Here is a 57671-nt window from a genome sequence, read left to right on the forward strand (position 1 = left end):
CCGCGGGCCGCCGGTACTCCGACATCTCGCCGGGCGGACGGTCGGTCTCGGGCCGCTGCGGCTGGGAGCCGGGGTCGGGCGGGGGCACCTCCTTGTCCCTCAGACGCATGCCGAGGGCGAAGGCTCCGATGAGGACGGTCACGAGGACGAGTCCTCCGAGGACCTGGGCGAGCCCCGTCTGCCAGACACCGGCGGTCTGCGTGAGGGGACCCGCGTCGATCGGGTGCGTACCCATTGCTCACCCCTGATCTGAGAGGGCGGAGGGGGACCGGCCGGCTTGCCCGCTGGTCACCCGTCGCCCCTGTCGGCTGATGTTCAGGTCGGTGGATGCCGTTCGACATGCGTTTCTCCCGCGAGCCACCGGTCGGATGCGCCGGTCCGGCGTCCGACGTCCGACGTTCGGCGTCCGACGCGGGCCGGTCCGCCTGGCCACGTGGTGCCGGCAATCGATGCGGACGGGCCGGCTGACCGCACCGGGTGGGCATCCAGATGTGGACGGTCCGGCGACCGCGCCGGGTCGGCATCCCGATGCGAACGGTCCGCCCGCGCGGTGCATCCCCGCGGGACGCCGCGGGAGAACCGTCCTCGGCAGGTGTGAGAGCCCGGTACGGAGGAGTGCGGGAGGTGGAGGCGGTGGACGGTGGGAAGGCCCTCGTCGTCGGGGCGACCGGGATGATCGGAGGGCTCGTGGTGCGGCGGCTGGCCGAGCGGGGCGGAGCCCCGGCGCTGGCGGGCCGTGACGCGACCCGGCTCGCGACCCTTGCGCGTGAATCGGGCGGCGGTCCGTGCCGTGCCTTCGATGCCTACGACCTGGACGGATGCGCCGACCTGGCGCCCTGGGCGGCCCAGGCCCTCGGGGGGCTCGACACCGTCGTCGTCGCCATCGGCGTGGCGGGCTTCGGGCGCGCCGAGGAGGTCACGGAGGCCGCCGCGGAGCATCTCATGACCGTGAACGCCCTCGCTCCCATGGCGGTCGTCCGGGGAGCCCTTCCGGTTTTGGAGCCCGGCGGCACCGTCGTCGCCGTGACGGGGGCCGTCGTCGACCGGCCGCTCGTCGGCACGGCCGACTACGCGGCGGCGAAGACGGCGTTCGCCACCTGGCTGGGGATCGTGGGGCGAGAGCAGCGCCGACGTGGTGTCACGGTCGTCGACGTGCGGATGCCGCACCTCGCCGGAGGGTTCGCGGACCGGGCGGTGACCGGCACCGCTCCCGGCCTTCCCCCGGGAGCGGACCCCGCTGACGCGGTGGAGCGGTACGTACTCGCACCGATCCTGAACGGGACCGAAGCGTCGCTTTGAGGCGTACGGACGCGGAGACGGTCCTGCGGGACCTCGGCCGCGTCGCGTACGTCAGGGGCCGGGTTCTCCGGTTTCGACGCACAGGACAACCGTGTCCCCGGCATTTCGATGCGAAAGCGATGCGGGTTGTGCCAGGTGGTGCATCGGTCGGACCGTGAGGAGGGACGGGGTCACCGAGGTCCCGGAGCCGCCGCTCTCGCGGCGACGGCGGAAGATCCGGTGGACGCCCGTGCCACCACCCGGAGGAGGAAGCGTCATGACCGCACACCGGAGGACCGAAGGCCTCGCCCCCACCGCGACCGACGTGATCCCCACCGCGACCGATGCGACCGCCGTTAACGATGCGACCTCCGCCACCCCCCAAGCGGCCGCCATGTCCGGGGACGCCGACCCCGACCCCGACGCCGATGACCGGATCGCACGCGGCCTGGCTCGGGGCGACGAGGACAGCCTGGCCGCCGCCTACCAGCGCTGGGGCCGACTGGTCCACACTCTGGCGGCCCGGGCCCTGGGAGACCCGCGTGAGGCGGAGGACGTCAGCCAGCAGGTGTTCGTCGCCGCCTGGCGAGGCCGGGCCAATTTCCGTCCCGAGCGCGGCAGCCTGCCGGCCTGGCTCACCGGCATCACCCGCCGGAAGATCGCCGACGCCCTGACCGCCCGCACCCGCCGCACCGAGCTCGCGGCGACCCTCGGCGCCTCCCTGGAGCACGAGGACCGGACGGACGAAGAGCCCGAGCGGATCCTCGACAGGCTGGTCGTCGCCGAGGGTCTGTCCAGGCTGCCCCGGGTCCAGCGCGACGTCCTGGAACTCGCGTACTTCGCGGACCTGACGCAGGTCCAGATCGCCGACCGCACCGGCATGCCGCTCGGCACGGTCAAGAGCCACGCCCGCCGCGGACTCCAGCGCATGCGGCACAGCCTCGAACCCGCCGGTGCCGGCGTCGGCAGCTGACCGGCCCGGATCCGACCACCACCCCGACCGCCGCCCCGTCCGCCGATCCCGCACATCCGACCGGCCGACGGCTCCGAACAACCGACAACAGCGCGTACCGCAGGACCGAACAGCAGGTCGTCGTCACCGCACCGGTCGACGGCCGTCACACGAGGGGTGGAGAACGATGAACGGACGAAGCGTCGCCGTGGTGGGGGCGGGGGTGGCGGGCCTCACCGCCGCCCACTTCCTCTCCCGCACGCACGACGTGGTGCTGTACGAGTCGGAGGACCGACTCGGCGGCCACGCGCACACCCACGAACTGCCCGCCCCCGAAGGCGGCACGCTCCACGTCGACACCGGCTTCATCGTCCACAACGAGCGGACCTATCCCCACCTCCTGGGCCTCTTCCGCGAGCTGGGGGTGACGACACAGGACGCGGAGATGAGCATGTCCGTCCGCTGCGACGGGTGCGGTCTGGAGTACGCCGGCGCGCGGGGCGTCCGCGGCCTCCTCGGCGGCGGCAACGTCCGTCGGCGCCGGCACCTGTCGATGCTCGCCGACGTCCCGCGTTTCCACCGCGCCGCACGTGGCCTGCTGGCCGCCGAGGACATGACCCTCACGCTGGGCGGCTTCCTGCGCGCCCACCGCTTCTCCGCCCATTTCGTCAGCCACTTCGCGATCCCGCTCGTCGCCGCCGTCTGGTCCTGCGCTCCCGACACGGCCCTGCGCTACCCGGCCGCGTACCTCTTCCGCTTCCTCGACCACCACGGACTGCTCTCGGTGGCCGGGTCCCCCCAGTGGAAGACCGTCACCGGCGGCTCCGCCGCGTACGTGGAACGCGTCGCCAAGTCGATCGCGTCCGTACGGACCGCGACCCCGGTGCGGGCCGTGACGCGGGGCAGTGACCGTGCCACGGTCGTGACCGCCGACGGTGAGTCCACGGAGCACGCCGCCGTCGTGGTCGCGGTCCACCCCGACCAGGCCCTGCGGCTCCTCGCCGACGCCACCGGGCAGGAGCGGCGCGTCCTCGGCGCCTTCACGTACTCCCGCAACCCCACCGTCCTGCACCGTGACACGAGCGTCCTGCCGCGCTCGCCGCACGCCCGCGCCGCCTGGAACTACCTGCTGCCCTCCTGCGCCGCCCGCCCGGGCGCGGTCCAGGTCAGCTACGACATGAACCGGCTCCAGCGACTCCGCACCGACGAACCGCACATCGTCACCCTCAACCCCGGCGACCGTGTCGACGACTCGACCGTCCTGGCCCGCATGACGTACGAGCACCCCGTCTACACGCCGGAGTCCGTGGCCGCCCAGCGCCTCCTGCCCACGCTCCGCACCCCCGTCACCGCGTACGCGGGCGCTTACCACGGCTGGGGCTTCCACGAGGACGGCTGCCGCTCGGGCGTCGAGGCCGCCCGCCACCTGGGAGCGCCGTGATGACTCCCGCCGCCGCACCGGCCCTGTACGAGACCGAGATCGCCCACACCCGCGTGACCCCGATCCGTCACTCGCTCCGCCACCGCACCTACATGTGGCTGGTCGACCTCGACGACCTGCCCGTCCTGCCCCGTCCGCTGCGCCCGCTCGCCCGCTTCGACCCGGCCGACCACTTCGACGGCGACGCACCCACCCTGCGGGCCGGCCTCGACGCCTGCCTCGCCGCACATGGAGAGCGGGCGGCGGACGGGCGGGTCCTGATGCTGGCCCACGCGCGCGTGCTGGGCCACGTCTTCAACCCGCTCACCCTGTACTGGTGCCACGACCGCGCGGGCCGCCCCGTCTGCGTCGTCGCCGAGGTGCACAACACGTACGGCGGACGCCACGCGTACCTGCTGCACCCCGACGAGCACGGTCGTGCCGAGACGGCCAAGGAGTTCTACGTTTCCCCGTTCCTCGACGTGGAAGGCGCCTACCGGATGCGTCTGCCGCTTCCGGGCGACCGCCTCGACCTGACCGTGCAGCTCCGCCACACGGACGGTTCCCGGCCCCTGACCGCCACCGTCCGCGGCACCCGGAGGCCGCCCGGTCCGGGCGCCCTGGTCGCGGCCGCACTGCGCCACCCGTGGTCGACCGCAGCCGTCTCCCTCGGCATCCGCCTCCACGGCGTCCGCCTCTACCTCAAGGGGCTTCCGGTCCGGCCCCGCGCCGCCGGAACCCCTCCGACCGTACCCACCCAGCAGGAAGGCACCCTGTGACCCTCATGCCCCTCCCGTCCGCCGTGCGCACCGGCCGCGTTCCGGTCGACCCGCACCGCTGGCCCGAGGTCGCCCGCCTGCCGCGCGCATCCGCCGCACGCACCGCCTTCGCCCGCCTGCTCGTGGAGCGCGCCCTCGCCCGGCTGCCCCTGCGGATACGGAACGCCCCCTCCGTCTTCCTCTCCGAGGGCGGTGGCGTGGATCTCGCGGACCGGCGGGCCGGCGACGGCAGCTCCGCACCGTCGCTCACGCTCCACGACCCGGACGCCTTCCACCGCCGTATCGGCGCCGACGGGCTGATCGGCTTCGGCGAGTCGTACATGGCCGGAGAGTGGGACGCCGACGACCTCGTCGGCGTCCTCACCGTCCTCGCCCGCCACGTCGACGACCTCGTTCCCGCCCCGCTGCGCCGGCTCCGGGGAGCCTGGGTCCGACGCAGGCCCGAGGCCGACCTCAACACCCCCGACGGGGCCCGCGAGAACATCCACCGCCACTACGACCTCTCCAACGAGCTGTTCGCCCTCTTCCTCGACCCCGGCCTCAGCTATTCCTCGGCGGTCTTCGACCCCCTTCCGCACTCCTCGGAAGTCGTCTGCGACGCGGACTTCACCGCCGCCCAGCACCGCAAGATCGACCGGCTCCTCGACCTGGCGGAGACCGGCCCGGGCACCGAACTTCTGGAGATCGGCACGGGCTGGGGCGAACTCGCGATCCGCGCCGCCACCCGCGGCGCCCGCGTCCGCACCGTCACCCTCTCCGAGGAACAGCTCGTGCTCGCCCGCCGCCGTGTCGCTCTGGCCGGCGTCGCCGACCGCGTCAGCGTCGAACTGCTCGACTACCGGCACGTCCGGGGGCGTTACGACGCCGTCGTGAGCGTCGAGATGATCGAGGCCGTCGGCGCCGAGTTCTGGCCCGACTACTTCACCGCGCTCCGCCGCCTCCTCGCCCCGGGCGGCCGCGTCGCGCTCCAGGCCATCACCATGCCGCACGAACGGATGCTCGCCACCGCCCGCACCCACACCTGGATCAGCAAGTACGTCTTCCCCGGCGGCCTGATCCCCTCCCCGGAGGCACTCGCCCGCGAGAGCGCCGCCGCCGGACTGCGCATCACCGACGACACGGGGTACGGCGACCACTACGCCGAGACCCTCGGCCAGTGGCGGGCCCGCTTCCGCCACGCGGAGGCCGACGTGGCCGCGCTCGGCTTCGACCCCGTCTTCCAGCGCATGTGGGACTTCTACCTCGCCTACTCCGAGGCCGGATTCCGCTCCGGGTACCTCGACGTCCGCCAGCTCCGGCTCACCGCCGCCGACCGGGAGACGACCCCGTGAACCCCGCCCGCCCGGGCCCGCCCGTACGCCCCCTGGCAGCGACCGCGGCGGCAGGCGCCGAGGGACGGCAGGCGAGCCGGTACGGGGAGGCGTCATGAGCGTCGTCGACGCCGGGGCCCTCGGACTCGTCCTCGGGTCCTCGGCGGCCACCGCGCTCACCGTCATGCTGGTGACCTTCGCGATCGGCACCGCGAGACGGCTGCACCGGATCGTCGACATCGCCTGGGGGATCGCCTTCGCGGCGGTCGCGATCGTGGCCTGGTCCCTGGCGGCCGGGCACGGCGACGACGCCCGCCGGACCGCCGTCGCGGTCGCCACCGTCGTCTGGGGGCTGCGGCTCGCGGTCCACATCGCCCGGCGAGGCCGCGGCCACGGCGAGGACCCCCGCTACGCCCGGATGCTCGCCCGAGCCCGTGGCAACCGGACCCTCTACGCGCTGTGGAAGGTCTACGTCCTCCAGGGCGCCCTCGTCTGGCTCGTCTCCCTGCCCGTCCAGGTCGCGGTCCTGCTGCCCCTGCCACTGGAGGCGACCGCGTTCCTCGGCCTCACGGTGTGGGCCGCCGGCCTCGGCTTCGAGGCGGTGGGGGACCACCAGCTCGCCCGGTTCAAGGCGGACCCGGCGAACAGGGGACGCGTCATGGACCGAGGGCTGTGGAGCTGGACCCGTCACCCCAACTACTTCGGTGACTTCCTCGTCTGGTGGGGCCTGTACCTGACGGCCTGCGCCACCTGGCAGACCGCCCTGTTCTCCCTCGTCTCGCCGCTCGTCATGAGCGCCCTGCTCATCTGGGGCAGTGGCAAGCGGCTCCTGGAGGCCCACATGGCCGACCGGCCGGGGTACGCGGCCTACCGGGCGCGCACGAGCGGCTTCATCCCCCGGCCGCCTCGTACCCGGCAGACTCCTCGTACAGCCGGGAGATGATGCCGAGCGCCGAGCGCAGGCCCTCGGGACGCGCCGTGCCCGGACCCGGCGGCCGGCCGAGCCAGCCGGGCCCCGCGAGCAGGACCAGGGGAGCGGTGCGTGCTCCCCGTACCCCGAACGTCGTACCCGCGACGTGGCGTGCCAGCGCGTGGTTCGCGGTGGACCGGGCCTGGGACCAGAGGACGACGGCGGCCGGACCGGACCGTCGTACCGCCGCGTCGAGGGCCTCGGCGGGCACGGCGGCGCCGAACATCCTCGTCGGTATCCCGCGCTCGGCCAGGCCTGCGGCGAGCGCCTCGAGGGGCAGCGTGTGCTGTTCCGACGGGACGCAGGCGAGGACGACGGGAGGGGCCGGGGAAGCGGCTGCCGGGCCGGTGACGGCGGCCCGCCGCAGCGCGGTGGAGATGTGCCAGGAGAGCAGGTGTTCCACCTCGACGTAGCGGTCGTCGGACGATTCCCACTTCCGGCCCACCGCGTGCAGCGTCGGAGACATGATCTCCTCCCAGGCGGTGACCAGCCCGTACTCCTCCAGCACCGTCTCGAGCAGGCTTTCCATGGCCGGACTGTCGAGGCGCACGGAGGCACGGGCGAGCCCGCGGCACTCCTGCCACACCTCACCGAGAGGCAGCCCGCTGCCGGCCGCCGCGCGCCGGGCCGGCGCCGGCGACGGTTCCCCGAGGGACGCGGCCGGCTCGACGGCCACCGGGGCCGGTGGGCCGCCGACGGACACGTCGCCGCCGGCCGGTGCCCCGGACCGCACTTCCAGTGCCGCTCGCGCCGCCTCGGCGGGCGGTACGCCCGCGGCCGTGAGACGGCACATCTCCTCCAGCATCGAGACGTCCGCGGGACTCCACCGCCGGTGCCGACCGCCGGCGCGGACGGCGGGTCCGACCCCGTACCGCCGGTCCCAGGAACGCACGGTGGTGGGGGAGACCCCCAGCCGCCGGGCCACGGCGCCGGTGGTCATCCCATGGGCGGTGTCGTACATGCTCACCACCTTACGATGCGGAAACGATGCGAGCTTGGGGGCGCGGCGCGAGGGGACAGCGTCAGGACCGCCATGCCTCGGCGGCCGTCGGAAGGCGGGTGACCACCTCGTCCGCCAGCCGCTCGAACTCCCCGCGCACGAACGGCGCGGCCAGCCGGGCGAATCCCTTGAACCTCAGCGAAGCGCGGTACGTCAGCCGCGTGGCCGTTCCCTCCGCGGCGAACCGGAGGTCGTCCAGTGCCGTCACCGTCCTGTTCTCCCCGACGAACATCAGCCGGGCGGACTCCCTCAGCACGAGCTCGTACCGCAGGTCCGTCGTGCGGCCCCGGAACCGCGACGTGTTCCGCCACCGCGCACCCGGCCGCACCGGCCCGTCGTCGAGCCGTACGCAGCGGACGGTGCCGGGGTCCCACTCCTCGGTGCGGCCGAAGTCCTCCAGGTATGCCACCACCTCGGCCAAGGGCCGGCGCACCATGATCACCCGCTCCACTTCGATCACCGCAACGGCCTTCCTCCCGCGCTTCCACCGGCGCAAGCGACGCCGGCCGGTCACCTGGGATTCCGCCCCGGCGGCCGGTCCGGATGCACCGGACGGCGGACGACGGCACCAGGGTCGAGGGAGGTCGGTCCTGGAAGGGTTCCGTGTCGAACATCACTTCGGGTACATGGTCTTTTGATGATCTATGTGTGATTTCTGTGAAGCTGTCTCCCCTGGTTGGCCAGAACTCGCCCCAGTTACGCTCCCGTTCGTAACTGCTTTCACAGCCCGTACACAGGTGGCTCGTGGAGAGCTGCCAGGGGGAAGGACAGCGCGTGACTGCGCAATTCAAGGGGGGCCGGTGGCTGGGCGTTCTGCTCGGCTCCGCGCTACTGATGGGAATGGCGGCACCCGTTGGGGCCGCCGAGGAACCGGAACCGTCGATTTCCGGCCTCAACGCCGTGACTCAAGAGGCCGTCGAGGAGGCCAAGGAGACCGGTCGACCGGTCGAGGACATGTCGCAACGCGGCGTCGCCGAGCGGGTCTTCGCCGAGCCTGAGGGCGGCTTCACCGCCGAGCTCTCCGCCGCGCCCCGATGGGTGCCGCAGGAGGACGGGACCTGGAAGGACCTCGACACCACACTGGAGGTCAAGCCGGACGGGTCGGTCGGACCCCGAGCCGCCCTCATCGACGTCGAGTTCTCCGGCGGTGGCACCGACCCGCTGGTCGAGGTCGCCGACGCCGGGCGCAGCGCCGCCCTGAAGTGGCCCGAGCGCCTTCCGGCCCCGGTCCTCGTCGGCGACGTCGCCGAGTACCGCTCGGTCATCCCCGGCGTCGACCTCCGGATGAAGGCCACCCCCGAGGGCTTCCAGCAGGTCCTCGTCGTCCGCACCGAGGAGGCCGCCGCCGACCCCGCCCTCGCGGGCATCCGCCTGGAGCAGAGCAACGACGGCCTGGAGATCGGTGAGAACGCCGACGGCGGCCTGCTCGTCAGCGACGACACGACCGGCGAGGTCCTCTTCTCCGGAGCGGCTCCGCTCATGTGGGACTCCGGCAGCGAAGAGGCGGCCCGTACCGCCCCGGCGGGCGACCCGAAGGACGCCCTCCAGGAGGACCCGGCCGTCGCCCCCATGCCCGGCGACGACCACGCCGAGGTCGGGATGACGGTCGACGGCGACACGGTCACGCTGACGCCCGACCCGGAACTCCTCGCCGCCGCCGACGCGTCGAGCCTGCCGCTCTACATCGACCCGCCGCTCAGCGTCGAGAAGCCCACCGCACCCGGCAAGCGCTCCTTCTACACCTGGGCGAACAGCGGCTCCCCGAGCACCGAGTACGCCGACTTCGACGACGACAAGGGCGTCGGCCGCTGCACCAGCGCCGGCTGCGGCTCCGCCTACGTCGGCCGGATGTACTTCGAGTTCAACCTCGACGGCTGGGAGAACCGGAAGATCTACGACGCCACCTTCAGCGTCTACGAGACCTTCTCCTACTCGTGCAGCCCGAGCTGGGTGAACCTGCACCGCGTCGACGAGACCGACCTCTCCACCGGCACCAACTGGGGCAACAAGCCCGCCGACGGCGACCTCATGGGCGACCGCCACGTCGCCTACGGCAACGAGGACTTCGGCTGCGAGAACGGCACCGTCAACTTCAACGACAACCCGGAGGAGACGAACGAGAACCTCACCTCCACCGTGCGCTCGAAGGCCGCCGCGGGTGCGTCGGTCGCCTTCTCCCTGCGCGCGGCGGACGAGGACGCGGCGAGCGGCTGGAAGCGCTTCAAGGGCGACACCGGAACGCTCCGGATCTACTACAACACCCTCCCCGCCAAGCCCGTCGGCGAGAAGACGACCAGCCCGACCACCGCGTGCGTCACCGGCTCCGGCCGACCGTGGCTGAACCAGAACGACACCACCCCGGTGCTCACCGTCTCCGCGAGCGACGCCGACCCGCACAACATCCGGGTCCTCTTCCGCGCGTGGGACATGCTCCCGAACGCGACCGACGTACAGGTGTACGGGGACCTGGTGACCGGCTACGAACCGGACGGGTCGTTCGAGAAGGCGATCCCGAGCGGCCACCTCAAGCACGGGCACACGTACAACTGGCACGCCCAGGCGAGCGACGGCATCGACTCCGGAGCCTGGTCGGACTGGTGCGAGTTCTCCGTCGACACCGAGGACCCGGACAAGCCCGCCGTGGACCTGCCGCCGCTCGCGGACATCAAGGCCGGCCAGTCGATGCCCTTCACCCTCAAGGCGAACGGCAACCGCGACTCCGTCTACGGCAACGACGTCCAGTACTACCTGTGGGGCCTCAACGACTCCACCCCGTCAGCCAAGGTCGACCCGGCCACCCTCGGCGCCGACGGCACCGCGTCGGTGGCCATCCCCAAGTTCGGCCTCCACACGCTCTACTTCCAGAGCGTCGACCGCGCCGGCAACGCCAGCACCGTCGAGAAGGTCACCTTCCAGGCCGGACGGGCCTGCTCCGACCCCTCGGCCGAGTCCTGCACCGTCGGCTCCTACCGCTTCGACGAGACGGCGGGCACCGTCGCCGCCGACTCCTCCGGCGTGGGCACGGAGGACAAGTCCCCGCTCACCGTGAGCGGCGGCACCTGGGTCGCCGGCGCGGACACCGCGGTCGCCACCGACAAGGCCGTCCGCTTCGACGGCGTCGCCACCGACTACGCCACCGGTCCCAGTCGCGTCGACACCAGCAAGTCCTTCACCGTCTCCGCCTGGGCCAAGGTCACCGACGTCACGGTCAACCGGGCCGTGGTCAGTCAGTCCGGGGCCGTCGGCAACGGCTTCGCGATCTACTGGTCCACCACCAACGGCTGGACGCTCTCCCGGCACCGCCTCGACTCCGGCACCGACTCCGCCCGCGCCTACGCCGGGCTCGCGCAGAGCACCCCGTACGTCGGGCAGTGGGTACACCTGGCCGGAGTCTTCGACCCCACCCGGAACAGCATCACGCTCTACGTCAACGGGGACGAGGTCGCCTCCGACCAGGTGATCCCCTCCACCGACGGAGGCACGACCTGGGACCCGACCAAGAGCTGGAACGCCACGGCCGGATTCCAGGTCGGCCGGGGCAAGTGGGCCGGCGCGTACGCCGACCCCTTCAAGGGCGACATCGACGACGTCCGGACCTACCCGACCGTCCTCGAACGCAGCGACATCGGCCGTCTGGCGTCCCAGCGCTGACCGGTCCTTGACCCGGACCGGCCGACATCTGGGCCGGCGATGGGGGACCTCCCCCACCGCCGGCCCTCCGGGCAGCCCCAGAGCCGCCCGCACCGATCACACAGACCACACCGCGCACCGGGCCCGCCGCCCGGCGCGGTGGACAAGGACGGGCCGCCCCCACGCGGGTGGCTCGTCGGGGGAGGCACGGCGGCATGCCGCCGTGCCCTGAACCGGCCCCGTGGACCGCGGTGGCCGATGAGGAGTCGCGCCGATGCGCATCGGAGCAAGGGGCCTGAGGGCCCGCAGAACGTTCCTGAGAAGGAGCGGCGGAGTCACGGCCTGGGGGGTGGTGGGAGCCGTCACCCTGACCCTCCTGCAAGCTCCCGCCGTGGGGGCCGCCGACGGAGTCGACGAGGCGGCGCGGGAGAAGCGGCGGCCGAAGACGGCCGTCATGGACTCGGTCGACGTCACCCCGCTGGCCTGGGAGAAGGACGGCGAGAAGGACGCCGCTGCCCAGGCGGCCCGCGTGCCGTATCCGAAGACCGTCTGGCCGGCCGCCGGCAAGGGCGTGGCGGAGCTACCGGTCGAGGGCCTGCGCGCGCAGGCCCGCGCCGGCAGCCTGACCGCCGCCGAGGCGGCGGTCGAGGACCGGGCGGGCACCCTGCCGGTCCGGATCGTCACCCCGGCCGCCGTACGCGGAAAGCTCGCGTCCCGGAACGCCGCCGCCCGCGAGGCCGGCGTCGAGGCCCTCGGCACCCAGGTGCCGGGACGGGTCGACGTCGAGGTCATGTCCCGGGCCAAGACCGAGCGGACAGGCGTCGACGGCCTGCTGCTGACCGTCGCCCGCGCCGACGGCGAGACGGCCGCCGGACGCGTCACCGTCGAGATCGACTACAAGGCCTTCGCCGCGGCCTACGGCGGCGACTGGGCCTCGCGCCTCCGGGTCGTCCAGCACAGCCCGTGCCTGGTCACCTCGGCCACGCCCGGGGCGTGCGCCGACGGCAAGGTCCTGCGGACCTCGAACGACCGGAAGAACGGCACGCTCACGGCCGAGGTCGCCCTCCCCGAGGGCACCGCCGGCGCCAAGGCCCCCACCGGCGCCGCGGCGCGCTCCGCCGCGGCGGCCACCACCGCCTCGGCCGCCGCCGCAGGCCTCTCCGTGCTGTCCGTCTCGGCCGGTGCCGCGGGCAGCTCGGGCAACTACGCCGCGACCTCGCTCACCCCGTCGGGCACATGGTCCGTCGCCGGCAACTCGGGCTCCTTCACCTGGCAGTACCCGATGCGGGTCCCGCCGTCGATCGCGGGCCCGTCGCCGCAGCTGTCGCTCTCGTACAGCTCCGGCAGCGTGGACGGCCGTACCGCCTCCACCAACTCCCAGACCAGCTGGGTCGGCGAGGGCTTCGACCTGTCCCAGGGGTACATCGAGCGCTCCTACCGTTCCTGCAAGGACGACGGACACGACACGGAGGGCGAGGAGAAGTACGACCTCTGCTGGCACTCCGACAACGCCACCATGTCCTTCGGCGGCCGCAACGGCGAGCTGGTGAAGAAGTCCGGCGCCGACGCGAGCCGCACGCTCGACGGCAACCCGGACATGAAGCTGGAGGGCACCTGGCGGCTGAAGACCGACGACGGCACGCGCGTGGAGCGCTGGTCCGGCGGCTTCAACACCGGTGACAGCAAGGAGTTCTGGGTCGTCACCACCACGGACGGCACCCGCTACTACTTCGGCCGCAACAAGCGCTCCGCCGCCGACGGCGAGTCGCAGGAGTCGGCCTGGCAGGTCCCCGTCTACGGCGACGACTCGGGCGAGCCCTGCCACGAGTCCACCTTCAAGGACTCGCGCTGCGACCAGACCTGGCGGTGGAACCTCGACTACGTGGTCGACGTCCACGGCAACTCCATGACCCTGTACTGGGAGAAGGAGACCAACCGCTACGGCGCCATGCGCGACGACGTCTCGGTCGCCTACGACCGGGGCGGACACCTCAAGCGCATCGAATACGGCGAGCGCGAGGGCAGCGACCTCACCACCGACGCCCCGGCCAGGGTCGTCTTCGGCGTCGCCGAGCGCTGCGACGGAGCCGCCGCCGACTGCGAGCCCGGAGACCTGAAGGAGGACACCGCCACCCGCTGGCCCGACGTCCCCTTCGACCAGATCTGCACGGACACCGACTCCTGCAAGGAGCAGTGGTCCCCGGCCTTCTTCTCCCGCAAGCGGCTGACCTCCGTCACCACCCAGATCCTGAAGTCCGGCAGCTACACCCCGGTCGACACCTGGACCCTGGACCAGTCCTACCCGGCGACCGCCGACACCTCGCCGCGCTCCCTGTGGCTGCAGAGCATCACCCACGTCGGCAAGGCCAACGGCGGGACCAGCGAGAGCCTGAAGACGGTCTTCTGGGGCGTCAAGAACACCAACCGGGTGCACGCCGAGGCCCAGGACCGCGACCCGATGTACAAGTGGCGCATCCGCGCCATCCGTTCGGAGAGCGGCGGCGAGGTCGCCGTCACCTACAAGCCCGTCGAATGCACCGTCTCCGACCTGCCGACGCCGCACACCAACACCAAGCGGTGCTTCCCGTCCTTCTGGTCGAAGGAGGGCGCGATCGGCGAGGACGAGGACTGGTTCCACAAGTACGTCATCGACACGGTGATCGAGGACGACCGCACGGTCGCCGGTCTGAACAAGACGACGAAGTACGAGTACTACGGCGGTGCCGCCTGGCGCTACGACGACAGCGAGCTGGCCAAGAGCAAGAACAAGACCTGGAGCCAGTTCCGGGGCTTCCAGACCGTCCGCACCGTCACCGGTGACGCCGGCACCGCGCAGCTCAGCTCCGAGGCGACGTACCTCCGGGGCATGGACGGCGACCGGACGAACGGCGACGGCGGCACCGAGGACGTCTGGGTCACCGCCTCCGACGGCACCCGGATCGAGGACAAGGACCGACTCCAGGGCTACCAGCTGGAAGCCCGGACCTACTCCTCCGTCCCCGCCGCCACGGCCGCCGACCGCGCGGCCAAGGAGATCAACGGATCGGTCAACACGCCCTGGATCTCGGCACCGACCGCGACCGAGGGCAGCGACAACGCCACCCTCGTCGGCACCGACCGGATCGACACCCGCACCGCGGTCACCGGCGGGATCCGCCGTACCGCGATCGACCACACCTACGACTCCTACGGCATGATCTCCTCCTCCTCCGACCTCGGAGACGTGGGCGAGGACAAGGCCAACGGCAACACCGCGGACGACTCCTGCACCCGCTACGAGTACGCCCGCAACACGGACAAGACCCTGCTCACGCTGGTCAAGCGCGTCCACACGGTCGCGGTCGACTGCGCCACCACCCCGAGCTACCCCGGTGACGCGATATCCGACGTCCGCACCCTCTACGACGACCTCGCCTACGGGGCGGTCCCGACGAAGGGCGACGTCAGCTCCAGCCAGCGGGTCACCGGCTACAGCGGCACCACCCCGGTCCTGCAGACCACCACGAGCAGCGACTACGACGTCCACGGCCGCGTCACGGCGGTCCAGGACGCCAGGAACAACCGGACCACCACCTCCTACACCCCCGCCACCGGCGGGCCGGTCACGGGAATGAAGGTCACCACCCCGCCCGCCGTCACCGGCGGCACCGGGCAGACCACCTCGTCGTCGGTCGACCCCGCCTGGGGTCTGGTCACCGCCACGACCGACGCCAACAACCAGCGCACCGACCTGGCCTACGACGCGCTCGGCCGCCTCGTCAAGGTGTGGCTCCCGGGCCGCGCCAAGGCCACCGACATCCCCAACACCGAGTACGCGTACGACATCAACGCGGACGCGGCCACCGTCGTCACCACCCGGACGCTGAAGCCCAACGGCAACGTCTCGGTCTCCCACCAGCTGTACGACGGGCTCCTGCGCGCCCGCCAGACCCAGACCCCCACCCCCAACACCGGGCGGGTCCTGAACCTCGTCGAGTACGACTCGCGGGGCCTGGCGGTCGTCCAGCACGGCCCGTTCTACAACCTGGACGACCCCGGCACGACCGTCGTCGAGCCGCAGTTCGCGGTCGGCGGCAACCCGCCGGCCACCGAGACCGTCTACGACGGCGCGGGCCGTGCCACGGCCTCCGTCTTCAAGGTCGGCGGCGCCGAGAAGTGGCGCACCCGGACCGTCTTCCACGGCGACTGCACGGACAGCGACCCGCCCACCGGCGGCACTCCGACGCGTGTCTGCACCGACGCCCAGGGGCGCCGGGTCTCGCTCACCGAGTACGAGTCCGACTCCGTCTCCGGCACCGGGCTCACCACCACCTACGCCTACGACAAGGCCGGCCGTCTCTCCTCGGTCAAGGACCCGACGGCCAAGAACGAGTGGAAGTGGACCTACGACGCCCTCGGCCGGCAGCGCACCGCTGACGACCCGGACAAGGGCCTCAGCACGATGGCGTACGACGAGCTGGACCGTCTCACCACCGCGACGGATCCGCTCGGTGTCGCCGTCACCTACCACTACGACAACCTCGGCCGCACCACCAAGATCACCAAGGGGGGCGAGACCCTCAACTCCTGGGTCTACGACACCCTCCCCAACGGAATCGGCCGGGTCACCTCCGCCTCCACCTTCAGCGGGGGCAACGAGTACAAGTCCGCCGTCAACAGCTACGACGTCAACGGACACCCCACCTCCACCGCGGTGGTCATCCCGGCGGCCGAGGGCAGGCTCGCCGGCACCTACACCACCACCGCGACCTACAAGGCCGACGGCTCCGTGTCCGGCGTGACCGTCCCGGCGGCGGGACCGCTCCCGTCGGAGAAGATCACCACCGGCTACGACCTCACGGGCCTGCCGGTCTTCACCTACGGCACCACCGACTACGTCAGGGAGACCCGCTACTCGAACTTCGGCGAGACCGAACAGCTCACCCTCGGCGTCTCCAGCGCCGCCAAGCAGACCTGGCTGACCAACTTCCACGAGGACGGCACCCGCCGCCTCACCGGCAGCCGGATCGACCGCGAGTCGATCGCCAACCCCGACGTCGACGCCACCTACGTCTACGACGCGGCCGGCAACATCAAGACCATCGCGGACGCGCCCGCGGGCAAGACCGCGGACGTCCAGTGCTTCCAGTACGACTACCTGCGCCGGCTCAAGACGGCGTGGAGCCAGACCTCCGCCACCTGCGAGGCGCCCCCGGCGGCGAACAGCGTCATCGGCGGCCCGGCCCCGTACTGGCACTCCTACGAGTACGACACCGCGGGCAACCGCACCAAGGAGATCCGCAACCCCGTCAACCCGGCGGCCGGCGGAGCCTCCGCCCTGCGGGTCACCACCACCGCCGCGATGCCCGCGGCCGGCGCCGACCGCCCGCACGCCCTGCCCACCGCAGCGGTCGCCACCGAGACCGTGAACAGCGCGGGAACGGTCACCGCGAGGACCGACACCACCCAGAGCCACGCCTACGACGCGGCGGGCAAGACCGTCCGCCGCACCAAGGCGGCCACCGCTCTGAGCCCGGCCGTCGACCAGCTGCTGCGCTGGGACGCCGTGGGCAGGCTCGCCGGCACCTCCAAGGCGGGGGAGAAGGGCACGGTCACCGGAAACGGCGGCCTCTGCCTCGACCTCAAGGGTGGCGCGACCGCCTCCGGCACCGTGATCCAGGGCCTGACCTGCGCCTCCGGCAGTACCGCGCAGGCCTGGGAGCTCAACAAGGACGAGCAGCTCGCCGCCCTCGGCGTCTGCGCCGTCCCCAACGGCACCACCAGCGGCAGCGCGATCCTCGCCCGCCCCTGCTCCTCCACCGACGCCACGCAGAAGTGGAAGATCCAGGACAACGGCACCGTCAAGCACACCGCCACCGGCCTGTGCCTGACCCTGACCGCCACCACCAGCGGCACCGCGGCCACCGCCGTCACCTGCTCCACCTCCGCGACCCAGCGGTGGAGCTTCGCCAAGCACACGACCAACGTCTACGGCTCCGACGGCAACCGGCTGATCCGCAAGGAGTACGGCAAGGCGACGCTGTACCTCGGCACCACCGAGCTCACCGTCGACACCAAGAACACCGCCGCCACCACGGACGACACCACCAGCGCCGTCCGCTACTACCGCCACGGCGGCAGGACCGTCGCCGTCCGCAGCTCCACCACCCAGGTGCACTGGCTCGCCGGCGGCCTCAACGGCACCGCCGAGCTCGTCATCGACGCGGTGGGCGCGGGCCAGACCGTCACCCAACGCCGCACCCTGCCGTTCGGCGAGGTCCGCGGCGCCAACCCGTCGACGTGGCCGGGGCAGCAGGGCTTCGTCGGGGCGGTCAACGACCCCGGCTCCGGCCTGGTCCACATGGGCGCCCGTCAGTACGACCCGGCCCTCGGCCGGTTCCTCTCGGTCGACCCGGTCCTTGACCTGTCCGACCCGCAGCACCTGAACCCGTACGCGTACGGGCGCAACAACCCGGTCATGTTCCCCGACCCCACGGGCCTGTGGTGGGGCTGGTCCGACTGGGGCCACGCCGCGCTCGACGTCGTCGGCCTGGTGCCGGTCGTCGGCGAGGCCGCCGACATCGCCAACGGCATCTGGTACACCGCCGAGGGCAACTACGTCGACGCGGGTCTGTCCTTCTCCTCCGCGATCCCGATCGTCGGATACGGCGCGAGCGCCGCCAAGGGTGCGAAGTACGTCGACGAGGGCATCGAGGCGGTCCAGGCGGTCACCAAGACCACCGACAAGGCCGCCGACGCCAAGGGCGCGGCCAACGCCGCCGACAACGTCACCCCGCCGGCCACACCCAAGCCCAAGGAGGCACCCAAGCCCGACCCGCCGGCCAAGCCCAAGGACGACGCCGGCAGCGGCTCGGGGACCAAGGGCGACGGAGCCGGCGGCAAGAAGGACGGCGACGGCGGTGGCGGCGGCGGAGACGAAGGGGAAACCCTCTTCCGCGGCACCACCAAGAACTACGGTGGAGGCGCCGGAACCAAGACGAGCGGTTCCACCCCGTCGAGCTGGCACCCCGGAGTCGCCACCGCCTACGCGGTGCACTCCGCCAGCCGGGGCTCCGACGCGGTCGTCCACGTGATCCCCTCGTCGAACCTCCAGCGCGCCGGAATCGAGACCGAACGGTACTGGGGCTCCCTGCCCCAGGACCGCGAAGTGGTCATCAACGCGCTGCCGGGCGACGTGGCGAACGCCGCCTCGCTGTCCATTCCCGTGGACCGCGCCCGGGAGATTCTCAGCGGAATCGGAATCGACATCCCAGCGCATCTACCCGATCCGAAATCACTCGACGAGTTCCTCAAACTCGATCTGCCCGACATGACGCCGGGGCAGATTTCGGACTTCGTCCAGCAGGCGTCCCGATGATAGGCTGCAAGGCCTGAATCCCCAGCCGTGCGGTCGTTCTGCGACGACCGCACGGCTGGCTTCTGTCGACCATGAAGTGATGTAAGGATTCACGATGGAAAGCGATGTCCAGGAGGAATTCCCCCGGCGCCTCCGAGAGCTCTGGACCAGGTCCGGCCTTTCGCTCGAAGACCTCCTGGCCTTCGGCCGCAGGCCGAGGGTAGGCGGCGAGGACTGGACCGAGACCGAGGTCCGCTCCTGGCTCGAAGGATCAGCCCTCCCGGCGAAGGACTGGCAGTTCCGCCTCCTCGTCGAACACCTGGAGGAGACTGCGCGATCCCGGAACTCCGACCACGTCGGGAATTCCGTCGAATCCTGGTACATGCTGTACTGGCACGCCGTCGCGGCCCGCCATGGCGTTCCTCCGAGAAAACGGTCGGGAACCCCTCCGCGCACCGCGCGGGAACGCGACAGAAGAAGCTCGCTGGCTTTCCTGAGCGACTGGCGATGGAAAGCCGACTGGTTCTCCGCCCTGCGGAAGGCGGAACACTTCGACCGCGTACCCGAAGACGTCGCCTCGTCCCTCTGGGGATGCCTCCAGCGGCACGGTTACCGCCTCCCCGTCGCCTACGCCGACGGCGAGGTCGACCCCACCACGGCGTTCTTCGCCGACACGGAGCTGGAACGCGCACACGAGCGCCTGCTCACCGCGCTGAAGCGCTTCGCATCCCACTCGGACGCCCTGGTCCGGGACACCCCGGACCACCCCGACGTGCTCGTCCTCCCCGCCTCCCTCGAAGGCCGGCACGAGGCCGCCCGCGGCATGCGAACGGCGGCCGACGCGATGCTCTCGGCCTACTTCGCCCTCGTGGAACTCATCAGGGACCGCCACCTGGTCGACGACACCTTCCGCTTCGAACCGACCGAGTACGGCAAGCTCGCCGCGTTCCCCGCCTGATTTCAGCGGGACTACGGCGCGTCCGGCGGATCAGGGCCGGTTCGTCCATGCCCGGGGTCTCTTGACAGGCCCTTCTCGTGCTTTCAAACTCTTCCCAACACCCCGCGTTAACGTAAACAAGACGAGGCGACACGCAGCCGTAACACGGCGGCCACCTCCCTCCGCACGGGCCGCGTTGCTCTGACCGTCATTCCGCATCCACGGGTCCGGTCGGCCATCGCCTTCGCGTACACCTCCTCTGTATGCATCCACTCGCTCAACCCACCCCCCTCGCAGGCACATCCGGTTCGCCGTGGACGGCACGTCGTCCGTGTCGGATCCGCACAGCAAGAGGCAAGTGATCATGTCGCGTACAAGAACCGGGGCATCGGTGGTCTTCGCCGCTCTGTCCGCTCTCCTCCTGTCCCTCGTCGGTGCCATGGGTACGGCTCATGCCGCGTCGGTGTCCGTCTCCAATGCCACCCAGTTCACCGATCCGGCGGGAAATCCCGTTCACGCTCATGGCGGTGGGGTCGTGAAGGTGGGTGAGTACTACTACTGGTTCGGCGAGGACCGCAATGCCGACAACAGCTTCCGGTACGTGTCGGCCTACCGCTCGACGGACCTGAAGACGTGGGAGTTCCGCAACCACGTCCTCAGCCAGGAGACCGATCCGGAGCTCCAGGGCGCCAACATCGAGCGGCCCAAGGTCATGTACAACGCTTCGACCGGGCAGTTCGTGATGTGGATGCACAAGGAGGGGAGCGCCACGGACTACTCCGAGGCGCGTGCTGCCGTGGCGGTCTCCTCGACCGTCGACGGTGACTACTCCTGGCGTGGCAGTTTCCGTCCGCTGGGTCACATGTCCCGGGACATCACGACCTTCGTCGACACCGACGGCGCGGGATACATGATCTCCGCGGCCAACGAGAACGCCGACCTGCACGTCTACCGTCTCACGGCCGACTACACGGGTATCGCCGCCCAGGTGCAGAAGCTGTGGGCGGGGCAGTCGCGAGAGGCTCCCGCGATGTTCAAGCGCAACGGCGTGTACTTCCTGCTCACCTCCGGTGCCACGGGCTGGGCGCCCAACCAGCAGAAGTACGCCACCGCCACGAGCGTCACCGGCAGCTGGAGCGGCCTGAAGGACGTCGGCAACTCCACCACCTACCGGAGCCAGACGGCCTACGTCCTCCCGGTGCAGGGGACCAGCGGGACGAGCTACCTCTACATGGGCGACCGTTGGGGCAATTCCATGGGCGGCATGGTCCAGGACTCCCAGTACGTCTGGCTTCCGCTGAAGTTCCCCACCAAGACCACCATGACCATGGACTACTCGCCCAAGATCACGATCGACGCCGCCGCCGGCAAGGTCACCGGAATGAACGTGATCTGGGAGACCCTGTCGGTCCGCAGCAGCGGCAAGTGCGCCGACGTCTCCAACTTCGACTCCGCCGACGGCGCTGCGATCGTCCAGTGGGGCTGCGGTGGAGACATCAACCAGCAGTACTGGTTCAAGGACGTCGGCACCAGCGGCTACGTCCAGATCATGGCCCGCAACAGCGGCAAGTGCCTCGAGGTGAGCGGAGCGTCCACCGAGGACGGCGCGCCGGTCGTCCAGAAGACGTGCGGCTCCGTGAAGTCCCAGCACTGGAAGATCGAGCCGACGGGTGACGCCGGCTACAGCCAGCTGGTCGCCCGACTCGGCGGCAAGTGCCTCGACGTCGCGGACTACTCGTACGCCGACGGCGCCAAGCTCGACCAGTGGACCTGCAACAGCGGGCAGAACCAGCAGTGGATCCGGACCATCGCCTGACGGTCGGACCCCTTCCGAGTGCCCCTCCACCCTCGCGGTGGAGGGGCACTCGTCTGTGCGTGGGCGATGACTTCAAGTGATTACAAAAGCGTAACGGGTCTGAACCAAGAGTCGCCGACTGTTCACCTGCGATGAGTTTTGAGGAAATCTGCTGATCCTTGGCCGGGCTCAGGCTCATCAACGCCCGGCCGAGACGGCCGTGCACCCCAACCACAGTCATTCCAAGGAGCTTTCGTGCGCCTGTCCCGTTCTGTTCGCGCTGCCCTCGCGGGCACCGTCGCGGTAGCCGTGCTGCCGCTTGCCGCCTCCGCCCATGCGGCGAGCGCCGAGGAGGGGGCGACCGCCGGCGCCGCCGCGGTCGTCAAGCAGCCCAAGTCGCTGGTGATCGGTATCGACGGCGCGACCTTCGCCAAGTTCGAGAAGGCGAAGATGCCCAGGGTCAAGGGCCTCATGGCGGCCGGCATGACCGCCACCAGCAACCTCTACGCGAACCCGATGGCCCCCACCTCCTCGGGCCCGGGCTGGTCGACCATCGCCACCGGCACCTGGCCCGACAAGCACAAGGTCGTCGACAACAGCTTCACCGGCGCCCGGTACGACCTCTACCCCGACTACGCCACCCGGCTGGAGAGCGCCGACGCCGCGCTCGACACCCTGGTCGTGGGCACCTGGGGCCCGATCCCCACCACCGTCTTCGGGCCCGCCGTCGACACCCGCCTCGGCGGCGTCAGCGACGCGGACACCACGGCCACCGCCGTCTCCCGGCTCACGACCACCGACGCGGACGCCACCTTCGTCCACCTCGACGAGGTCGACGGCGCCGGCCACTACTACGGCACCGAGCACCGGGCCTACCTGGACGCCCTGAACGTCGCCGACACCCAGATCGGCCGGATCCTCGACGCCGTCACCTCCCGTACCACGTACGCCGACGAGGACTGGCAGATCGTCATCACGGCCGACCACGGCCACGCGCCCGGAGGAGGTCACGGCGGGAACACGCCCGCCGAGCGTCAGACGTTCGTCATCGCCAAGGGCACCGGCTTCGCCCCGGGCTCGGTCCGCCACGACGTCAAGGTCGCCGACATCGCGCCGACCGTCCTCTCCCACTTCGGAGTCGTCCCCGACCCGGCATGGCAGCTCGACGGCAAGGCCATCGGAAGCCTCGCGCCCGACGCGTTCGACGCGCTGCGCCCCGCGCTGAACACCCGGGTCGACGAACTCGCCCTGTCGTCCACGCTCAAGGGCTGGACGACCACCGCGCCCAGCGGCTGGACCGTCGACAACTCCGCCATGCCCACCGGCGGCGTGACCGAGTGGCGCGGCTGGTCCTTCGCGACCGACGAGTTCTGGACCAACACGGACCGGGGCCAGGGACGCGAGACCAACGTCCGGGCGCGCAACGTCTTCGCCGTCGCCGATTCCGACGAGTGGGACGACAAGGCCCACGGGGCCGGACAGTTCGACTCCACCCTCGTCAGCCCGGCCTTCGCCGTGACCGGCGGTGCGACGGCGACCGTCTCGTACGCGACGAACTACAAGGTGGACGGCCCGCAGACCGGAGACGTGTACGTCTCCTTCGACGGCGGCCCCCAGCAGCTCCTGCAGTCCTACCGCGCGGACCGCAACGCCTTCGAGAAGCTCACCGTCACCGTCCCGGCCGGCGCCGCCACCGCCCGCCTGTCCTTCCGCTACACGGGCACCAACAGCGCCTTCTGGACGGTCGATCAGGTCACCCTGACCTCCTGACGTCCCGGCGCGCCCAAGAGGCGTGCCAGGTGGTTACGCAGCCTTCTATGGTTGCGTAACCATCGTCGTCTCGGCAAGGGAAAACGCCGAGAACTTCCCCTCTTGTCCTCCAGTTCGCAACGGGCCGTGCGCGCAAGGAAGCTACGGCCCGGTAAGCCTTGACGCCTGCACTCCGCTACTGCGACGGTTCGTTCGAAAGTGCTCGGTAGGCGGCCTGATCATGCATTACTGAGCATGATCAGTGTTCTCAACTGTCCTTTCCAGTGTCGTCACCGCACTCCTGGCGTGATGCGCGTGTTCAGCCGCGCCCACAGGTGTGCGTCCCTTCCAACGAAGGAGTCATCCATGCGTTCGTCGCGTTGGCGGAGGAGAAACCTCTCCACCCTCGCCGCTCTAGCCCTCGCTCTCGCCACACCCCTTCCGGTGATGGCAACGGCGACAGCCGCAACAGGCTCGGTCGCCGAGGCCGCCGCCGCACCGGCGGTCGTGCCCCAGCCCGTGTCACAGACGAACCTGACCGGCAGCGGCTTCGCCCTCACCGCGCAGACGCCGGTGAACGTCATCTCCTCCGGCGACCCCGACGCGGCGGGCGTGGGCACGTACCTCGCGGGACTGCTGGCCCCGGCGACCGGCTACACGCTGCCGGTCACCACCACCTCCCAGCCCGCGAGCCAGGCCATCGTCCTCAACCCCAACGGTCCGAGCACCCTGGGCGCCGAGGGCTACACCCTGAACTCGAGCAGCACCGGGGTGACGGTGACCGCGTACGGAGCGCAGGGCCTGTTCCGCGGGGTTCAGACCCTGCGTCAACTGCTGCCGGCGGCCATCGAGTCCACGACGGTCAAGCCGGGCCCCTGGACCGTCGCCCCCGTGCAGATCTCGGACACGCCCCGGTACGCCTACCGGGGCGTCATGGTGGACGTGGCCCGGCGCTACTTCCCGATGGCCCAGCTCAAGAAGTACATCGACCAGGCCGCTACCTACAAGATCAACACGCTGCACCTGCACCTGACGGACGACCAGGGCTGGCGCATCGCGATCGGGGCCATACCGAGCCTCACCACGATCGGCGCGAGCACGCAGAGCGGCTTCACCGGCGGGACCACCTGGTACTACACCGCGGCCGAGTACCAGGAGATCGTGGCCTACGCCAAGTCCCGCTTCATGACCGTCGTCCCTGAGATCGACGGCCCCGGCCACACCAGCGCCGCCCTGGCGTCCGTCGCCAACCTCAACTGCGACAACAAGGCGATCAAGCCGTACTCGGGCTTCGACGTGGGCATCAGCCTCTACTGTCTGAGCGACGCCCAGCACATCTCCAACGTCAGCGGCTTCCTCACCACCGTGATCGACACGGTGGCGGCCATGACGCCCGGACCCTACGTCCACCTCGGCGGCGACGAGACTCCGCAGGCCACCTCGTCCCAGTACAACGCCTACGTCTCCGCGGCCACCGCGGCCGCGACCGCGCGGGGCAAGACCGTGATGGGCTGGCACCAGCTCGGACAGTCGACGATCCCCGCGAACAGCGTCATGCAGTGGTGGGGCGACGCCGACGACCGGGCCAGCATCGGCACCGGCGGTGAGACCGAGGACATCCAGTTCGTCCGCAACGCCGTCCAGCAGAACGCCCGTTTCGTCATGTCCCCCTCGGACCACGCGTACCTCGACATGAAGTACGACTCGTCGACGCCGTACGGGCTCTCCTGGCAGGGCTACGTCCCGGTGAGCAAGGCCTACGACTGGGACCCGTCCACCTCGACGGCCAAGCCCAACGGCACCGGCTCGCTCGTCCCGGCCGACAGGATCGCCGGCGTCGAGGCGGCCCTGTGGGCCGACCGCGCGTACGCGGGCAGCCAGAGCCTGCCCCAGTCCACCAGCCAGTTCCCCGAACCGTACGTGTACGCCGAGTACATGACCTTCCCGCGCCTGCCCGCCATCGCCGAGATCGGCTGGTCGCCCCAGTCCACCCACGACTGGACCGACTTCAGCCGCCGCCTGGGCACCCACGGACCGCGCTGGACCGCGGCGGGAATCGGCTACTACGCCGCCCCCGACGTCCCCTGGAGCAGCGCCTCCGGCGGCAACCTCAACGGCGTCCACACCCTCGCCACCGGCGGCCAGGCCCTGGACGTGCCCGGCAGCTCCACGACTCCGGGCACGCGGCTCACGACCTGGGCCCTGCACGGCGGCAACAACCAGAAGTGGACCCTCACCGAGCAGTCGGACGGCTCCTACACCCTGGTCAACGTCGCCTCCGGGCTCTGCGCCGACGTCAGCGGCGGCTCCCTGTCCGCAGGCGCCCCGGTCGTCCAGTGGACGTGCACCGGCGGCACCAACCAGCGGTGGCGGATCACGCCGGTCGCCGGCGGCACCCACACCCTGGCATCGGTCAAGAGCGGTCTCCTGCTGACCACCGCCTCGACGGCCAACGGCGCACTCGTCGCCCAACAGCCCGACAGCGGATCGGCGTTGCAGCGCTGGACCATCGGATGACCCGCCGAGCCTGACGGCTCGACAGCGAAGAGGGCCCGGCTGCCACCGCAGCCGGGCCCTCCTCGCGTCACACCCCTCGGGTCAGCGCCCGGCGAGGACGCACAGCAGCCGGGCCACCTCCGCAGCCACCGCCTCACGCGCCGGACCCAGGTACCTGCGCGGGTCGGCGACCGCCGGTGCGGCGTGGAGCTGCTCCCTGACCGTGCGGGTGAAGAGCTGGTTGAGGTGGGTGGAGATGTTCACCTTCGTCATGCCGGCGGCGACGGCCTTCTCGAGGTCCGAGTCGTCGACGCCGGAGGAACCGTGCAGGACGAGAGGGATGTCCAGAGCCTCCTTCAGGCGCGTGATGAGGTCGAGGTCGAGCACGGCGTCCCGGATGATCATGGCGTGCGAGCTGCCCACGGCGACGGCGAGCGCGTCCACCGCCGTCGCCGCGGCGAACTCGCGGGCCTCGTCCGGGTCCGTACGGACATCGGGGGCGTGGGCGCCGTCCTTGCCACCGACCTCGCCGAGCTCCGCCTCCACCCAGACGCCGGCCCGGTGGCAGTGGTCGGTGATCATGCGGGTGGTGTCGACGTTCGCCTGGTACGGCAGCTTCGAGGCGTCGAACATGACCGAGGTGAAGCCGAGTTCGACGGCTTCCCGGACGAGCTCGGCGGACTCGGCGTGGTCCAGGTGGACCGCCACCGGCACAGTGGCGGCACGGGCGATCTCCAGCGTGGCGAGGGCGAGGGGGGCGAGGGCGCCGTGGTAACGGGCCGTGTTCTCGCTGATCTGCAGGATGACCGGCAGGCCCGCCTGCCGGGCCCCGGCGACGATCGCCTCGGCGTGCTCGATCTGGACGACGTTGAAGGCGCCGACACCGGTGTTCGCGTCGCGGGCGGGCCCGACGATGTCGTCGGTGGGGGTCAGGGGCATGGGAGTTCTCCACGGGGCGGTGACGGATACAGAGGGGCGGCGTGTGAGGTGGACGGCGGTGTCCACCTCACACGCCGGGCAGCGGGAGGAGCGGTGGGCCTCAGACTCCGGAGTCCTCGAGGATCACGGAGCGGGTCAGGTTGCGAGGACGGTCCGGGTCGTAGCCTCGGGCCTCGGCGAGGTGGACGGCGAGACGCTGGGCCCGGATCAGGTCGGCGAGCGGGTCGAGAGCGCCGGACTCATCGCCGGACCCGGCGGCGTACAGACCGCCGACGCGGGCGATGTCGTCGGCCAGGCCCTGCGGCGCCTCGCCGAAGAGCCAGACGACCCGGCCGGGGCCGGTGATGCTGATCGGACCGTGGCGGTACTCCATGGCCGGGTACGCCTCGGTCCAGGCCCCGGCGGCCTCCCGCATCTTGAGTCCGGCTTCGAGGGCGAGGCCGTAGGTCCAGCCGGCGCCGAGGAAGGTGAACTGCTCGGCGCCGCGGACCTCCGGGTCGAGAGGCTCCGCGACGGCACGCTCGGCGTCCTGGGCCGCCTGAGCCAGCGGACGTACGCCTGCCGGCAGGGCGTCCTCGGCTTCGAGGTGGGCTCGCAGGAGAGCGAGGACCGTGGTGGCGAACCTGGTCTGGACGACGGACTGTTCGTCCGCGAAGTCGAGGACCGCGACGGCGTCGGCGGCCGCCATGACGGGGGTGGCGGGGTCGGCGGTGATGGCGCCGGTGGCCACGGACCCCTTCATCCGGGTCAGCAGGTCGAGGACCTCGGTGGTGGTGCCGGAACGGGTGATCGCGAGGATGCGGTCGTAGCTCCGGCCGTGCGGGAACTCGGAGGCGGCGAAGGCGTCGGTCTCGCCGTGTCCGCCCGCTTCGCGCAGTTCCGCGTACGCGTGGGCCATGAACCAGGAGGTACCGCAGCCGACGACCGCGACGCGCTCACCCCGGCGCGGCAGGGCAGCCGAGAAGGAGGCGACCGAGGCGGCCGCGCGGCGCCAGGTGTCCGGCTGGGAGTCGATCTCGACGGACGTACGGGAAGTCTGGAAGGTGGTCATGCGATTCCTTGAGGTGCGTAGGGCGGGATGTGCGTGCTTGGTGGCGCGCTGGAAGTGCCGTGGTCGGTCGAACGGATGCGTCTGTACGCGGCGGCAGTCAGGCGGGTCGGTCGTGCCTCACCGGTGACACGGCGGCGCGAGTTCGGTCACGCGGACCTCTTGCCGGAACTGTGAGTAGACCGAGGGATCGACCTCGCCCGCGGTCGCACAGGGCACGGCCGCGGCCGACAGGGCCACCGCCTCGCGCAGGATGTCCGGCCAGGCCGCGCGGGCTGCGAGACCGGACGCGATCGCAGCGACGCAGGCGTCTCCCGCGCCCGTCGGATTGCCGGAGAGCAACGCGGGAGGAGCGGCCAGCCACGCGCCGTTCGGCGTGACGGCCCGCAGACCGTCCGGGCCCGCCGACGCCACGACCGTTCGCGCGCCGCGGCGACGCAGCTCCGTGACGGCGGCCGCCGGATCATCGCACCCCGTCACCTCCGCGAGTTCGGCCGCGTTGGGCTTGATCACATCCGGGCCCGCCTCCAGAGCGGCGGTCAGGGCGGGTCCGGAGGTGTCGAGGACGGTCAGGGCTCCCGCTTCGGCGGCGACCCGGATCAGGACCGCGTAGGCGTCCGGTGGCAGGCCCGGGGGAGTGCTTCCGCTCAGGACGACGACGCTCGCACCTCGGACCGTGGTGGCGTAGTGCGTGACGAAGGCCGCCCATTCCGTGGGGGTCACCTCTGGGCCAAGCCCGTTGAGGACGGTGGCATCGCCGTCGTCGCGCGAGACGACGGCGACCGTACGCCGGGACTCGCCCGCCACCGGGACGAAGGAGGCACGGATCCCGGCGGACCGCAGACCGTCGTGGATCAGGCGGCCCGTCGGCCCCCCTGCCAGGCCCGTGACGACCGGCGAGTGCCCGAGAAAGGCGAGTACCCGGGCGACGTTGATTCCTTTCCCCCCGGCCCGCTCGTGTGCCGCGAGGACACGGTGGGACGTGCGGGGCCTCAGCTCGGCGACCTCCCAGGTGACGTCGAGGGCGGCGTTGAGCGTGACGGTGACGATCATGGTGTGCGGACTCCTGTGAAAGAAGCGTGTGCGTGGCGGCCGGCCGTGCTGCGGCCCTGTCCGTTCGGGGGCGGCGGTGACCGGGCGTGAGGTACCGACAGCAGGGCCGGTGACCATGAAGAGTGCTTGATTCTGCTCTCATGAAGCATAAAGCGAGCATGTTCAATCAGTCCAGACGCTTGGAGCTGCTGTCGAGCGGACCCGCTCGGGGAGCGGTGCAGGGCGGGAAAGCTCTTCACGAGCGGTGGCGACCGATCCACCGTGATGCTCGATGCAGGCGCGCTACGATCAACTTCGCGCATGGAGCACCGGTCCGACGGCTCCATCAGGGCCGGCGGACCGTCGGGGACTCGGGCGTGCGGTTCGGACGTCTCAGGGCAGGGAAGGGTTGCGGCACATGTCCAAGCAGGAGCGGTGGAGCAGGTTGCTCGAGTTGCTGGCGGTGGAGGGCAGGCTGGACGTGGAACAGGCCGCTGTCGTCGTCGACGTGTCACCCGCCACCATTCGCCGTGACCTCGACGAACTGGCCGAGCAGCGGCTTCTCGTCCGCACCCGCGGCGGGGCGATCGCGCACGGTGTGTCGTACGAGCTCCCGTTGCGCTACAAGTCCTCCCGTCGGGCCTCCGAGAAGCAGCGCATCGCCAGGGCGGTGGCGGACCTGATGACGGCGGGAGACGTCATCGGTCTCAACGGGGGGACGACGAGCACCGAGGTGGCCCGTGCGCTGGCCCTGCGGACGGGTGGAGGCGCGGGCGACTCGGGAGACGGGCATTCCGGCCCCTTGTACACCGTGGTGACCAACGCGCTGAACATCGCCGGCGAGCTGGCGGTCCGTCCGCAGTTCAAGATCGTGGTGACCGGCGGGGTCGCCCGGCCGCAGTCCTACGAGCTGGTGGGGCCGCTGGCGGCGGGAGTGCTGAACGAGGTGGTGCTGGACGTCGCGGTCCTGGGCGCCGACGGTGTGGACGCCAAGCTGGGCGTCATGACGCACCAGGAGGACGAGGCCAGCATCAGCAGGCTCTTCGCGGAGCGCGCACGCAGGGTGGTCCTGGTCGCCGACTCCTCCAAGATGGGCAAGCGCGCCTTCGCCAGGATCTGCGGCCTCGACCGTGTCGACTCCGTCGTCACCGACTCCGGGATCGCCCCGGAGATGGCGGCCAGGCTCACCGAGGCCGGCATCGAAGTGATCACCGTCTGAGGGCACTCGCCACCGAACACACCCACACCGCCCCCCGCGCGTCCCAGGACGCGCGGGGGGCGGTGTGCTGTCCGGCCCCAGGAGCCATCCACGACGCCCAACATCCGGACGATTCGGCATCGTTCGCGTAACGGCCCCTGGCATCCAAGCCCCGTCATCGTGTTTACTTCCACCACAGCAGATGCTCGTTACTGAGCGAAAGCCTGGAGCAGCGCCCAGGTTCATGCACGCTCCGAGCTGCTGTCGTTCCTGCACCCCACCGGCCGCACATCGCCCGACGGCCGGTACACACAAAGGCGGTACTGACGATGAACAAGCGGATGTTCGTGGCGGCCTGCACCATAGGCGTGCTCACTCTCACGGCCTGCGGTGGCAAGGACGGCGGCGCCTCGGCGAACGGCGAGGTGACCCTGAAGCTCGTCGCAGCGGACTACGGAGACAAGGCGTCGAACAGCTCGACCGCCTACTGGAACGACGTGGCACAGCGCTTCACCGCCGCCAACCCGAAGATCAAGGTCGACGTCCAGGTCATCAACTGGAACGACATCGACTCCCAGGTGAAGACGATGATCCAGAGCGGCAACGTGCCGGACGTCCTCCAGACGGGCGGCTACGCCGACAAGGTCGCCGACGACCTCCTGTACAAGGCCGACGAGGTGCTGTCGGAGCCCACCAGGAAGAACCTCATCGACAGCTTCGCCAAGGCCGGCGAGGTCGACGGCACGCAGTACGGCATCCCGTTCGTCTCCTCCGCGCGTGCCTTCTTCTACAACAAGACCTTGTTCGCCAAGGCCGGCATCACCGAGGCGCCCAGGAACTGGGACGAACTCAAGGCCGCCGCGCAGAAGATCAAGGCCAAGGTCCCCGGCGTCACCCCGTACGCCCTTCCCCTCGGCCCCGAGGAGGCACAGGGCGAGTCCCTGATCTGGGAGCTCGGAAACGGCGGCGGCTACACGGACGCCAAGGGCGGCTACACCCTCGACGCCAAGGCCAACGTCGAGGCGTTCTCCTGGCTGAAGACGAACCTCGTCGGCCCCGGCCTCACCTACGCCAACCCCGCCACCACCGACCGCAAGACCGCCTTCGCCGACTTCGCGGCGGGCAAGACCGCCATGCTCAACGGACACCCCTCACTGATCCAGATGTCCAAGGACGGCAAGGTCGACTACGGCGTCGCGCCCATCCCCGGCAAGTCCGGACCCCTGGCGTCCACCCTCGGCGTCGCCGACTGGATGATGGCGTTCAAGGACGGCGGCCACAAGGAAGAGGTCCGCAAGTTCCTCGACTTCGCGTACTCCAAGGAGAACACGCTGAAGTTCGACGAGACGTACAACCTCATGCCGGTCACCGAGGACACCCTCAAGGAGATGACCGCGAACGGCAAGCACAAGGACCTCGAGCCCTTCTTCACACTGCTGCCGAACGCCGTCTTCTACCCGCTCGGCGACACCACCTGGGACGCCGTCTCGGCCGAGATCAAGAAGAGCGGCGGCACCGCCGTGAACGACCCCGCGAAGGTGCTGGGCGAGCTCCAGAAGAAGGCCGAGGCAGCGGTCGCCGACCAGTAGGCCCGCGCCACGTCACGGAAGGCACCTCGTGTCCACCACCTCATCCGCCACCCGCCCCGGCCGCAAGGGCCCGGGCGGCCTGGCCCGCCTCGGCCCACTGCCCTGGATCGGACCCGCGACCCTGCTCATCGTCCTGGTCGTGCTCTGGCCCGTCTACGAGATGGTCCGGACCTCGTTCCTGAAGATCAGCAGCAGCGGTTTCGTCCGCGGCTCGGCCGGAACCGACAAGTACAAGCAGCTGTTCGAGGATCCGGCACTGCCCTCGGTCGTCGTCTCCACCGTCATGTGGACCATCGTCGTGGTCACCACGACGATGGTGATCTCCCTGGCACTGGCCCAGCTGTTCAACCAGCGGTTCCCCGGCCGCCGCGTCACCCGCTGGGCGCTCATCGCACCGTGGGCCGCCTCGCTGGTGATGACCGCGATCGGCTTCAAGTGGATGCTCAACCAGACGTCCGGCGTCCTCAACACCGTCATGAAGGACCTCGGCCTCATCGACGGCCCCAAGGACTGGCTGGGTGACCCGTCCACCGCCTGGCCGTGGATGATGTTCGTGGCCGTCTTCGTCTCGCTGCCCTTCACCACCTACACCCTGCTCGCCGGACTCCAGACCATCCCCACCGAGGTCTACGAGGCGGCCAAGGTCGACGGTACGAACACCTGGCAGACGTATCTGCGGATCACCCTGCCGCTGCTGCGCCCGGCGCTGCTCGTCGGCATGGTGATCAACCTGATCAACGTCTTCAACTCGTTCCCCATCATCTGGAGCATGACCCGCGGCGGCCCGGACAGCGACACCGCCACCACCACGGTCTTCATGTACCAGCTCAAGAACGCCGACATCGGCCAGTCCGCGGCGATGTCCGTCGTCAACTTCGCCCTCGTCGTGGTCATGGTCGTCCTCTTCCTCAAGGCCGCCCGCTGGAACCAGGAGGAGAACCGATGACGCAGCGCACCCTCACGGCCGTACGGTCCACGGCCCCCGCCCCCCACCCCACGACCCCCTCCGCACCCCCGCGGGCCCGGCGCCCGCGGGCCGTCACCCCGCGCGTCCTGCTGACCGCGGCGGCCGCGTGGCTCCTGGCCGCGGTGTTCCTGCTGCCGTACCTGGAGATGGTGGTCACCGCGCTCCGGCCGGCCCACGAACTGCGGGACGCCACCTACCTGCCGAGCGACTTCGAGTGGGCCAACTTCATCGACGTGTGGCGCGAGTCCCACCTCTGGGACAACCTCCGCGTCACCCTGCTCGTCTCCGCCGGATCGACCCTGCTCGTCCTGCTCGTGGCCATCCCCGCCGCGTACTACACCGCCCGGATGAAGTTCCGCGGGCGCAAGCTCTTCCTGCTGCTGGTGCTCATCACACAGATGTTCCAGCCGACGTCGCTGCTGGTCGGCCTCTACCGCGAGTTCTACCAGCTGGACATGCTCAACTCGGTCTGGACCCTGATCCTCTGCAATGGGGCCTTCAACCTGGCCTTCGCGATCTGGATCCTCACCGCGTACTTCTCCTCGATCCCGGAGGCACTCGAAGAAGCCGCCATGATCGACGGACTCGGGCGCGGAGGCGCGCTCCTGCGGATCACCCTGCCGCTGGCGATGCCCGGCGTCGTCACCGCGATGATCTTCACCTTCATCGCCGCGTGGAACGAGTTCGTCATGGGCCTGACCCTCTCCACCGTTCCGGAGAACCAGCCCCTCACGGTGGGCATCAACAGCTTCATCGGCAACTACACCGTCCAGTGGAACTACCTGTTCGCCGGCTCGGTCATCGCCATCGTGCCCGTGGTCGTCCTCTTCGCGCTCATCGAGCGCAAGGTCGTCTCCGGCCTCACCGCCGGCTCCGTCAAGTAACCACCGCCCGCCCGCTCCCTGCCGCCCGCCCGACGACCGGCAAGGGGCGGGCCTTCACGTCGCGCACAGCAAAGGGAAGAACCCGTGCCCCAGCACCGACATGCCCTGACCGCAGCCGCCACCGCTCTCGTGCTCTGCTTGACGTCGGCGGGCTGCGTGGACACCTCCGGCGAGGTCACCCTGCGGCTGGTGGCCGCCGACTACGAGGTGGCCGCCGGCCGGTCCGACAGCACCGAGCGGTACTGGGCAGAGGTCGTCCGTGCCTACGAGTCCGCGCACCCCGGCGTCAACATCGAAGTGGAGATCGTTTCCTGGGACCACATCGACCGCCAGGTGGCGGACATGGTCAAGGCCGGCGAGGCCCCCGACATGGCGCAGATCGCCTCGTACGCGGAGTTCGCCGAGCGGGGCGACCTCTACCGCGTCGACAGCCTGCTCTCGATCCCCGTGGAAACGAACTTCCTGCCCGCACTCGCCGAAGAGGGGCGGTACCGGGGGACGCAGTACGGCATGCCGTTCACGTCCTCGACGCGGCTCCTCTTCTACAACGAGCAGGCGTTCGACCGGGCGGGCATCGAGAAGCCGCCGACGACATGGGCCGAACTGAAGTCCGCAGCCCAGCAGTTGAAGGACCGCACCGGCATCGCGTACCCCATGGCAGTGCCGTTGGGTCCCGAGGAGGCGCAGATCGAGGCGATGGCCTGGATGCTCGGAGGCGGCGGTGGCTACACGGGACTGAACGGCTCCTACGAGATCGACTCACAGAAGAACGTCGACAGCCTGGACTGGGTCAAGGAGAACCTCGTGAAGACGGGACTCACGGGTCCCGTCCCGCCCGAACGCCTCAACCGCAAGGACGCCTACTCGGCGTTCGTACGCGGTGAGGTGGGCATGGTCAACGGGCATCCCTCCCTCCTCCAGCCTGCGCGGGCCGCCGGCATCGACGTCGGCAAGGTGCCCGTGCCCGGCCGCGACGGCAAGTCCCGTGCCGCACCCGCGGTGGTCGACTGGATCATGGCGTTCAAGCGCAACGGGCACCCCCGGGAGATCGGCAGCTTCCTCGACTTCCTCTTCAGCGACGAGAACGTGCGCGAGTTCGCGGCACGCAACAACCTCCTGCCGGTCACCGTCTCGGTCACCCAGCAGATGGAGGCGGACGACCGGCACCGGGACCTCCGCGAGTTCCTGCACGAGCTGCCGACGTCGGTCCTGCCACCCGTGGGCAAGACCTCGTGGGGCGCCGTGGGAGACAGCACCAAGAGAACCATCGGCAGCGCGATGACCGACGGGGGAAGCCCCGCCAAGGCCCTGCGCCGGATCGCCGGCGACGCCTCCCTGGCCGAGCAGGCACACGAGGAATAGGGGCGGAAGGCCCCGGCGGCCACGGATCGCCGCGCCGAGCCCACCCACGCGCGCCACCGTCGCCGCCGCCGTCAGGCGGCGGCGACCTCGCGCTGAAGCTCCTGGGCGAGGAGGGCCGCTCCCATGCACCCCGAGCGATCCCCGAAGGCGGCGGGCAGCACCTCGGGCATGGCCTGGAAGGTCAGCCGTCGGGCCAGGGCATCCCGGAGCGGGGCGAGGCGTCCCCCGCCCGCGCCGCCCAGTTCTCCGCCGATGACCAGCCGTTCGGGGGCGTACAGGGTGACGGCCGTCGCGAGGGTGGCCGCCAGCGCCTCCACGGCCTCCGCGCAGACGGCGCGGGCGACGGCATCGCCCGCGTCGGCGCGGTGGTACATCTCGCCCGCGCCGACCCCGCGCCACCTCGTGAGCAGGGAGTACCGACGGGTGAGCGCGAGGGAGGAGGCGACGGTCTCCAGGCAACCCCGCCCACCGCAGTGGCAGAGTTCGCCGCCGGGCCGGACCACGAGGTGCCCGAGCTCGCCTCCTCCGCCTTGAGCTCCCGGCACGACCTGACCGTCGAGCACCCACGCGGCGGCGATTCCCGCGCCGACGGAGACGAACAGGAAGTTCCGGCTGCCCCGGCCGGCCCCGAGGCGTGCCTCGGCGAGCCCACCGGCGCGCACGTCATGGCCGAAGGCCACGGGCATCTCCAGGTGCTCGGCGACCCAACCCCGCACCGGCATCTCCCGCCATCCCAGCGCACCGGCGAGAACCGCGCTGCCGGACCTGTCGTCCACGACGCCGGGCACCACGATCCCTGCCGCCACCGCGCGGCTGCGCCGGGCAAGGGTGGCGGCGCATTCCAGTACCGTCTCGAGCACGGCGTCCGGCCCTCGCTCCGGGCGGGTGAACCAGCGCTCCCGTTCCCGCAGGACGCCGTCGGGTCCGAGCACACAGCCCTTGATGTACGCCCCGCCAACCTCCAGAGCGACGACGTTCATACACCGATCCGTTTCTTGCATCAGTAGTGCTCGAACATGGGCTATTTATAGCCCTAGTGAGCACTACTGAGCAATTCTGGGCGCGTGGGGCCCGTGACACGCCATCGCCTCGCTCCTGCCCCACCCGCCGGAACTCGCTACGTCACGGGAGCGCCGTAGACGGCCATCTCGTAGAGGGAGTAGCCCCAGGAGGTGGCGCGCGCAACGCCTTGCATGCGGACGTGGGTGACGGGGCGGTCGGAGGCGAGTCGGATGACGTCGTTGCCGCAGGCCGACGGTCGGCGGGTGGCGGCGGAGGTCCAGTTCACGCCGTCCTCGGAGGTCTCGATGCGGTACTCGGCGGCGCACGCCGCCTCCCAGGCGAGGGTCACCGCGGCGATTCGGGCCGGCGTCGCGAGCCTGACCTGCACCCACTCGTCGTCGCCGTACCCGGAGGCCCATCGGGTGCCGGTGGAACCGTCGTTGACGTGACGGGCGGCCAGCCGGTCGAGGTCGGCCTCGACGCTGGACGCCGTCGCGGTGCCCTTCAACGCGAGGTTCTCGCCGCCGCCGGCCACGTCCCACAGCTCCAGCATGACGTCGGACCGTACGAGGAAGGCGTCGAGGACGCCGTCGCCGACCTTGGTCCGGGCCTTCCCCCAGGTGTTGCGCGCCGGGTCGACCCGTACCGCACCGGCCTGTTCCTGGAGGTCACGGGAGTGGGCGAGCAGCTCCTGGGAGCGATCTCGGTCGCCCGTCCGGCGCGCGGAGACGGCGTCCACCATGGCGACCGTCGCGCGGCCCCACAGCTCCGTGGCGTCGAGCCACGCGTCCGCGTCGGCCACGAAGCCCTCCTGCACCGCTCCGGCGCGGATCCGTGCCGGAGCCTCTGCGACGGAGACGGCGTACATCCGCAGTGCGGCCAGGGCCTCGGTGCGCAGACCGGCGTTCCAGTCCGTCCAGAAACGCTCGACCCTGCGGCTCAGTTCGGGCGCCTGCTCCTGCCACGGCGTCGCTCCGAAGGTGGGCGCGAGGTGCTCCAGGTCCGCGAAGACGCGGAGCGCCGCGGCCGCCGCGCCGTCGCCGCCCGCGAGATAGTCCATGGCCCGGGTCCAGCTCGCGCCGGCGTCGTAACCGCGGTCGTTCCACGCGAAGTCGGCGGCGCCGAACACCGCGATCTTGCTGGCGTAGGGCTGGTTCATGGGGTTGGCGACGATGCCGTTCAGATGCGCGGACAGTCCGGCCTCGCGCTTGTCGTACGGGGCGAGCAGCAGCCGGCCGCTGGTGGCGCCGAAGTCGTTGACCGGGTAGTTGTCCCAGACGAAGACCTTGCGGCCGAACAGCTTCGAGGCCGCGTCCGCCTGCGCGTTGGTGATCGACGGGGGAACGACGTCGGTGCCGGTCCACATGACGACGACCGCGGGGTCGAGGGAGGCCCGCACGGTCCGCTTGTACGCCGAGTCGCCGAGGTCCCCGTACTCCGTGGGCACCATCTGCAGGGGCCGCGTCCCCGGGCGGGCGGCGACGAAGGTGCGCTGGAGGTCGTTGAGCAGGTCCACCTGTGCCTGTGCGGCGGCGGCACGTCCGGGAGCCCCGTAGGCCTTCCGGTCCCCGTCGCAGTTCCACGACGTGTAGTCGATGTCGTCCAGCGGGATGGAGAACGCCCGGGCACCCAGGTCGTGGACGGTCTCCAGCTTCGCCTTCAGCGCGGCGCGGTCCGCGGGGTCCGAGTAGCAGATGGACGCGCCCGGCGACACGGCGAAGGTGAACGCCACGTGGTTGGCGTTCGCCCGCTCGATCAGCCCGCCCAGCTCGGCGAGCTTGTCCGACGGGTACGGCTGACGCCACCTGTCCCGGTGGTACGGGTCGTCCTTCGGGGCGTACACGTAGGTGTTGGCCTTGACGTCGCCGTAGAAGTCCATCTGGTCCAGGCGCTCGGCCGGGGTCCACGGCGCGCCGTAGAAGCCTTCGATCGTGCCGCGCAGGGGCATGGAGGGATGGTCGCTGACGCGGGCGCCCGCGATGCTCCAGCCGCCGTCGGCGGTGCGGACGAAGAGCTGCCGCAAGGTCTGGACGGCGTAGTACTGCCCGGAGCCGTCCGTGCCGCCCAGCGCGACCTGCCGCTCCGGGGCGTCCGCGGTCACCCGCAGCGCGTAGCCCTCCGGGTGGCCGGGAACGGTCGTGCCGGCGAGGGCCGCGGCGATGTCGGGCCTCGACGCGGGCCCCAGCCGTACGGTGAGCAGACCGCGCGCGCCGGTGTGACCCGGCGCCACGACGTCCACCCTCTCGGCTCCGTGGGCCCGCAACTCGCTTACGAGGCGGTCACGCGCGGCCCGGTCGGTGCGGTCGTCGGCGGCCACGAGGACCCGCCCGGTGACCACGGCGTCCGTTCCCGACCTGTCGATCGACCGGGGCGTGGGGGAGACGGAAGGAAGTGCGGCGGTGACGGAAGGTGCGGTGTGGGCCGGTTGTCCCAGGCTCATCTGTCCGGCGACGAGTGCGACGAGGAGCGAGGTGCTGAGTAGGGAGCGGGGTCTCTTCACGGCTGCCTCCGACGGGGGAGAGGCAGGGCTGCCTGACCGGGAGCCCTGCACAACTGCTTGAATTGACAGGGTTGTTGGAGAAATCTGGGCGGTACACGCTCGCACGGGCTTGATTTGTTGTCTAGACCACTTGTCGGGAGTGGTCGTCCTGGCGAGCTCCCGTGGGCACCATGACCACTCCGCTGCCCACCGTGACAGGCGCGCAGCGGAGCGGTCGGGTGTGATGCGGCGTGATCGGTTTCCGGTCGGTGATGCGGCCGGCGTCAGAGCTCTTCAGGCGTTACGGAGTGCCGTCGGGCGCGAGACGCGAGGCTCGACCCGTTCCGGGGTGATCGGTCGGCGGCCGGTTCAGTTGTGGACGGTGAGCGCGGTGTCGTCGAGCAGGAAGTAGGTCGGCGTGGCCGTGTCCTCCGTGCTCGTGAACTTCAAGGTGACGTTCTGTCCGGCGACAGGGGCGAGGTCGACCGTCTTCTGCACGTAGCCGGTGGACGCGTTCAGGTTGGAGTACGTGGCCAGGGTGGTGCCGTTGGCCGTGACGGTCAGCTGGTCGTACGGGGTGGTCGTGGTGCTCTCGTTGGTGACGACGCGCAGCCAGAAGCTGACGGTGGCTTTGCAGCCGTAGGGGACGAACACCGTCTGCGTCAGCGTGTCGCTGACCCTGGCACCGTTGCCGCCCACCAGCGCCTTCCAGGTGCCGGTGCGGGGGAACAGCCAGGAGCTGTCGTTGCTGATGACGGTGCCGTTGCCGGTCGTGGTCCACGCGGTGTTGCCGGACTCGAAGCCCGCGTTGCCGAGCAGCTGCGTCGTGGTGCAGGCGCCGATGGCGTAGGTGAGCCAGGAGAACGAGACGGTGTCGAGGGCGCCGGTGGAGTCCGTGGCGGTGAGCGTGATGGTGTGGTTGCCGGCCGTGGTGGGAGCGCCGGTGATCTTGCCGGTGGAGGCGTTGAGGCTCAGGCCCGCGGGCAGGCCGGTGGCCGTGTAGGTCATACCGCCGGCGTTGCTGGTGACGGCCTGGATCTGCAGGCTCACCGCCGTGCCGGTCTGGGAGACCTGGTCACCGGGGTTGGTCAGCGTCACGCCCTGGGTGATGCGGGGGCCGACGTTGACCGCGGCCCAGGCGTTGGCGGCGTTCTTGTACGTGGGGCTGCTCGCCCCGTACAGGTCGGCGGCGGCCTGGAGGGTGGCGGTGCGGGCGCCTGCGTAGTTCGTGTTGGAGGTCATGTAGGTGGTCAGCGCCCGGTACCAGATCTTCGCGGCCGTGTCGCGGCCGATCGGGTTGACCGGCAGGCCGTCGGAGGTCGGGCTGTTGTAGCTGACTCCGTTGACCGTCTTGGCGCCGCTGCCCTCGGAGGCCAGGTAGAACCAGTGGTTGGCCGGGCCGGAGGACCAGTGGACGTCGATGCCGCCGATGCCGGAGTACCAGGAGTCCTTGGACGCACCGTCCTTGGACGGCCGGTCCATGTAGCGCAGCGGCTTGCCGTCGAGGTCGATGTTGATCTTCTCGCCGATGAGGTAGTCACCGGCGTCGGCGGAGTTGTGGGCCCAGAACTCCACGGTGGTGGCCATGATGTCGGACGTGGCCTCGTTCAGGCCGCCGGACTCGTTGCTGTAGATCAGGCCGGCGGTGTAGCCGGTGACGGCGTGCGTCATCTCGTGCGCCGCGACGTCGATCGAGGTGAGCGGGTTGGCGTTGTAGTAGCCGTCGCCGTAGGTCATGCAGAAGCAGGCTTCCCACCAGAACGCGTTCCGGTAGATGTTGTCGTAGTGGACGCGGGAGTGGGGCGCCACGCCGTCGTTCCTGACGCCGTTACGGGCATGGACGTTCTTGTAGTAGTCCCAGGCCAGCTGCGCGCCGTAGGCGGCGTCCACACCGGCGGTCTGCGCGTTGCCGGGCGCGCCGGTGCCCCAGACGTCGTCGGGGTCGGTGAACGTCGTGCCGACGGGAATGTTGCCGCCGAAGGGGTCGTCGTAGGCGTGGTCGAGGTCGGTGGTCTTGTGGCCGCCGCGGGTGTTGTCGATCATGCTGTAGTTGCCGGCGGACCCGGAAGTGCCGAGGGTGACCTGGCCGGCGTACTGGCTGTTGCCGGTGCCGTTCTTGACGGCCTGGTACTCGAAGAGCTTGGCGCCGGTGGCCGCGTCGGTGATGACGTGCAGTTCGGAGGGGGTCTTGTCGTGCTGCACGCCGCCGACGACGGTCTCCCAGGCCAGGGTGGGTCTGTCGGCGGCGGCCCAGACGACCTTGCGGACCGAGTCCGCCCTCGGGGACGTGGCGCCTTCGGAGTTGGCGCGCCCCAGTGCGAAGGACTTCGCCGAATCGGCCGTCTTGACCGCGGTGGTGGAGGCGACGGCGATCGTCGCCCGGGTGGCCTTGGTGACGCTCTTGACAGCGCCGTTGGCGGCCGAGTGCACGACCAGGTCTCCGCCGAGGACCGGCAGGCCGGCGAAGGTGCGCTCGTAGCGGGTGTGCAGCGTGCCGTCGGCGTCCTTCAGGACGGACTTCGGCAGCAACTGCTCCTGCGCGCCCAGGCCCAGGGCATGGGCGGTGGTGGCGCGGTGCGCCTGCGCGTCGGCGAGCAGCGCCGCGTGCTGGGCCGGGGTGAGCGCCGCCTTCAGAGCGCCGGCTCGGGGCGCCGGGCTGAGGGAGGCGGCCGGTGCTTGGGTGCCCGTGGCGGCGGGGGCGGGAAGTGTGGAGGCGGGAAGCGCGGAGGCGGGAAGCGCGGCGGCGACCATGGCGACGCCGGCTATCAGGGCACCCGCGGCGACGGCTTTGCGGGGGGAACGTCTCACAGTGAACTCCTAGGACGGTGGCCGAGGGGCTCGGCCGGACACCGGGCGGACGACGGAGCCGCCCGGGGAGCGGCGCCGATGTTCAGCGCCGGGGCATCGGTCGTGCGCGAAGTCAGGGAGTGACGGTGAGGGTGACGTCGTCGAGCATGAAGGACGTCTGGAAGGCGTAGTCCTCCGCGGCCGTGAACTTCAGGGTGACGCTCTGTCCGGCGAAGGCGGAGAGGTCGAAGGTCTTCTTCACGTAGTCCGTGTTCTTGTCCAGGTTGGAGTACGTGGCCAGGGTGGTCCCGTTCACCTGGACCTTCAGCGTGTCGTACACCGTGCTCATGATCTCGTCGGTGTTGATGTGCAGCCAGTACGTCAGGGTGGCGGGGCACCCGGCCGGGATGGTCACCGTCTGAGACAGGGTGTCGGTCTGCGTCCGGCCGTAGCCGGCCATCCAGGCCTTCCACGTACCGGTGCGCGGCTGCGTCTTGATGCCGTTGTCGATGACACCGGCGGTGGCGGTCCATGCCGTGTCGCCGGACTCGAAGCCGGAGTTGCCGAGCAGCTGCACCGGGTTGCACGGGCCGGGAGTGTAGATCTTCCAGGGGAACGCGGCGGTGGAGGAGGCGTTGGTGGAGTCCTTCACCGTGACCGTGACGTTGCTGGTGCCCAGCGTGGTCGCGGTGCCGGATATCAGGCCGGTGGAGGCGTTGATCGACAGTCCGGCGGGCAGGCCGGTGGCCGAGTAGGTCAGCGGGCCGGAGTTGGTGCTGATGGCCTTGACCTGCAGGCTCCCGGCGGTGCCGACCGCCGTGTACTGGTTGCCCGGGTCGGTGATCCTCACGCCCAGGGGGAGGCGGGCGCCGACGTTGACGGCGGCCCAGGCGTTGGCTGTGTGGACGTAGGTGGCGCTGCCGTCGCCGTACAGGTCGGAGGCGGCCCGGAGGGTGGCGAGGCGGGCGCCGGCGTAGTTGGTGGAGCCGGTCATGTAGGTGGTCAGCGCGCGGTACCAGATCTTCATCGCGGCGTCCCGGCCGATCGCGGTGACCGGCAGCCCGTCGTAGGTCGGGCTGTTGTAGCTGACTCCGTTGACCGTCTTGGCGCCGCTGCCCTCGGAGGCCAGGTAGAACCAGTGGTTCGCCGGTCCGGAGGAGTAGTGGACGTCGACCTCGCTGAGGGTGGAGTACCAGTAGTCCTTGGACTTGCCGTCCCTGGAGGGCTGGTCCATGTAGCGCAGCGGGGTGCCGTTCCCGCGGATGTCGATCTTCTCGCCGACCAGGTAGTCGCCGACGTCGTTGGCGTTGTTCGCCGAGAACTCCACCGCGGCGGCGAAGATGTCGGAGGTGGCCTCGTTCAGGCCGCCGGACTCGCCGCTGTAGATGAGGCGGGCGGTGTTGCCGGTGACGCCGTGCGTCATCTCGTGGGCGGCCACGTCGATAGAGGTGAGCGGATGGGCGTTGCCGTCACCGTCGCCGTAGGTCATGCAGAAGCAGGACGAGTCCCAGAAGGCGTTGACGTAGGCGTCGCCGTAGTGGACCCGGGAGTAGGCGGCCACACCGTCGTTCCTGATGCCGTTGCGGGCATGGACGTTCTTGTAGTAGTCCCAGGTCAGCTGGGCGCCGTAGTGCGCGTCCACGCCGGCCGTCTGCGTGTTGGCCGGCAGGCCGTTGCCCCAGACGTCGTCGGCGTCGGTGAACAGAGTGCCCTGTTGGCTGTCGTTGGACGAGTGGCCCATGTCGTAGGTCTTGTGACCGCCACGGGGGGTGTCGTTCATGGTGTGGCTGCCCGCGGATCCCGAGGTCCCGATGGTGACCTGGCCGCTGTACTGGCTGTTGCCGACGCCGGTGTGGATCTCGTCGTACGCGAAGATCTCGGCGCCGGTGGTCGCGTCGCTGATCACGTGCATCCGGCTGGGGGTGCCGTCGTGCTGGAGCCCGCCGACCACGGCCTCCCAGGCCAGGACCGGCTTGCCCGAGCCGGCCCAGACCACCTTGCGGACCAGGCCGGCCTTCGGGGCCTTCGAGCCCTCGGCCTTGGCCTTGGCCAGCGCGACTGCCTTCGCCGACTCTGCGCTCCTGGCGGCCTTCGTGGAGGCGACGCTGATCGTGGCCTTGGTGTCCTTGGTGACCTCCCTGACGGTGCCGTTCGCTGCCGCGTGCACGATCAGCTCGCCGCCCAGGACCGGAAGGCCGGCGTAGGTGCGGTCGTAACGCGTGTGCACCGTGCCGTCCGCGTCCTTGAGCACGGACTGGACCACCAACGCCTCCTGCGCACCCAGGCCCAGGGCTTTGGCCGTGGCAGCGCGCCTGGCCGTGGCGTCGGCGACCAGGGCGGCACGCTCGGCCGGGCTGAGCCCGACCTGCAGCGCACCGGCCCGGGGCGTGGCGCCGGCGGAAGCGGCCCGCGCCCCCGCCGGGGCCGGAGAGCCGGCGTGCGCGGTGCCGGCCGGAAGCGTCGCGGCGACCATGGCGGCACCGGCTATCAGCACTCCCGCGCTGACAGCCTTTCGGGAAGAACGTCTCACTCTGAGCTCCTTGACTGACGACCGAGGGTCTCGGCCGTTGATGAATCGGGCGGCTCGGTCCGAGCCGCCTCGACGGAACCGACGAAGTGGTGCGCGATCAACTGCCGCCGAGAGACTGCGCGTTACGAGCATGTTCTCTGCGTCAGATTGCTCAGAAGAGTGCCATGGTTGCGTTAACTCGTCATTACGCCGACGCAGGTTGGCTGGAATCCACGCCTCCAGATGTCCTGTGTGGTCTGGACCTGCGAGTGGTCGCACCTACGGCATAGGACCGTCGGCGCTGCTTAAGCGGGGCTGCGCGAAGGAAAAGGGTCAAGCGGCCGGCTCGCGCGCTGCGGCAAGATGTCGCCATGCGCGATCAGCCTTCCGGATGGGTGACCCTCTTCTGCTTCGAGAACGTCGCCGGCCACCCGCAGCCAGGCCACCTGACGGCGGTTTGACTGCGGGACCGCGGTATCGACTGGTACCCCTTCGCCGACGACGAGGTCGAGATCGACTTGATGTGTGGTGTGCGCCCGGATGGCCACTGGCACGGCACCGTCGCCGTCCGCTTCCGTGCCGATGCCCTTCAGCGGCTCGGCCTGCACCCCGACCAGCCCACCTCGGCGCCGGCGGACCCGCCGCCGCCACGGTGGTGGGGACCCTGGGCTCGATGAGCCTCGATCATTGCCGAGCGAGGACGCGAGAGCGCAGACGCCGTCGATCCCCACGAGATTCCCTACGGTCGTCCTGGCCTTCGACCGGCGGCCCGACCGGCCGGCGATGCCCTCGCTGCTGCGGGTCTACGTCCCCGACGCGGACGCCGCCATGGCGACCGCCGTCACGCACGGGGCGCAGGTGATCACCGAAGCCGCTGACAGCGCGTGGGGAGATCGCGACGGCCGGGTCCAGGATCCCTTCGGCGACATCTGGTGGGTCATGAGCCGGGTCGAGGACATCGCACCGGACCGGGCCTGGCAACGCATGTCCGAGCCGAAGTACGCCGACGCGATGCGCATGGCCCAGGAGACCCTGGACGCCGCGCTCAGTGGACAGGCGTCAGGGGTGGCAAGCGTCCCGCAGCACCCGACCAAGTGAGCCTCCGACCTGACTACGAATGAGTGAGCCTCCAACCTGACTACGAATGGCGGGAGTCGGGGGGCGACCGCGCGGCAGGGAAGCGACGAACCCTCCGACGGCTGCCGTCGGTCACACCCCCGCTCCGCCCGGCCCCGTCCCCCTCACCGCCGCCGCCCCCAAGGCGCCGTCGACACTCTGGTCGTACCAAGAGACCGGCCGCCCCTACCCGCGCTTGGCGCGCCACCTGAACGTCGAGGATCGCGGGAGATCACGGAAGTCGTGCCACGAAGACGAACTCTCCCCCTGGGCGGTCGGGCGCATCGAGCACGTCCAGGCTGACCTTTCGGGATCGAGAGAATGTCCGGCATGGGTACAGACATGAGCGGATTCCTCGAATATCGAGCGGCGCAGGGCGGTCGGGAGGCTGCCTGGTCCACCGCGCACGACCTCTCCTCCCTCAACGACATCCGCAACTACGATGCGTTCGGCTGCCTCTTCGGGGTCCGCAACTACGCCAACTTCCGCCCCCTGGCTGCAAACCGAGGCCTGCCCGCCGACGCCTCGGCCACCGTGACCGCACGCTTCGCGCAGCTGACCGAGTGGTACGGCGAGGATGGTTTCCACGGCACCACGTGGATCACATGGGCCGAGGTGAAAGCCGTCGACTGGGACGAGCTCGCAGAGAAGACCGACAGCCGGCTTCACCAGTACCGCCAGACCCCGGACGGCCTCAGGATGACGGGCAAAGCCTCCTGGAGCCCTGCCTTCGCCGAGGCTGTAGGTCTCGAAACCGGTGAACACCGGAACTGGCCCGAAGGAAGTCAGTGGCTCGTCGGGGACACGCTCTACAGAGCAGTCACCATCCGCCGCAGACACGCCGTCACCGAAACCGGCGAGTGGCAACCCGTCTGGAAGGCCATGGAAGCACTCGCAGCACAGCATGGTGACGACAACGTGCGCCTCGTAGTGTGGTTCGACGACTGAGCGAGTCGCTGTCGTCCAGTGTGCTTCACCCCGACCCACGACTCCTGGGCCAATCCGATCGAGGCGCACTTCGGACCGCTGAGGCAATTTCACCATCGCCGACTCCAACCACCCCAACCACACCGTCCAGACCCGGGCCCTGCACGTCTACCTGCGCTCGTGCAACGCCAACGCCCGTCACGCCGACATACTCGCCGCCCAACGCCGAGAAAGCGTCCGCATCCGCGGCGAGAAGGGCATCCTCCGGGGAGGTCACCCCATCCTCGAGGCCGTGGCCTGAACCGTCCTGAGCATGCGGCACACCGCACACGTTTCCCGGATCACCGCCTCGGGCGGCCGCTGTCGCCGTCGGGGGCTTCGGCGAGTTCGGCGCGCAACTGGTTGCGGGTGCGCACCAGAATCCGCCCAAGCATGTTCTTGCCGTTCCCGGTCCTGCCCCGACCCCAGTAGTGATCGGTGGTGGTGTCTTCGACGATCTCTTCGTCACCGGTGGACAGGAGAATGTCACGGATATCGGCATGCGCGCGGAACTTGGTTGCCACCGCACGGCGCATCACGTCGTCCTTGACCCGCTCCCAGTCCCTCCGCAGAGGTCTGGACGAGTCACGGCCCAGCTCCGCCGCCCGAAGCGGCGTGCGCGCACGCCGGATGAGATCAGCGTGACGAGTGCCCTTGAACTTCTGCGCCTGGAAGTAGTGCTCCGGGGTCGGCCACCAGACCCCGTCGAGGTCAAAGCCGTGATCGGAAAAGTTCGAGAAGCATCCATAAGGGACTTCGTCGGCGCCATAGAAGTAAATCGTCATGGGAACCTCACGCGTGTCACGGAAGCCCGCACCGTGTCAGGAACGCCCCAGCCCCCGCAACCGGTTTTCGTCGCCAGAGTCGGTCGGTGACCAGGCATCACGACGCGCGCCGTGGAGGGGAGAAACACGGTGGTCCCGGCCGGAAGGCACCCATAGCATCCGCCTATGACCGAAGACATCAGGATCGCGGGCGACGAGCATGAAGCGGAGGCTGAAAGGGAGCTTTCCTGGCGGGCTGAATCCGTCGGCCTCGCAGTACTCGACATGGACGACGCAGAGCTCATGCACAGCTGGCGATCCGATCCTGTAGTCGCCCACCAGATGGGCATCTGGCCACGTTCACTCACCGCCGGCTGAACCGTCCTCGTGCCTGGGATGCCTGACCCGGGACGGCGTAGGGATCCCGCTCCGTGGACCGCCCCTCGTCGAACCGCCGAGAATCGGCTGGTCAGCGGCGGGTGGTGCTGGCCATCCTGTCCTCATGGGAGACAGAGCCAACGTCATCGTGGTCCGCGAGAACGGAACGCACGAGCTGTACCGGACGGGCTGGGCGGTGGGGATCGACCTCGACCTGCTGGACGGACCGGAGGCCGTGCTCGCCATGCTCCCCGAACTCCGTCAGGACGACTGGTGGTTGGACGAGGAATTGGCCCAGGCGGGAGTGCTGCTCGACCTCGGCCAGAAGGTCCTGCTGTTCTTCGCAGGGGAGGGGCCGAGCACCGAGCTCCGGCACCGCGCGGCCACCTTCGAGCTGATCCGGGCGGCGTGGCAGGGCTGGAAGGTCCACTGGTCGTACGACGGCGCGGCTGAGCTGCGTAAGTACGTCGGGCTGGATCCGGAGTACGTCCGCCGGCCCGGATCCGCCCTCTCCACAGCCCCGTTTCTCGCCGCCGACGACGAGGACCTGGCGGGGCCGGACCCGGGCGATGTGGTAGTCACCGTCGGCACCGTCGGCACCGTCGGCACCGTCGGCACCGACCACTGCCACGTCGCCTCCGGCGCCTTCGGCCACCCCGTTCGTGAGGGTGTCTCCCTGCTCGACCGCCTGGCGGACGCCCCCGAACACGGACTGTGCCGCCTGCACGTGAACTCCGGAATCCACCTTGATCCGGAACGCCACCGCCTGGGCTGGTGGTCCCTCGCCTCCTCCACGCAGGCGTACGAGATACCGAAACTGTGGCCGGGCTGGACAGTGGAGTTCTGGCAGGACGACTGGGAACGGCACGTCCGGGCCTCCGGCGGCCGCTTCTCCCCGGCACCGTTCGACCCCGCGGGGGAGGAGGCCAGGGCCGCAGTGCTCGCGGAGGCCGAGGAGCGCCGGATCCAGCGGTCCCGTCACCGCGCCCAGGTCGCCCAGCTCCGCACCGCACCGGCCCCGCCGGCCGGCTGACCCTCCACAGGCGTGACTACGCGGGCGCCGACTACGCGCGCCGACTACGCAGGGCCCGGCGCGGCCGGAGGTCGTACACGTCACGGTTCGACCGGCACGCAGGTGAGTGGCCGTCCCATCCCGGAGCCCGAGCCCGAGCCCGAGCCCGTCGCCTTGCTATCCGATGGGGACGACACGTGCCCAGGCGGGTGGGACGTCGGGGGTGTAGTCCGGGTCGTTCTCGTCCACGGCGTGGGGGGCACGCGGGAAGAGCCCGACGACCGTGCGGCAGGGTGGCTGCGCGGAGGGCCACGGCGTCTGGCCGTCCGTCAGGGCGACGATCACGTCCGGGCGGGGATTGGACCGCAGGGCCCGGGCGAAGCCGGACCGGAGGTCCGTACCGCCGCCACCGATCAGTTCGAGGTTCTCGGCGCGGCACAGGGGTACGGCGACGCCCGCGGCCGCGTCGCAGGAGATGACCGAGACGAGGTCGCGGCGTCCGCCCACGGCCCGTGAGATCGCCGCCACCTCCAGGAGCGCGCTGCCCAGTTCCGCGTCGCTCACCGAGCCGGAGGTGTCGATCACGACGCAGACGCGGGGCGGCATCCGGCGCAGGCTCGGCAGCACGACGCCGGGCACGCCGGCCGAACGCCGGGACGGGCGCCGGTAGCTGTGGTCCTCGCCGGTACCCGGGGCGCCCGCGGCCGCGCGGACCGCGGCGCCGAGCAACTGCCGCCACGGCTGCGGGGGATGGAAGGCCTCGTCCGCCCACCGCCGCCAGCCTTCCGGAGCTTCCCCCGGCCGGCCGGTGATCGCCTCGGACACCCGGAAGCGCACCGCGTCCCGCTGCTGTCGGCTCAGCCCGTGCGCCCCCTCGGGCCCCAGTTCCCAGGGCCGTGCGTGCCCGTCCGCACCGCTGCCGCAGTCCAGCCAGGCCAGCCGCGAGGTGCGGCCGGCCATGGAGGACGTCCGCAGGTATTCCTCCATCAGGAGTCCGTCCGGCAGGCCCAGCATCGACGGCCGTACCGCCCCGGTCGGCATCGGCAGACCGTCACCGTAGATGTCGTCGTTGATCTCGAAGTCCGCCGCGATGTTCTGCCGGAGCCGCTGCCCGGGCCGCCCGTCCTCCCCGTGCTCCCGCGCATACCGCTCGCTCCGGCCGTGATGGTCACGGAGCAGGTGGGAGACCTCGTGCACCCACACGCCGGCCAGCTCTTCGAGCGGGGTGCGAGCCACGAACAGCGGGGAGACGTAGCAGCGCCAGTACGCGTCCACCGCCATGGTCGGCACCGACCCGTCCTCCACCACGTGCAGTGCGAAGAGCGCAGTGGCGAGGTACGGGCGGACCGCGACCGCGTGCAGCCGGGCGGCCAGCAGCTTCTCCATGTCCAGAGGAACGACGGGTCCCGGCGGCAGGCCGGGCACGGCGGCCCGTACCGGCCGCGGCGGCGGGGGAGGGGACATCGGACGTGGCAGCGGGCGCGCCGACGGGTTCGCCGGCCGCTGCTTCGGCTGCTTCACGGCCCCGGTCATGCGCATCCGCCAGCCGCGCTCCCGGCACCGGCACCGGCGGCGGCCGCGGTCCGGACCACCGAATTCTCCGCCCGTCGGGCGAGGCCGACCACCGAGGAGAGGCGTTCCACCGCCTCCGGCACCTCCCAGCCCTCGCGCCGCAACGCGGCCAGCGCCTTCGCCGGGCCGACCAGCAGATCCGGTGCACCGGTCTCCAGCGCCCTGACCAGCACCGCCCAGCCCGCCTCCCAGCGGTCCCGCGCCGGGTGCGCGCCGACGGCGGCCACCACCGCGTCCAGCGTGGCCTGGCGCAGGTCGCCTCGCTCGGGCAGCTCGGCGACGCCGGGGTCGGCCAGCAGCACCTCCGGATCGGGCAGCTCCATCCGGTCGATGTGGGCGAGCAGTTCGAGGCCGGGCCCGTCCCCCACCGCACCCCGGACCAGCAGCGCCAGCACGTCCCGGGAGACGGAAGCGGCCGTGCCGAAGGCGAGCAGCGTCATCGCGGCCTCCCAGCTGCGGGGCGACGGCCAGGCACCGCCGCGCCGCGTCTCGGTGGTCGGCAGCCGGTGGATCAACGTCGGCCGGGTGTTCAGGAAGCCGCACACCGCACGGCGGGCGAACGCCACCGCGTCCGCCAGCCCCGCCGCGTCCAACCGGGGCAGCTCCGCGCTCGGCCACACCCCGCCCAGACCGCGCACCACCACCTCCCGGTCGTGCACCCAGTACAGGTGCACGAACCGGTTCGCCAGCGGCGGGCTCAGCTCCCACCCGTCCGCGGCCGACGCGCGGGGATTCGCGGCGGCCACGATCCGCACCCCGGGCGGCAGTTGCAGCGCGCCGACCTTCCGCTCCAGGACCACCCGCAGCAGCGCGGCCTGGACCGCGGGAGTAGCGGTGGACAGCTCGTCCAGGAAGAGCAGCCCCCGCCCGGCGCGCACCAGCTCCACGGCCCACTGCGGCGGGGCCATGGGCACCCCGTTCACCGCCGGGTCCTCGCCCACGATCGGCAGCCCGGAGAAGTCGGTCGGCTCGTGGACGCTGGCGATCACCGTGGTCAGCGGCAGGTCGAGGGACGCGGCGAGCTGGGTCAGTGCGGCCGTCTTGCCGATGCCCGGCTCGCCCCAGAGCAGCACGGGCAGGTCCGCGGCGACGGCGAGGGTCAGTGCCTCCAACTGCTCGTCGGGGCGCGGCTCGGTGGTGGTCGTCCGCAGGAGGGTCAGCAGGTCTTCGGCAAGGCCGAGCTGCGGCCGGTCGGGGTCGGCCGCCGGCGATACGGATGCGGGCACGGGTACGGGAGCGGATACGGGTACGGGAGCGGGCACGGGTACGGATACGGAGAGGACGGTGCTGGAAGTCATGGGCATCACCTGGGTGGATTCGTGGACGGGAGCCCCGGCGTGGTCGAGCGGCGTGCGGTGCACGGCGCGCCCGCACAGCGCGGTACTGGCCGGGGGTTACGGGCGGTGCGCCGGACATCCGGCGCAGGGGCGGTCGAGCCGCCGGGTGCGGTAGGGGCCCGGACCGGTCGGGCCCGGGGTGTTCGGTCGGGGGCGGGGGGCGACAGGGCGGTGCGGACGCTTGGTCGGCCACCCCCCGGATGAGGGGGCCGGGGCGACCGGTCGTCCTGCGGATGGCGGGTCCCCGCAGGCGTTCAGCCGTGCAAGCCGGTCCGTGGCCGGGTACGGCTGCCGCGCTTGCGGTGCAACTCCTGCGGTAGACGACGGTCGAGCCGTGGCCGGTAGCCGTCGTCCCCCGTCACATCCGCGGCAGGGTGCACCGGCACCAGGCCCGAGCGGAAGAGCCCGTGACCGAGGCGACCGGCCACCGCACCCTCCAGGGCGTCACGCAGGGGCCCCTCGCGCAGGACCGCGCCGGGACCGAGCAACCCCTCGACCACGGCCAGGGCGCCGGTCACGTCACCGTGGCCGAGTCGCTCGCGGACCGCGGGCAACGCCTCTGGGCTGCGGTGCACCGCGTCGATCGCCCGCAGGCAGGGCAGCCCCGGCCCGCCCAGCGCCATGAGCAGGCCCTCACGGGCCAGCTGGGCCGGGTCGTGGTCGACCGCCGCCAGGACCCCGTCCCGCAGCGCGATCCGGTGTACCTCGCCCAGACACTCGACCCGGTGCGGGTCCGCCGACCCGCCGTCCAGGCCTGCGTCCCGGACGAAGTCCGGCCCGGGCCCCCAGCGTTGAGCGCCTGCCGCTGACCGGTCGGGTGGCGACGAGCCCGAAGGGCCCGCGTGTCCCGACGTCGACAGCGCCGCCGCGACCAGCGGGTGGAGCCGTTCCGCACGGAACAGCCCGGCTCGTACGAGTTCCAGGTCCGGAAGGGCACGGGCCGCGGCCTCCGGAAGCACCGGGAGCTCCGCGATCTGCTGCGGCGACAACACCTCCCGTACCGGACGGAGCACCGGGACGTGGCTGTCGTCGGGGGCGACGAGTTCGAGCACGGCACGACTGCGCGCACCCAGCCGTACGGTCAGGGCGCCGCGCGAGCGGCCCTCGGCCCGCAACAACAGCTCCGCCTCCGCCGCCCAGCGGTCCGGCGGCCACGCAACGTCGTGGCCGACGGGCCCGTCCGGTGCGTCCACGCCGCACCGCCGGGCCAGTTCGGCGCTCCGCGTGCCGTCCCAGAGGTGACGATGCAGATCGAGACGGAAGTGCCGGTCGGGGTGGGGATGCGGATGGTGTCTGGGCACGTCTCCCCGGCACTCCTCCCAGAGCGCCAGGGACATCCGCTGGCCCGCGTCGGCCCAGGCAGGCGGCGTCCGCACCACCAGCTGCGGTCCCGGTGCGCCGGGACCTCCGTAGCGGGCCAACGACAAGGTGAGGCCGGGCCGCAGCCGCCCGTCGGGGGCGATCCGAGGCATGTGCCAGCGCAGCAGATCCGGCACCAGCCGACGCAGATCGTCCCGGAGACGGGCGACGAGATCGGTGCCGTGACGGACGCGCACGGCGCGCAGATCGAGATCGACGTCGATCCGGGCGACGGCGCAGGCTCCCGCCCAGTCACCGGTCGCACGGCGTGCGGTCGCCATTTCGATCATGGACGGTGGCACGGCGTACTCACGTACGCGCTGCCACATCAAGAGGCGGTCGGGAATCGATTCCGCGAAGTGAGCTGCCATCAGCACTCACCTTGCGCGGACGATTCCCCCAATCCGATAAGGGAGATGTTCTTCATCGCCCGCATCATAAACACCTCCCGGATGATCTGTCAGCCGCGAATCGCAGTGCCCCGCCCACCCTGCGACACGGCTCCGCTCTCCGCCCCGGCCGCCGCGCGACTCGATATGACGAGAGGCCGCCCGTCCTGGTCGGCGTCCAGGACGGGCGTTCGGGCATCTCAGGGAGCTTCGGGGCCGGGCTGCGGGCCCTCCTCGCCCTGCGCGTGGACGGGGCTGTCCTTCACGGTGGAGTGGTCATCGAGCGTGCGGGACGCCTCTGCGTCGCCCTGGGCGGTCGTGGGCGAATCGGTCAGGGACGATCCGCCCGTCACCCGTACCGTCACCTCGGCTCCACGGGTGGCCCGACCGGCGCTTCCCGTGACCTGGGAGTGTCCTGTGACGTGCTCTTCGTAACGCGTGCGGCTGGTCGCTTGCGGCGCGGCCGCGGGCGCGGGAGTGCCGGAACGGCTCCAGTACTCAAGGCCGATGATGCCGAGCACGCACACCGCAAGGCCGCTCACCAACGGCCAGGTGATGGTCTGGGTCAAGGCGGTGGCGACGGCTCCGACCACGGCCCCGGCGGCGGTGGACGGTCCGGCTCGTGCGGCAGGTCCGAGTCGTGTCATCCACTCTCTCCCGCTTCTGCGGATCGGCCGATCCGCTTGTCTGCCGCCAAGATGGACAGGGCGGCGGGCGGGCGGCCAGAAGCGGATGAACAACGTTCATAAAGAGGCCAGTTGAAGCCAGAGAGGTGGGTGGGGTGAGCACGTACGGGGAACCGACGATGGGGACGTTCACCGATCGGGTGGAGGCTCTCGCAGCCGTCGAGGACCTGGAACGCGAGGGGATCGCCCGCAAGGTCACCCTGCGGCGCCGCCCGCACGCCCGCGTACGCGCTCACCGAGGCCGGCGAGGAACTCGGCCCCGCCGTCCTGGCGCTGGCCCGGTGGGGCCTGAAGTGGGCCATGGGCGAGCGACGCGGGGGAGAGACCTTCCACGCGGGCTGGGCCGTGCTCGGGCTGCGGGCCTGCTTCGACCCGGACGCCGCCGTGGGACTGCGTGCGGTGTACGAGTTCCACGTCGACGACGAAGTCCTCCACGCCCGCGTCGACGACGGCACCGTCGAGACGATCCACGGCCCTGCGCAGCACCCGGACGTGACGATCACCATCACGGAGGAGGCGTTCGTCGAAGTGACCGCCCGCACGCTGACCTTCTCCGACGCGATCGACGCGATCGAGGCGGGCACCGCGGCAGCGACCGGCGACGCGGAAGCCCTGCGGCGACCGCCGGTCCTCTTCCGACTCCCGGCCCGGCGTTCCCGCCCGGCGGGCTGACCTTCGTACACCGGCTTCCACCCACCGACGACTGCCATCGGCTCACGGGCCGTCGGCAGTCCCGCCGGAGGTCCTCGTCAACGGCGCCCGTATCTGGCCGCCATCGTGTGGAACACCTTCTTCGGTTCCCAGCGCCTCTCGTCGAGCACCCGGACGACGCCGTAGGAGCCGAGGTCCAGTTCCCCGGGCCTGCTGTACCCGGCGAAGGTGAACCAGAACGCGGAGTCGACACCTTCGTCCTCGAAGACGTCCAGCAACTCGGTCAGGTAGCGCGCCTGTTCGTCTTCGTCCGGGGCCGCGCCGTCCGGCACCTGCCAGGCCATGCCGCCACGCTCGCCCGCGCCCCGGTACGCACAGGTTCCGTACTCGGTCACCGCGACGGGCTTGCCGTGCGCGAGGTGTCCGCGCAGCTCGTCCCGGAAGCCGTCGGCGTTGTAGGCGGCCCGGTAGGCATCGATGCCGACGAGGTCGAACGCGGTCCAGTCGACGAACTCCCAGGGACCCGAGGCGTAGGTCACCCGACCGCCGAAGTGCGTCCGCACGGTCGCGGCGACCTGGGAGAGGAAGTCGTTGAGGCGTTCCCGCACCGGTCCGAGGGAGGACCACCACTCCATGTCGGCGGCGGCCATGGCCCGCATGCGGTCGCCGTAGGTGTCGCCCGGAAGGAAACCGCAGCAGAACGCGCTGATCTCACAGCCGGCGACGAACACCACATCGGCACCTGCCTTCCGTACGGATTCGGCCCGAGCCGCGCAGTCGGCGAAGAACGGGAGCAACCGGTCGCGGGGAAGGTCCACGGGGAACGGGGCGAACCAGACCTCAAGGCCGGCCTCCGCGGCGAGCCGGGCGGCGATGCTCAACCGTTCGGGCTCTCTTCCGGAGACGCGAACGGCGTCGCAGTGGAGAACCTCGGAGATCACCGCCATGTCCTGCCGGACCGTCTCAGGGGTGAAGCTCTTGCGGGAGAGTTCTTCCCCGGGGAGGAACCCGGTGTCGTAGTTGATGCCCCGTGCGCGCACGCCCCTGTCCCTTCAGTGAACCGTCGCCGTGTACGAGCCAGGACTTGTCCAGTCGGTTTCGCCTCCTGGGGACTGCCCGCGCCGACCTTCATCCGGCAGGACACCCTCCGCCGGCTCTACGCTCCCTTTGAGCCCTGACTGCCTTACAGGAGCAACAGTGAACAAGTGGACTGCCCACGGAGCCATTGTCATGGGCGCAGTGCTGATCGGTCTCGACATGGCAGAGACGCTTGCGTCCCCCTATCCGGTCTTCGCCGTTCTCGCCGGAACCGGCCTGCTCGTCGACGGCGTGCGAAGGATCATCCGGCTCCGACGTGCCGGCGCGGGTACGTCGAGCGGCGACCGCACCCCGCCGCCGGCCGCCGCAAGCTCGTCGTCCTGACGGGACGGCCGGGGCGTGGGGGTGGGCCGGTCGGGAGTTCAGTGGGCCGCCGCCGGCTCCAGCCAGGGGCGTCGTCCCGGTCCGGTCGGGTGCGTGCCGGTGACGGCCATGACGACCGAGTACAGGCTGGTCTCCGCGGCGATGAAGAGGCGGTTGCGCTTGGCGCCGCCCCAGGAGATGTTGGCGACCGCCTCCGGGACGTTCAGGCGGCCGATCAGGGTGCCGTCGGGGTCGTAGCAGTGCACGCCGTCGTCCATCGCGGCCGCCCAGAGCCGGCCGCCGTCGTCGAAGCGGAGGTTGTCGAATCGGGCCTTCTCGCGGGCCCCGGCCTCGGCGAAGACCTCGCCCTCGGACAGGGTGCCCTCGTCGTGCACGTCGAAGACCCGGATGAAGCCCGCGCGGGTGTCGGAGACGAACAGCTGCCGCTCGTCGGCCGAGAAAACCAGCCCGTTCGGCGCGCCGAAGCAGTCGGCGACCAGGCGCACTTCGCCGGTGGCCGGGTCGATCCGGTAGACGTTGTTGGAGCCGATCTCGCTCTCGGCGCGGTAGCCCTCGTAATCGCTGGTGATGCCGAAGTCCGGGTCGGAGAACCAGATCGAACCGTCGGACTTCACGGCCGCGTCGTTCGGGCTGTTCAGCCGCTTGCCCTGCCACCGGTCGGCCAGCACGGTGACGGTGCCGTCGTGCTCGGTCCGGGTCACGCGGCGGTTGCCCTGCTCGCAGGTGATCAACCGGCCCTCGCGGTCGAGGGTGTTGCCGTTGGTGTGTCCGGCGGAGCGGCGGAAGACGGCGACCGCGCCGGTCTCCTCGTCCCACCGCAGCATCCGGTCGTTGGGGATGTCGCTCCAGACCACCTGACGCCAGGCCGGCAGGTAGATCGGCCCCTCGGCCCAACGGCAGCCGGTGTACAGGACCTCCAGCGCTTCATCGCCGTTCATGCACCGTCCGGTACGGAACCGGTCGTCGAACATCTCGTACAGCCCGGGGCGCTCGCTGCTCATGGGGTTCACTCCTCGCCGAAGACATCATGCGCCGAATGTGAATCGGTCTGAAGTGAACATTGCAAGATGAGATATCGTCCCGGCAACAAGATTCCGAAGGGAGAGTTGTGGATCACATCGACCGCGTACTGCTGGCCCAGCTCCAACAGGACGCCACCCAGCCCTATGCCGCGCTCGGACAGGCCGTCGGCCTGTCCGCCGGGGCCGCCCACGAGCGGGTGCGGAAACTGCGGGAGCGCGGCGTCATCCGCCGCACCGCCGTCGACGTGGACCCGGCCGCCGTGGGCAGTGCCGTCCTCGCCTACGTGATGGTCGACTCGACGTCCTGGATGGGGGACGCGGCGCAGGACTTCGCCGCCCTCCCCGAGATCCTGGAGGCGCACGTCATCGCCGGCAGCGCCTCGGTACTGGTGAAGGTCAGGACCGCGACCACCGAGCAACTGCAGGACGTGCTGCGGCGGATCTACGCCATCGACGGGGTCAGCGGAACACAGGCGACGGTGGTCCTGGAGACCTTCTTCGAGCGGCCCGTCTCACCGCTGACCGCGGATCAGACGTGATCCCCGCGCGCCTCCGCACCGACGCCGCGGGAACGACGACCACCCTGCTCGAACCCATGAACTCGTGATCCTCGACGGCGACGGCGTCCTGGTCGACACCGAACGCCTCGCCGTACGCCTCGCCGTACGCCTCCAGATCGCGCTCGGAGCGGAACCGGGCTGGCCGCTCACCGCCGACGAGGTGGTCGCCCACTTCATCGGCCGCTCCGAGAAGTCCATCGTCGACCAGGTCACCGAGCGGCTCGGCGCGGAGACCGCAGGCCTCTGCTGGACCCGCTTCCTCCAGCACCACCGCCGAAGCGGTGGATCTCGGCCTCGCCCCGGTGGACGGCCTGCCCGAAGCCCTCGCCGCCCTCGCCGTCCCGACCCGCGTCGCCTCCAGCGGTTCACACGAGAAGGTGCGCCACATCCTGGGCCGCACCGGTCTGTACGACCTGTTCGCCGGCCGGATCTACAGCGCGAGCGAAGTGGCGCGCGGCAAACCCGCACCCGACCTCTTCCTGTACGCCGCCCAGCGCACGGGCGCCGACCCGTCAGCGTGCGCGGTCGTCGAGGACAGCGGCCCCGGCGTCGCGGCGGCCCGCGCGGCGGGAATGCGGGCCTTCGGCTACGCCGGCGGCCCGACCCCCGCCGAACGACTCGAAGGCCCGGGCACCATCGTCTTCGACGACATGCGCGAACTGCCGGCCTTGCTCAGCGGGCGGGCCCGGACCTGATCGCCGCCTCGCCGGCCGTCCTGACCTGCCGGCGGTACTGCTCGGAATCCTGATGTCCGATCGTGGCGACCGCCGGCGGTGTCGGCATCGGCCCCGGGAGGAGTAGGGGCGCGGAATACGGTCGTTGGTGGACTCTCGCTCCACCAAAGGCGTGGGGGTGATTCCGAGTGGGTGGTGGGGCGTGCGGGGTTCCTCCATCAGCGGATGACGGGGAGGGGGCGGGTCCCGAGGATCGGTGGTTGTTCGGCTGAGGAGGCCGAGTGCATCCCAGGCCCTTGGGGGAGAAGTGAACGA

At 70.8% G+C, this 57671-nt stretch carries 44 protein-coding genes and 1 pseudogene (2 of these 45 cut by a window edge); 27 read left to right on the forward strand and 18 right to left on the reverse strand.

What is annotated here, in order from left to right; genetic code table 11:
• Positions 1-235: the 5' portion of a DUF6479 family protein gene (locus OO54_RS13840; RefSeq protein WP_051786930.1), read on the reverse strand. Its footprint begins 158 nt before the window's first position; the window shows 235 of its 393 coding nt (coding positions 1-235); it begins with the start codon at positions 233-235; its stop codon lies beyond the left edge, outside the window.
• A 398-nt stretch (positions 236-633) separates the two neighbouring features.
• Here OO54_RS13840 and OO54_RS13845 point away from each other — a divergent pair, with 398 nt between their 5' ends.
• The 6 genes from OO54_RS13845 to OO54_RS13870 all read left to right on the forward strand — a co-directional run bounded on the left by OO54_RS13845 (position 634) and on the right by OO54_RS13870 (position 6682).
• Positions 634-1299, forward strand: a complete 666-nt coding sequence (locus OO54_RS13845; RefSeq protein WP_033203216.1) for an SDR family NAD(P)-dependent oxidoreductase — start codon at positions 634-636, stop codon at positions 1297-1299.
• 373 nt (positions 1300-1672) lie between these two features.
• Entirely contained in the window at positions 1673-2251 is a 579-nt protein-coding gene (locus tag OO54_RS13850) for a sigma-70 family RNA polymerase sigma factor (protein ID WP_033203217.1), read from the forward strand.
• A gap of 166 nt (positions 2252-2417) precedes the next feature.
• A complete protein-coding gene (locus OO54_RS13855; RefSeq protein WP_033203160.1) occupies positions 2418-3671 on the forward strand; it encodes an NAD(P)/FAD-dependent oxidoreductase in 1254 nt (417 codons plus the stop codon).
• The gene (locus OO54_RS13860; protein WP_033203161.1) at positions 3671-4429 is read left to right on the forward strand and encodes a DUF1365 domain-containing protein; all 759 of its coding nucleotides are present in this window, start codon (positions 3671-3673) and stop codon (positions 4427-4429) included. Before OO54_RS13855 ends, OO54_RS13860 begins: the two co-directional genes overlap by 1 nt.
• A 5-nt stretch (positions 4430-4434) precedes the next feature.
• On the forward strand, positions 4435-5760 hold the full coding sequence (locus OO54_RS13865) for an SAM-dependent methyltransferase (RefSeq protein WP_033203218.1): 1326 nt from the start codon (positions 4435-4437) through the stop codon (positions 5758-5760).
• Between the two features lie 94 nt (positions 5761-5854).
• Positions 5855-6682, forward strand: a complete 828-nt coding sequence (locus OO54_RS13870; RefSeq protein ID WP_033203162.1) for a DUF1295 domain-containing protein — start codon at positions 5855-5857, stop codon at positions 6680-6682.
• Here the strand turns inward: OO54_RS13870 and OO54_RS13875 are convergent.
• Complete coding sequence (locus OO54_RS13875) at positions 6630-7670, reverse strand: MerR family transcriptional regulator (protein ID WP_033203163.1); 1041 nt, start codon at positions 7668-7670, stop codon at positions 6630-6632. The genes OO54_RS13870 and OO54_RS13875 overlap by 53 nt on opposite strands.
• Positions 7671-7731: 61 nt before the next feature.
• Positions 7732-8169, reverse strand: coding sequence for an SRPBCC family protein (locus tag OO54_RS13880; protein WP_033203164.1), 438 nt, complete (start codon positions 8167-8169; stop codon positions 7732-7734).
• Positions 8170-8483: 314 nt separating this feature from the next.
• On the opposite strand from OO54_RS13880, the gene OO54_RS13885 reads away from it, so the two are divergent.
• The 6 genes from OO54_RS13885 (at position 8484) to OO54_RS13910 (ending at position 25673) form a co-directional block, all read left to right on the forward strand.
• Positions 8484-11360: a LamG-like jellyroll fold domain-containing protein gene (locus OO54_RS13885; RefSeq protein WP_033203165.1), complete on the forward strand. Its 2877-nt coding sequence runs from the start codon at positions 8484-8486 to the stop codon at positions 11358-11360.
• A 253-nt stretch (positions 11361-11613) separates the two neighbouring features.
• Positions 11614-18696 carry a ricin-type beta-trefoil lectin domain protein gene (locus OO54_RS13890; protein ID WP_157856480.1) on the forward strand — a complete coding sequence of 2361 codons (7083 nt, stop codon included), beginning with the start codon at positions 11614-11616 and terminating at the stop codon, positions 18694-18696.
• Positions 18697-18790: 94 nt separating this feature from the next.
• Positions 18791-19633 carry a hypothetical protein gene (locus OO54_RS13895; protein WP_033203166.1) on the forward strand — a complete coding sequence of 281 codons (843 nt, stop codon included), beginning with the start codon at positions 18791-18793 and terminating at the stop codon, positions 19631-19633.
• Positions 19634-19976: 343 nt separating this feature from the next.
• A complete protein-coding gene (locus OO54_RS13900; protein WP_033203220.1) occupies positions 19977-21428 on the forward strand; it encodes an RICIN domain-containing protein in 1452 nt (483 codons plus the stop codon).
• A 234-nt stretch (positions 21429-21662) separates the two neighbouring features.
• On the forward strand, positions 21663-23177 hold the full coding sequence (locus OO54_RS13905) for an alkaline phosphatase family protein (RefSeq protein WP_106970021.1): 1515 nt from the start codon (positions 21663-21665) through the stop codon (positions 23175-23177).
• A 345-nt stretch (positions 23178-23522) separates the two neighbouring features.
• The gene (locus OO54_RS13910) at positions 23523-25673 is read left to right on the forward strand and encodes a family 20 glycosylhydrolase (protein ID WP_157856481.1); all 2151 of its coding nucleotides are present in this window, start codon (positions 23523-23525) and stop codon (positions 25671-25673) included.
• An 81-nt stretch (positions 25674-25754) separates the two neighbouring features.
• On the opposite strand, the gene OO54_RS13915 is transcribed toward OO54_RS13910, so the two are convergent.
• The 3 genes from OO54_RS13915 to OO54_RS13925 all read right to left on the reverse strand — a co-directional run bounded on the left by OO54_RS13915 (position 25755) and on the right by OO54_RS13925 (position 28692).
• The gene (locus tag OO54_RS13915) at positions 25755-26591 is read right to left on the reverse strand and encodes a class II fructose-bisphosphate aldolase (RefSeq protein WP_033203167.1); all 837 of its coding nucleotides are present in this window, start codon (positions 26589-26591) and stop codon (positions 25755-25757) included.
• Positions 26592-26691: 100 nt separating this feature from the next.
• Positions 26692-27642, reverse strand: coding sequence for an SIS domain-containing protein (locus OO54_RS13920; RefSeq protein ID WP_033203168.1), 951 nt, complete (start codon positions 27640-27642; stop codon positions 26692-26694).
• Between the two features lie 117 nt (positions 27643-27759).
• Positions 27760-28692, reverse strand: coding sequence for a 1-phosphofructokinase family hexose kinase (locus OO54_RS13925; protein ID WP_033203169.1), 933 nt, complete (start codon positions 28690-28692; stop codon positions 27760-27762).
• Between the two features lie 397 nt (positions 28693-29089).
• On the opposite strand from OO54_RS13925, the gene OO54_RS13930 reads away from it, so the two are divergent.
• From OO54_RS13930 to OO54_RS13950, 5 genes are all read left to right on the forward strand, one after another.
• Positions 29090-29890 carry a DeoR/GlpR family DNA-binding transcription regulator gene (locus OO54_RS13930; RefSeq protein ID WP_033203170.1) on the forward strand — a complete coding sequence of 267 codons (801 nt, stop codon included), beginning with the start codon at positions 29090-29092 and terminating at the stop codon, positions 29888-29890.
• A gap of 308 nt (positions 29891-30198) precedes the next feature.
• Entirely contained in the window at positions 30199-31458 is a 1260-nt protein-coding gene (locus tag OO54_RS13935; protein ID WP_033203171.1) for an extracellular solute-binding protein, read from the forward strand.
• A 28-nt stretch (positions 31459-31486) separates the two neighbouring features.
• Positions 31487-32404, forward strand: coding sequence for a carbohydrate ABC transporter permease (locus tag OO54_RS13940; RefSeq protein ID WP_033203172.1), 918 nt, complete (start codon positions 31487-31489; stop codon positions 32402-32404).
• Entirely contained in the window at positions 32401-33309 is a 909-nt protein-coding gene (locus tag OO54_RS13945) for a carbohydrate ABC transporter permease (RefSeq protein ID WP_033203173.1), read from the forward strand. Before OO54_RS13940 ends, OO54_RS13945 begins: the two co-directional genes overlap by 4 nt.
• Before the next feature lie 84 nt (positions 33310-33393).
• Positions 33394-34671 carry an extracellular solute-binding protein gene (locus OO54_RS13950; RefSeq protein ID WP_033203174.1) on the forward strand — a complete coding sequence of 426 codons (1278 nt, stop codon included), beginning with the start codon at positions 33394-33396 and terminating at the stop codon, positions 34669-34671.
• A gap of 71 nt (positions 34672-34742) precedes the next feature.
• Here the strand turns inward: OO54_RS13950 and OO54_RS13955 are convergent, their stop codons facing one another.
• From OO54_RS13955 to OO54_RS46385, 5 genes are all read right to left on the reverse strand, one after another.
• Positions 34743-35651: an ROK family protein gene (locus OO54_RS13955; RefSeq protein ID WP_033203175.1), complete on the reverse strand. Its 909-nt coding sequence runs from the start codon at positions 35649-35651 to the stop codon at positions 34743-34745.
• Between the two features lie 137 nt (positions 35652-35788).
• Complete coding sequence (locus tag OO54_RS13960; RefSeq protein WP_425348019.1) at positions 35789-38173, reverse strand: glycoside hydrolase family 84 protein; 2385 nt, start codon at positions 38171-38173, stop codon at positions 35789-35791.
• Positions 38174-38521: 348 nt separating this feature from the next.
• Entirely contained in the window at positions 38522-40960 is a 2439-nt protein-coding gene (locus OO54_RS13965; protein WP_033203176.1) for a M4 family metallopeptidase, read from the reverse strand.
• Between the two features lie 112 nt (positions 40961-41072).
• The gene (locus tag OO54_RS13970; RefSeq protein WP_234439230.1) at positions 41073-43469 is read right to left on the reverse strand and encodes a M4 family metallopeptidase; all 2397 of its coding nucleotides are present in this window, start codon (positions 43467-43469) and stop codon (positions 41073-41075) included.
• 284 nt (positions 43470-43753) lie between these two features.
• Entirely contained in the window at positions 43754-44056 is a 303-nt protein-coding gene (locus OO54_RS46385; protein WP_167348135.1) for a hypothetical protein, read from the reverse strand.
• A gap of 79 nt (positions 44057-44135) precedes the next feature.
• Between OO54_RS46385 and OO54_RS13975 the strand changes: the two genes are divergently transcribed.
• The 3 genes and pseudogenes from OO54_RS13975 to OO54_RS47365 form a co-directional block, all read left to right on the forward strand.
• On the forward strand, positions 44136-44546 hold the full coding sequence (locus OO54_RS13975; RefSeq protein WP_051786934.1) for a VOC family protein: 411 nt from the start codon (positions 44136-44138) through the stop codon (positions 44544-44546).
• Between the two features lie 348 nt (positions 44547-44894).
• On the forward strand, positions 44895-45512 hold the full coding sequence (locus OO54_RS13980) for a hypothetical protein (RefSeq protein ID WP_033203225.1): 618 nt from the start codon (positions 44895-44897) through the stop codon (positions 45510-45512).
• Between the two features lie 18 nt (positions 45513-45530).
• Positions 45531-45792: pseudogene (locus OO54_RS47365) on the forward strand (IS630 family transposase); the annotation flags it as partial.
• A gap of 40 nt (positions 45793-45832) precedes the next feature.
• Here the strand turns inward: OO54_RS47365 and OO54_RS13985 are convergent.
• A complete protein-coding gene (locus OO54_RS13985) occupies positions 45833-46315 on the reverse strand; it encodes a riboflavin biosynthesis intermediates N-glycosidase (RefSeq protein WP_051786935.1) in 483 nt (160 codons plus the stop codon).
• A 165-nt stretch (positions 46316-46480) separates the two neighbouring features.
• On the opposite strand from OO54_RS13985, the gene OO54_RS13990 reads away from it, so the two are divergent.
• Positions 46481-46672, forward strand: coding sequence for a hypothetical protein (locus OO54_RS13990; RefSeq protein ID WP_033203178.1), 192 nt, complete (start codon positions 46481-46483; stop codon positions 46670-46672).
• 124 nt (positions 46673-46796) lie between these two features.
• Positions 46797-47705 carry a hypothetical protein gene (locus tag OO54_RS13995; protein ID WP_033203179.1) on the forward strand — a complete coding sequence of 303 codons (909 nt, stop codon included), beginning with the start codon at positions 46797-46799 and terminating at the stop codon, positions 47703-47705.
• Positions 47706-47861: 156 nt separating this feature from the next.
• Here OO54_RS13995 and OO54_RS14000 read toward each other — a convergent pair whose 3' ends face one another.
• From OO54_RS14000 to OO54_RS14015, 4 genes are all read right to left on the reverse strand, one after another.
• Complete coding sequence (locus tag OO54_RS14000; RefSeq protein WP_033203227.1) at positions 47862-49070, reverse strand: vWA domain-containing protein; 1209 nt, start codon at positions 49068-49070, stop codon at positions 47862-47864.
• A gap of 143 nt (positions 49071-49213) precedes the next feature.
• A complete protein-coding gene (locus tag OO54_RS14005) occupies positions 49214-50560 on the reverse strand; it encodes an AAA family ATPase (protein WP_418953239.1) in 1347 nt (448 codons plus the stop codon).
• Positions 50561-50847: 287 nt separating this feature from the next.
• Positions 50848-52323, reverse strand: coding sequence for a hypothetical protein (locus tag OO54_RS14010; protein ID WP_033203180.1), 1476 nt, complete (start codon positions 52321-52323; stop codon positions 50848-50850).
• A 218-nt stretch (positions 52324-52541) separates the two neighbouring features.
• On the reverse strand, positions 52542-52988 hold the full coding sequence (locus OO54_RS14015) for a hypothetical protein (protein ID WP_157856482.1): 447 nt from the start codon (positions 52986-52988) through the stop codon (positions 52542-52544).
• Between the two features lie 339 nt (positions 52989-53327).
• Here OO54_RS14015 and OO54_RS41520 point away from each other — a divergent pair, with 339 nt between their 5' ends.
• The gene (locus OO54_RS41520; RefSeq protein WP_234439231.1) at positions 53328-53699 is read left to right on the forward strand and encodes an alkyl sulfatase C-terminal domain-containing protein; all 372 of its coding nucleotides are present in this window, start codon (positions 53328-53330) and stop codon (positions 53697-53699) included.
• 77 nt (positions 53700-53776) lie between these two features.
• On the opposite strand, the gene OO54_RS14025 is transcribed toward OO54_RS41520, so the two are convergent.
• Positions 53777-54718, reverse strand: coding sequence for a glycoside hydrolase family 113 protein (locus OO54_RS14025; RefSeq protein WP_033203182.1), 942 nt, complete (start codon positions 54716-54718; stop codon positions 53777-53779).
• 190 nt (positions 54719-54908) lie between these two features.
• On the opposite strand from OO54_RS14025, the gene OO54_RS14030 reads away from it, so the two are divergent.
• Entirely contained in the window at positions 54909-55100 is a 192-nt protein-coding gene (locus tag OO54_RS14030) for a hypothetical protein (protein WP_033203183.1), read from the forward strand.
• Between the two features lie 38 nt (positions 55101-55138).
• On the opposite strand, the gene OO54_RS14035 is transcribed toward OO54_RS14030, so the two are convergent.
• Positions 55139-56101, reverse strand: coding sequence for an SMP-30/gluconolactonase/LRE family protein (locus OO54_RS14035; protein ID WP_033203184.1), 963 nt, complete (start codon positions 56099-56101; stop codon positions 55139-55141).
• 107 nt (positions 56102-56208) lie between these two features.
• Here OO54_RS14035 and OO54_RS14040 point away from each other — a divergent pair, with 107 nt between their 5' ends.
• The 3 genes from OO54_RS14040 to OO54_RS14050 form a co-directional block, all read left to right on the forward strand.
• Entirely contained in the window at positions 56209-56661 is a 453-nt protein-coding gene (locus tag OO54_RS14040) for an Lrp/AsnC family transcriptional regulator (protein WP_033203185.1), read from the forward strand.
• Positions 56662-56963: 302 nt separating this feature from the next.
• Entirely contained in the window at positions 56964-57377 is a 414-nt protein-coding gene (locus OO54_RS48555) for an HAD-IA family hydrolase (protein ID WP_324611634.1), read from the forward strand.
• A gap of 286 nt (positions 57378-57663) precedes the next feature.
• Positions 57664-57671, forward strand: partial view of a LeuA family protein gene (locus OO54_RS14050; protein WP_033203186.1) — the 5' portion only. The gene runs 1180 nt beyond the window's last position; the window shows 8 of its 1188 coding nt (coding positions 1-8); its start codon is at positions 57664-57666; the stop codon falls past the right edge of the window.

The sequence above is a fragment of the Streptomyces wedmorensis genome (assembly GCF_000716445.1).
Taxonomy (GTDB): Bacteria; Actinomycetota; Actinomycetes; order Streptomycetales; family Streptomycetaceae; genus Streptomyces; species Streptomyces wedmorensis.

Bases quoted from the DNA above. Each gene is read 5' to 3' on its own strand.
- OO54_RS13850 (WP_033203217.1), top strand. From the start codon at position 1,673: ATGTCCGGGGACGCCGACCCCGACCCCGACGCCGATGACCGGATCGCA.
- OO54_RS13855 (WP_033203160.1), top strand. From the start codon at position 2,418: ATGAACGGACGAAGCGTCGCCGTGGTGGGGGCGGGGGTGGCGGGCCTC.
- OO54_RS13860 (WP_033203161.1), top strand. From the start codon at position 3,671: ATGACTCCCGCCGCCGCACCGGCCCTGTACGAGACCGAGATCGCCCAC.
- OO54_RS13865 (WP_033203218.1), top strand. From the start codon at position 4,435: ATGCCCCTCCCGTCCGCCGTGCGCACCGGCCGCGTTCCGGTCGACCCG.
- OO54_RS13870 (WP_033203162.1), top strand. From the start codon at position 5,855: ATGAGCGTCGTCGACGCCGGGGCCCTCGGACTCGTCCTCGGGTCCTCG.
- OO54_RS13875 (WP_033203163.1), bottom strand. From the start codon at position 7,670: ATGTACGACACCGCCCATGGGATGACCACCGGCGCCGTGGCCCGGCGG.
- OO54_RS13890 (WP_157856480.1), top strand. From the start codon at position 11,614: ATGCGCATCGGAGCAAGGGGCCTGAGGGCCCGCAGAACGTTCCTGAGA.
- OO54_RS13895 (WP_033203166.1), top strand. From the start codon at position 18,791: ATGGAAAGCGATGTCCAGGAGGAATTCCCCCGGCGCCTCCGAGAGCTC.
- OO54_RS13900 (WP_033203220.1), top strand. From the start codon at position 19,977: ATGTCGCGTACAAGAACCGGGGCATCGGTGGTCTTCGCCGCTCTGTCC.
- OO54_RS13910 (WP_157856481.1), top strand. From the start codon at position 23,523: ATGCGTTCGTCGCGTTGGCGGAGGAGAAACCTCTCCACCCTCGCCGCT.
- OO54_RS13915 (WP_033203167.1), bottom strand. From the start codon at position 26,591: ATGCCCCTGACCCCCACCGACGACATCGTCGGGCCCGCCCGCGACGCG.
- OO54_RS13920 (WP_033203168.1), bottom strand. From the start codon at position 27,642: ATGACCACCTTCCAGACTTCCCGTACGTCCGTCGAGATCGACTCCCAG.
- OO54_RS13925 (WP_033203169.1), bottom strand. From the start codon at position 28,692: ATGATCGTCACCGTCACGCTCAACGCCGCCCTCGACGTCACCTGGGAG.
- OO54_RS13930 (WP_033203170.1), top strand. From the start codon at position 29,090: ATGTCCAAGCAGGAGCGGTGGAGCAGGTTGCTCGAGTTGCTGGCGGTG.
- OO54_RS13935 (WP_033203171.1), top strand. From the start codon at position 30,199: ATGAACAAGCGGATGTTCGTGGCGGCCTGCACCATAGGCGTGCTCACT.
- OO54_RS13945 (WP_033203173.1), top strand. From the start codon at position 32,401: ATGACGCAGCGCACCCTCACGGCCGTACGGTCCACGGCCCCCGCCCCC.
- OO54_RS13955 (WP_033203175.1), bottom strand. From the start codon at position 35,651: ATGAACGTCGTCGCTCTGGAGGTTGGCGGGGCGTACATCAAGGGCTGT.
- OO54_RS13980 (WP_033203225.1), top strand. From the start codon at position 44,895: ATGGGTACAGACATGAGCGGATTCCTCGAATATCGAGCGGCGCAGGGC.
- OO54_RS13985 (WP_051786935.1), bottom strand. From the start codon at position 46,315: ATGACGATTTACTTCTATGGCGCCGACGAAGTCCCTTATGGATGCTTC.
- OO54_RS13990 (WP_033203178.1), top strand. From the start codon at position 46,481: ATGACCGAAGACATCAGGATCGCGGGCGACGAGCATGAAGCGGAGGCT.
- OO54_RS13995 (WP_033203179.1), top strand. From the start codon at position 46,797: ATGGGAGACAGAGCCAACGTCATCGTGGTCCGCGAGAACGGAACGCAC.
- OO54_RS14000 (WP_033203227.1), bottom strand. From the start codon at position 49,070: ATGGAGAAGCTGCTGGCCGCCCGGCTGCACGCGGTCGCGGTCCGCCCG.
- OO54_RS14005 (WP_418953239.1), bottom strand. From the start codon at position 50,560: ATGCCCATGACTTCCAGCACCGTCCTCTCCGTATCCGTACCCGTGCCC.
- OO54_RS14010 (WP_033203180.1), bottom strand. From the start codon at position 52,323: ATGGCAGCTCACTTCGCGGAATCGATTCCCGACCGCCTCTTGATGTGG.
- OO54_RS14015 (WP_157856482.1), bottom strand. From the start codon at position 52,988: ATGACACGACTCGGACCTGCCGCACGAGCCGGACCGTCCACCGCCGCC.
- OO54_RS41520 (WP_234439231.1), top strand. From the start codon at position 53,328: ATGGGCGAGCGACGCGGGGGAGAGACCTTCCACGCGGGCTGGGCCGTG.
- OO54_RS14030 (WP_033203183.1), top strand. From the start codon at position 54,909: ATGGGCGCAGTGCTGATCGGTCTCGACATGGCAGAGACGCTTGCGTCC.
- OO54_RS14035 (WP_033203184.1), bottom strand. From the start codon at position 56,101: ATGAGCAGCGAGCGCCCCGGGCTGTACGAGATGTTCGACGACCGGTTC.